This is a genomic window from Myroides sp. C4067 (genome assembly GCF_038039665.1).
Taxonomy (GTDB): domain Bacteria; phylum Bacteroidota; class Bacteroidia; order Flavobacteriales; family Flavobacteriaceae; genus Flavobacterium; species Flavobacterium odoratimimum.
Genome location: NZ_JBBPHJ010000019.1, coordinates 1 through 57,671, shown reverse-complemented (window position 1 = coordinate 57,671; position 57,671 = coordinate 1). Strand labels below are relative to the sequence as shown.

General features: G+C 33.9%; 39 protein-coding genes and 1 pseudogene (1 of these 40 running past the window's edge). 26 read left to right on the top strand and 14 right to left on the bottom strand.

From position 1 onward, the window contains the following. The 5 genes from AABL87_RS13190 to trpB all read left to right on the top strand — a co-directional run. Positions 1 to 1,355: the 3' end of a sensor histidine kinase gene (locus AABL87_RS13190; RefSeq protein ID WP_341277478.1), read on the top strand. It extends 1,603 nt beyond the left edge of the window; only the last 1,355 of its 2,958 coding nucleotides appear in the window; the start codon falls outside the window, past its left edge; it ends in the stop codon at positions 1,353 to 1,355. Between the two features lie 3 nt (positions 1,356 to 1,358). Beyond that, the gene (locus tag AABL87_RS13185; RefSeq protein ID WP_225600788.1) at positions 1,359 to 2,480 is read left to right on the top strand and encodes a metallophosphoesterase; all 1,122 of its coding nucleotides are present in this window, start codon (positions 1,359 to 1,361) and stop codon (positions 2,478 to 2,480) included. A 36-nt stretch (positions 2,481 to 2,516) separates the two neighbouring features. After that, positions 2,517 to 4,376, top strand: coding sequence for a ribosomal protection-like ABC-F family protein (gene abc-f, locus AABL87_RS13180; protein WP_006261836.1), 1,860 nt, complete (start codon positions 2,517 to 2,519; stop codon positions 4,374 to 4,376). 300 nt (positions 4,377 to 4,676) lie between these two features. After that, positions 4,677 to 5,324, top strand: a complete 648-nt coding sequence (locus AABL87_RS13175; RefSeq protein ID WP_006261835.1) for a hypothetical protein — start codon at positions 4,677 to 4,679, stop codon at positions 5,322 to 5,324. 293 nt (positions 5,325 to 5,617) lie between these two features. Then, entirely contained in the window at positions 5,618 to 6,799 is a 1,182-nt protein-coding gene (gene trpB / locus AABL87_RS13170; RefSeq protein WP_006264359.1) for a tryptophan synthase subunit beta, read from the top strand. 112 nt (positions 6,800 to 6,911) lie between these two features. Here trpB and fumC read toward each other — a convergent pair whose 3' ends face one another. Further along, positions 6,912 to 8,312 carry a class II fumarate hydratase gene (gene fumC / locus AABL87_RS13165; protein ID WP_006261833.1) on the bottom strand — a complete coding sequence of 467 codons (1,401 nt, stop codon included), beginning with the start codon at positions 8,310 to 8,312 and terminating at the stop codon, positions 6,912 to 6,914. Between the two features lie 151 nt (positions 8,313 to 8,463). Here fumC and AABL87_RS13160 point away from each other — a divergent pair, with 151 nt between their 5' ends. Continuing rightward, complete coding sequence (locus AABL87_RS13160) at positions 8,464 to 8,640, top strand: hypothetical protein (RefSeq protein ID WP_006258725.1); 177 nt, start codon at positions 8,464 to 8,466, stop codon at positions 8,638 to 8,640. A gap of 172 nt (positions 8,641 to 8,812) precedes the next feature. Here AABL87_RS13160 and AABL87_RS13155 read toward each other — a convergent pair whose 3' ends face one another. Then, on the bottom strand, positions 8,813 to 11,290 hold the full coding sequence (locus AABL87_RS13155) for an outer membrane beta-barrel family protein (RefSeq protein ID WP_006258724.1): 2,478 nt from the start codon (positions 11,288 to 11,290) through the stop codon (positions 8,813 to 8,815). Positions 11,291 to 11,374: 84 nt separating this feature from the next. Beyond that, entirely contained in the window at positions 11,375 to 11,716 is a 342-nt protein-coding gene (arsC, locus tag AABL87_RS13150; RefSeq protein WP_006258722.1) for an arsenate reductase (glutaredoxin), read from the bottom strand. Between the two features lie 42 nt (positions 11,717 to 11,758). Here arsC and AABL87_RS13145 point away from each other — a divergent pair, with 42 nt between their 5' ends. Genes AABL87_RS13145 through glsA form a run of 3 tightly spaced genes read left to right on the top strand, consistent with a single transcriptional unit; the run spans position 11,759 to position 14,747 of the window. After that, complete coding sequence (locus tag AABL87_RS13145) at positions 11,759 to 12,664, top strand: CPBP family intramembrane glutamic endopeptidase (protein WP_341277477.1); 906 nt, start codon at positions 11,759 to 11,761, stop codon at positions 12,662 to 12,664. Continuing rightward, complete coding sequence (locus AABL87_RS13140) at positions 12,622 to 13,707, top strand: AMP-binding protein (protein ID WP_341277476.1); 1,086 nt, start codon at positions 12,622 to 12,624, stop codon at positions 13,705 to 13,707. Before AABL87_RS13145 ends, AABL87_RS13140 begins: the two co-directional genes overlap by 43 nt. Positions 13,708 to 13,721: 14 nt before the next feature. Beyond that, positions 13,722 to 14,747: a glutaminase A gene (gene glsA / locus AABL87_RS13135; RefSeq protein ID WP_006258717.1), complete on the top strand. Its 1,026-nt coding sequence runs from the start codon at positions 13,722 to 13,724 to the stop codon at positions 14,745 to 14,747. Between the two features lie 87 nt (positions 14,748 to 14,834). On the opposite strand, the gene AABL87_RS13130 is transcribed toward glsA, so the two are convergent. The 7 genes from AABL87_RS13130 to AABL87_RS13100 all read right to left on the bottom strand — a co-directional run bounded on the left by AABL87_RS13130 (position 14,835) and on the right by AABL87_RS13100 (position 22,444). Beyond that, positions 14,835 to 15,254 carry a nucleoside-diphosphate kinase gene (locus AABL87_RS13130; protein WP_006258715.1) on the bottom strand — a complete coding sequence of 140 codons (420 nt, stop codon included), beginning with the start codon at positions 15,252 to 15,254 and terminating at the stop codon, positions 14,835 to 14,837. 88 nt (positions 15,255 to 15,342) lie between these two features. Beyond that, complete coding sequence (gene pncB, locus AABL87_RS13125) at positions 15,343 to 16,530, bottom strand: nicotinate phosphoribosyltransferase (protein ID WP_006258711.1); 1,188 nt, start codon at positions 16,528 to 16,530, stop codon at positions 15,343 to 15,345. 15 nt (positions 16,531 to 16,545) lie between these two features. Further along, the gene (locus tag AABL87_RS13120) at positions 16,546 to 17,247 is read right to left on the bottom strand and encodes a DUF2971 domain-containing protein (protein ID WP_006261827.1); all 702 of its coding nucleotides are present in this window, start codon (positions 17,245 to 17,247) and stop codon (positions 16,546 to 16,548) included. Further along, entirely contained in the window at positions 17,248 to 19,077 is a 1,830-nt protein-coding gene (locus AABL87_RS13115) for an ABC transporter ATP-binding protein (protein WP_341277475.1), read from the bottom strand. A gap of 71 nt (positions 19,078 to 19,148) precedes the next feature. Next, the gene (locus AABL87_RS13110; RefSeq protein WP_006258707.1) at positions 19,149 to 20,876 is read right to left on the bottom strand and encodes a phospho-sugar mutase; all 1,728 of its coding nucleotides are present in this window, start codon (positions 20,874 to 20,876) and stop codon (positions 19,149 to 19,151) included. Between the two features lie 21 nt (positions 20,877 to 20,897). Continuing rightward, positions 20,898 to 21,854, bottom strand: a complete 957-nt coding sequence (locus tag AABL87_RS13105) for a glycosyltransferase family 2 protein (protein ID WP_341277474.1) — start codon at positions 21,852 to 21,854, stop codon at positions 20,898 to 20,900. A gap of 5 nt (positions 21,855 to 21,859) precedes the next feature. After that, a complete protein-coding gene (locus AABL87_RS13100; protein ID WP_006258705.1) occupies positions 21,860 to 22,444 on the bottom strand; it encodes a DUF4199 domain-containing protein in 585 nt (194 codons plus the stop codon). 871 nt (positions 22,445 to 23,315) lie between these two features. Here AABL87_RS13100 and AABL87_RS13095 point away from each other — a divergent pair. After that, positions 23,316 to 23,585: a hypothetical protein gene (locus AABL87_RS13095; RefSeq protein ID WP_006265916.1), complete on the top strand. Its 270-nt coding sequence runs from the start codon at positions 23,316 to 23,318 to the stop codon at positions 23,583 to 23,585. A 101-nt stretch (positions 23,586 to 23,686) separates the two neighbouring features. Here AABL87_RS13095 and AABL87_RS13090 read toward each other — a convergent pair whose 3' ends face one another. Then, positions 23,687 to 24,976, bottom strand: coding sequence for a S28 family serine protease (locus tag AABL87_RS13090; RefSeq protein ID WP_341277473.1), 1,290 nt, complete (start codon positions 24,974 to 24,976; stop codon positions 23,687 to 23,689). Between the two features lie 121 nt (positions 24,977 to 25,097). On the opposite strand from AABL87_RS13090, the gene AABL87_RS13085 reads away from it, so the two are divergent. Beyond that, the gene (locus AABL87_RS13085) at positions 25,098 to 25,514 is read left to right on the top strand and encodes a DUF695 domain-containing protein (protein WP_006258702.1); all 417 of its coding nucleotides are present in this window, start codon (positions 25,098 to 25,100) and stop codon (positions 25,512 to 25,514) included. Between the two features lie 202 nt (positions 25,515 to 25,716). Further along, positions 25,717 to 25,968, top strand: coding sequence for a type B 50S ribosomal protein L31 (locus AABL87_RS13080; protein ID WP_025125308.1), 252 nt, complete (start codon positions 25,717 to 25,719; stop codon positions 25,966 to 25,968). Positions 25,969 to 26,017: 49 nt separating this feature from the next. Here AABL87_RS13080 and AABL87_RS13075 read toward each other — a convergent pair whose 3' ends face one another. Then, positions 26,018 to 26,401, bottom strand: coding sequence for a hypothetical protein (locus AABL87_RS13075; RefSeq protein ID WP_341277472.1), 384 nt, complete (start codon positions 26,399 to 26,401; stop codon positions 26,018 to 26,020). Between the two features lie 159 nt (positions 26,402 to 26,560). Between AABL87_RS13075 and AABL87_RS13070 the strand changes: the two genes are divergently transcribed. After that, positions 26,561 to 27,754: a GlmU family protein gene (locus AABL87_RS13070; protein WP_006258699.1), complete on the top strand. Its 1,194-nt coding sequence runs from the start codon at positions 26,561 to 26,563 to the stop codon at positions 27,752 to 27,754. A 40-nt stretch (positions 27,755 to 27,794) separates the two neighbouring features. On the opposite strand, the gene AABL87_RS13065 is transcribed toward AABL87_RS13070, so the two are convergent. Both AABL87_RS13065 and AABL87_RS13060 read right to left on the bottom strand, forming a co-directional pair. Then, positions 27,795 to 29,672, bottom strand: a complete 1,878-nt coding sequence (locus AABL87_RS13065; protein WP_016648869.1) for a hypothetical protein — start codon at positions 29,670 to 29,672, stop codon at positions 27,795 to 27,797. A 34-nt stretch (positions 29,673 to 29,706) separates the two neighbouring features. Next, the gene (locus AABL87_RS13060) at positions 29,707 to 30,150 is read right to left on the bottom strand and encodes a DUF4268 domain-containing protein (protein WP_006258697.1); all 444 of its coding nucleotides are present in this window, start codon (positions 30,148 to 30,150) and stop codon (positions 29,707 to 29,709) included. Positions 30,151 to 30,201: 51 nt separating this feature from the next. Between AABL87_RS13060 and AABL87_RS13055 the strand changes: the two genes are divergently transcribed. From AABL87_RS13055 to AABL87_RS12995, 13 genes and pseudogenes are all read left to right on the top strand, one after another. After that, a complete protein-coding gene (locus AABL87_RS13055; RefSeq protein WP_039328357.1) occupies positions 30,202 to 30,843 on the top strand; it encodes an NUDIX hydrolase in 642 nt (213 codons plus the stop codon). Positions 30,844 to 31,002: 159 nt separating this feature from the next. Next, positions 31,003 to 31,830, top strand: a complete 828-nt coding sequence (locus tag AABL87_RS13050) for a lysophospholipid acyltransferase family protein (RefSeq protein ID WP_006264351.1) — start codon at positions 31,003 to 31,005, stop codon at positions 31,828 to 31,830. Positions 31,831 to 31,942: 112 nt separating this feature from the next. Next, positions 31,943 to 34,315, top strand: a complete 2,373-nt coding sequence (locus AABL87_RS13045) for a tetratricopeptide repeat protein (protein ID WP_341277471.1) — start codon at positions 31,943 to 31,945, stop codon at positions 34,313 to 34,315. A gap of 861 nt (positions 34,316 to 35,176) precedes the next feature. Continuing rightward, positions 35,177 to 36,145, top strand: a complete 969-nt coding sequence (locus AABL87_RS13040) for an AraC family transcriptional regulator (RefSeq protein WP_341277470.1) — start codon at positions 35,177 to 35,179, stop codon at positions 36,143 to 36,145. Positions 36,146 to 36,283: 138 nt separating this feature from the next. Continuing rightward, positions 36,284 to 37,291: a helix-turn-helix domain-containing protein gene (locus tag AABL87_RS13035; RefSeq protein ID WP_341277469.1), complete on the top strand. Its 1,008-nt coding sequence runs from the start codon at positions 36,284 to 36,286 to the stop codon at positions 37,289 to 37,291. A 654-nt stretch (positions 37,292 to 37,945) separates the two neighbouring features. Then, positions 37,946 to 42,898, top strand: coding sequence for a hypothetical protein (locus tag AABL87_RS13030; protein WP_341277468.1), 4,953 nt, complete (start codon positions 37,946 to 37,948; stop codon positions 42,896 to 42,898). Positions 42,899 to 42,923: 25 nt separating this feature from the next. Then, the gene (locus tag AABL87_RS13025; RefSeq protein ID WP_341277467.1) at positions 42,924 to 45,215 is read left to right on the top strand and encodes a hypothetical protein; all 2,292 of its coding nucleotides are present in this window, start codon (positions 42,924 to 42,926) and stop codon (positions 45,213 to 45,215) included. A 20-nt stretch (positions 45,216 to 45,235) separates the two neighbouring features. Then, on the top strand, positions 45,236 to 47,611 hold the full coding sequence (locus AABL87_RS13020) for a hypothetical protein (protein ID WP_341277466.1): 2,376 nt from the start codon (positions 45,236 to 45,238) through the stop codon (positions 47,609 to 47,611). A gap of 67 nt (positions 47,612 to 47,678) precedes the next feature. Continuing rightward, positions 47,679 to 51,881: a DUF7507 domain-containing protein gene (locus tag AABL87_RS13015; RefSeq protein WP_016648873.1), complete on the top strand. Its 4,203-nt coding sequence runs from the start codon at positions 47,679 to 47,681 to the stop codon at positions 51,879 to 51,881. Positions 51,882 to 51,936: 55 nt separating this feature from the next. Continuing rightward, positions 51,937 to 53,229 (top strand): gliding motility-associated C-terminal domain-containing protein, encoded by a 1,293-nt coding sequence (locus AABL87_RS13010; protein ID WP_006265905.1) that lies wholly within the window; start codon positions 51,937 to 51,939, stop codon positions 53,227 to 53,229. An 8-nt stretch (positions 53,230 to 53,237) separates the two neighbouring features. Further along, complete coding sequence (locus AABL87_RS13005) at positions 53,238 to 54,170, top strand: PorP/SprF family type IX secretion system membrane protein (RefSeq protein ID WP_006261807.1); 933 nt, start codon at positions 53,238 to 53,240, stop codon at positions 54,168 to 54,170. 25 nt (positions 54,171 to 54,195) lie between these two features. Then, positions 54,196 to 56,166: an OmpA family protein gene (locus AABL87_RS13000; RefSeq protein ID WP_341277465.1), complete on the top strand. Its 1,971-nt coding sequence runs from the start codon at positions 54,196 to 54,198 to the stop codon at positions 56,164 to 56,166. A 998-nt stretch (positions 56,167 to 57,164) separates the two neighbouring features. After that, positions 57,165 to 57,671: pseudogene (locus tag AABL87_RS12995) on the top strand (gliding motility-associated C-terminal domain-containing protein); the annotation flags it as partial.

The following is a 57,671-nucleotide window of genomic DNA, read 5'->3' as shown; positions in this document are numbered from 1 at the left end:
TAGAGACGCAGAGCGGAAAGTATATGGTGAAGGACTTTATCTCAAATAAAGATATTGTAGGAGCCAATATAACCTTGCTCAAGTGTATAGGACAAAAGATCTTAATAGGAACGAGTAAAGGGCTAACCGTTATAGATGATAATCACAAGTTTCAATTTAATAAGGAACAAGGCTTTGGCAATGATGAGATCCTATCTTATGAGTTAAAGGATAATTTGCTATTCATAGGGACAGTAGAAGGGGTATATACGTTAGATATCACTTATTTTAAAAGAAGAAATGTTCAGTATGAGGTCAATATTTCAGAGATTACAGTCAATGGACATGAATTAGAAAAAAATGGAGAGGTCTATCATCATATACGAAAGTTAGAATTAGATAGCAGAGAGAATAATATTCAGATAGGCTTCGAAGTATTAGGAACGAAGTTTCCAGGCAAATTAGAGTTTCAGTACCGCTTAAAGTTAGGCGAGAATTGGATCAGTGTAAAAGAGAATAGGCTAGATTTACATTATCTAGAGTCAGGACTATATCCTATCGATATTAAGGTGTATGACTATGACAGTGGAAATGAACTAATATACCCACTCTTATTAGTAGAGGTAGATAAACCGTTTTATGCAAAGGCTTGGTTTATTATATTATGTGCTATTCTACTATTAACTGTTTCTTCTTTATTCTATTTATTTAGGTTTAAACAGTTGAGAAAAGTTCAAATAGCAGAACGTAAAAGGCTAGAATATCAAAAGAGATTAGCAGAGGTAAAACTACAGTCTGTACGTAGTCAAATGAACTCTCACTTTATCTTTAATGTATTGAGTTCTATTCAGTACTATATTATAAAAGAAGAGGTAGATGATGCACTCTTTTATTTAGAGCGTTTTGCTCAATTGATTAGGACAACATTAGATATGTCTACCAGAGAACGCATTACCTTAAATGAGGAATGCGAGTACCTGAGCACATACGTCGAGATTGAAAATATGCGATTAGACGGAAGGGTGAGTTTCGAGATAGATGCAAAGGGAGTAGATCTAAGAGGTATATTAGTTCCTCCTTTATTACTACAGCCTTTCGTAGAGAATAGTTTAGTACATGCTTTTCCTCAGCATATAAAGAGTCCTCGTATTGTGATTCGTATTTATAAAACAGAAGAAGAGTATTTAGCTATAGAAATAAAGGACAATGGAGTAGGAAATACTACTGTGAATAATAAGAAACATGAGTCTAAAGGTATGGCGATCGTGAAAGAGAGAATCTCGCTAATCCAATCGTATCTAGATGATGACTTAATCATCAAGCATGATAGCGAAGGAACAGTAGTGAGAATAGTATTAAAAAATGTTTTAAAGTAATCAATGAAGAGATTTCTTTTTTTAGGCATATTCATTATGTATATGCTGTCTAATGTGTATGTGTTTTTTAATTATAGTGCATTAGTTAGAGATAGTGATTATAGTGTTAAAGTGTTGTTCGGTGCTATAGCATTGACGATGTCGTTAAGTATACTTATATTTTATAGTGTAGGGAAGAGAATGCCTGTATACTTAGCATCGTATTTCTATAGAATAGGTACGGGGTGGCTTATGTTGAGTATATACGCTTTTATGCTGTGTTTACTTTTTGATATAGGAGCATTAATTAATCACTTTACACAGCAGTCTACCTTGTTTATTTATGATCATTATTCTTCTGCACGTGGTTCCCTATTGATACTGTTGACATTAGTAATCGCGTTGATAGGACATATTACTTACCTTAAAAAGAAGAGAAAAGAAGTGGTGATAAAGGTGAATAAAAAGTTGCCTAAAGAGCTTCGTTTTGTCTTGTTGACAGATTTGCATCTTGGATATGCTATAGAACACAAAGAATTAAATAAATGGGTAGATACTGTCAATGCTGAGCATGCTGATGCTGTACTTATTGCTGGAGATGTGATAGATGTAAGTTTGATACCATTACAATATTATAAGTTAGATGAGGTATTAAAGCAGTTTAAGAGTGAGTATGGTACATATGCCTGTCTAGGTAATCACGAATATCTGGCAGGGGTAGAAGGAAGCATTACGTTCTTAAAGTCAGCAGGTATAAATATATTACGAGATCAGGTGAAGGTACTAGAAGATATAAATGTGAATCTGATAGGGAGAGATGATAAGACGAACAGACACCGTAAAGAGTTAGGAGAACTGATGGAGAATGTGGATGGTGATAAACTGAATATTCTCTTAGATCATCAACCTTACGCCTTAGATAATGCTGTAAACAATAGAGTGGATCTACAGTGTTCTGGACATACGCATAGAGGGCAAATGTGGCCTGTGTCTTGGATAACAGATCGGTTATTTGAGAATTCGCATGGGTATCTAAAGAAAGAGGATACACATATCTATGTCAGTTCTGGTGTAGGAATATGGGGAGGTAGATATAGAATAGGTACTGTGTCAGAATACGTCGTAATCAGAGTACAAGGAATATAATAAAATAAAGGCTATTTTTGTAAAAAATATTAGATTGTGAATTATTTATCGGTTGAGAATATAGCGAAATCATTTGGTGCGAGAACATTGTTCGAGGATGTATCATTTGGAATTAATAAAGATCAGAAAATTGCTTTCGTAGCAAAGAATGGAACAGGTAAAACAACCATTTTAAAAATCCTAACAGGAGAAGATTTTCCGGATGCAGGACAAGTAGTTATGCGCAAGGGAATCCGTATGGCCTTTTTGCCTCAGGAGCCTGTACTTCAGGATGAATTGACAATAGAAGAAAGTATTTTTGCCTCAGACAATGATACTTTAAAAATCATAGAAGAATACGAGAAGGCATTAGAGAATCCGGAAGATGCAGATGCTTATCAGAAGGCATTCGAGAAGATGGATGCTCATAATGCTTGGGATTTTGAGACGCAGTATAAACAGATCTTGTTTAAGCTGAAGTTAGAGGATCTAAAGGTAAAAGTAAAAACGCTATCTGGTGGACAACGCAAAAGGTTAGCATTGGCTATTATCTTAATTAATAGACCAGACTTGTTAATTCTAGATGAGCCTACCAACCACTTAGATCTAGAGATGATCGAATGGTTAGAGAATTACTTCGCTAAGGAAAATATTACGTTGTTTATGGTGACGCACGACCGTTTCTTTTTAGAAAGGGTTTGTAATGAAATTATTGAACTAGATAATGGTAAGATTTATCAGTATAAAGGAAACTACTCTTATTATCTAGAGAAAAAAGAGGAACGTCTAGCGATAGAGAATGCAAGTATAGACAAGGCGCAGAACTTGTTTGTAAAAGAGTTGTCTTGGATGAGAAGACAGCCTAAGGCACGTACGACTAAGTCTAAGTCTCGTATTGATGACTTCTATGTGATTAAAGAAAAAGCACATAGTAGAAGACGTGAACACCAAGTAGAGTTAGAAATCAATATGGAGCGTATCGGTAGTAAGATCGTGGAGCTTCATAAATTACATAAGAAGTTTAAGGATAAGGTCATCTTAAATGACTTTAGTTATAATTTCAATAAAGGTGAGCGTATTGGTATTATCGGAAAGAATGGTAGTGGAAAGTCTACTTTCTTAAATATCCTTACTCAAGGTATACTACCAGATGCTGGTAAAGTAGTGGTAGGAGAAACTATAAAAATAGGATACTATACACAAGGAGGGATTAATATAAAACCAGAACAGAAGGTAATCGATGTGATTAAAGAGTTCGGTGAGTATATTCCATTGGCGAAAGGTAGATCTATATCGGCAGGACAGCTTCTAGAGCGTTTTTTATTTGATAGAAAGAAACAACATGACTTCGTAGAGAAATTAAGTGGAGGGGAGCTAAAACGTCTTTATTTATGTACAGTATTGATTCAGAACCCTAATTTCTTGATTCTGGATGAGCCTACGAATGATTTGGATATCGTGACTTTAAATGTCTTAGAAAGCTTCTTATTAGACTATCCAGGTTGTTTAGTGGTAGTTTCTCACGATAGATACTTTATGGATAAGATCGTGGATCACTTATTTGTATTTAGAGGAGAGGGAGAAATAGAAGATTTCCCTGGTAACTATTCTGACTTTAGAACGTATGAAGATAGTATAGAACCAGTAAAAGAAGAGTCAGTAAAAGAGAAGGTAAACTGGAAAGAAAGTCAAGTTAAAAAAGGATTGACATTTCAGGAGCAAAAAGAGTTTCAAAAAATAGAAAGAGAGATTGCTAATCTGGAGCAAAAGAAAGTAGAAATAGAGAAATTATTTTCTGATGGAAAAGTAGGAGATGATGAGATCGAATCTAAAGCGAATGAACTACAGAAAGTGTTAGCAGAATTAGAGGATAGAGAAGAGAAATGGTTTGAACTTTCTTCTAAAATGGAAGAATAAAAAACACCATAATTAAGAAAAATAAGAAAGGTACAATATTGAGCAATATTGTACCTTTTTTTTCGTTTAATAGCCTATTTTAGTGATGTGAGCTCCTTTAATTTAGGATTTATTTATGAAACAAACAAGATTGAAAAAGTTAATTATTTATTTTTTAAATGGTTGGTTTTTAATGTTTTATATCGTGTATTGGTGTTAAAATTTGAAAAGTGATATTAAAAAAATAGGAGAATGTGAAAAATGAAGTAACTTTGCAGACAGAAATTTCAAGTGGTGACAGGGCTTGAGAAATTAGTTTTAATGAGAAAAAAATGTTCTTTTTTTATTGGTATTGTCCTATTAACAGGGGTAGGAGTTTCAGGTTTTAAACAGTATGAAACTATGCTTTTAGAGGAGTATAAAATAGTTCCTGAAGGCCCCCTATCTTATGATTTTCCATATAGCGATTTAGCTATGGAGGAGTCAGGAGAGTTATTAGCAATACCATTTATCGGAAAGACTTATGTCGGTTTTAAACAGGCATTGGCAGTACGCGAATCTTATGGATTGTACAGAATAGTAAATTCATATGGTTACATGGGCAAATACCAGTTTGGTAAAGTGGCATTACGTTCAATAGGAGTAACGGATACGACTAATTTTTTACATGATCCACTAATGCAAGAGAAAGCTTTTGATGCTTTGGTTGCGAAAAACAAATGGATCTTGAGAAAAGAGATTGAAAAATTTGATGGTAAACGCATCGGAGGAATTGCAATTACAGAGTCAGGAATCTTAGCAGCAGCTCACTTAGGTGGAGCAGGTTCTGTAAAGAAATTCTTGAACAGTAATGGAGCAAACGGTTTCCAAGATGGATACGGTACTTCGATACGTACATATCTAAAAAGTTTTAGTGGATACGATGTATCTGATATTACAGCAGAGAAAGATGCTGTAGTGATGCTATAACTCTTTAGAAAAGAAAAACTTAAAGGATATCATTTAAAAAATGGTATCCTTTTTTTATTGTTTATTGAAAATAAGTTTTTACATTTGCAATTCAATAAGTAGAAAAACGAAATGAATTTAATTCTAACAAATACTTGGTGGTGGACTAAACTTACGTCGAATGTCGTGAGCAGTCCTTGCTATGTATATATGAATTAAGAGAAATAATATATAATACCTAGAAGAGGCTTGTCAAACGACAAGCCTCTTTTTTTTGTGCCTTATCGAAAGTAAAATTTAAAACAATATATAAAATGAAATATCAAGTTAATCAAGACGGTTATTATGGGAATTATGGAGGAGCATTTATTCCTGAAGCATTAGCTCCAATTATTGGCCAATTACAGAGCGAGTATATCACCATTATTGAACAAGAGGATTTTCAACAAGAAATGAATCAGTTATTAGAAGATTATGTAGGCCGTCCTACTCCGTTATATTTTGCAAAGGGGTTATCAGAGAAGTATAATGCTAAAGTGTATTTAAAGAGAGAAGATCTATGTCATACAGGAGCTCATAAGATTAATAACACTATCGGTCAGATATTATTAGCAAAACGCTTAGGAAAGAATAAAATAGTAGCAGAGACAGGCGCAGGACAACATGGAGTAGCTACCGCTACAGTATGTGCTCTTATGGGCATGGAGTGTATCGTATATATGGGAGCTTTAGATATAGAAAGACAAGCGCCTAACGTGGCACGTATGAAAATGCTAGGTGCTGAGGTGAGAGCAGCGGAGTCTGGTGCAAAGACATTAAAAGAGGCTGTAGATGAGGCTTTATTATACTGGATAGAGAACCCTGATGATACATTCTATTTGATAGGATCAGCAGTAGGCCCACACCCTTATCCTGATATGGTGAGTAGATTCCAATCTATTATATCTAAAGAAATTAGAAAGCAATTATTAGCAAAAGAAGGAAGAGAAGAACCTGATTATATAGTAGCTTGTGTTGGTGGAGGTAGTAATGCAGTAGGAGCTTTTTACCATTTCTTAGAAGATGAACAAGTGAAGTTAATTGTAGCAGAAGGTGGAGGAGAAGGAGCTGATAGTCCAAAAACAGCGGCTACTTCTTTTGTAGGAAAAGAAGGAGTGTTACACGGAAGTAAAACGTTGTTTATGCAAGATGAAAATGGAGAACCTCTAGAAGCATATTCAGTATCAGCAGGTTTAGATTATCCAGGTTTTGGACCTTTATATGCACATATGAAAGAATTGGGAAGAGCAGAGTTTTATGCGATTAAGGATGATGAGGCAATGGCAGCAGGGTTAGCCTTGTGTAAAGTAGAAGGAATTATTCCTGCGATAGAAAGTTCTCATGCTTTAGCGGTATTAGAACAACGTAAATTTAAACCAGAGGATATTGTTGTAATCAATTTATCAGGAAGAGGAGATAAAGATTTAGATAATTATCGCAGTTATTTTAACTTCTAAAATAGATAAGGTATGTATTTAAGAATTGTTATCTGAAGAGAACTGTTTAGAAGGTAAAAAGCCAATAACATATTATATGCTATTGGCTTTTCTATTTAAGGTTCAGTATGTTTTAATCTTCGATGTTACCGATCATTAACTTAGGATCAACCCACTTGTCAAAATCTTCAGGTGTAACATATCCTAAGCGAACAGCTTCTTCTTTTAGCGTTGTGCCATTAGCATGAGCAGTTTGCGCTATTTCGGCTGCTTTGTAATAACCAATTTTGGTATTTAAAGCAGTTACTAGCATTAATGAACTATCTAGTAATTCTTTAATACGTTTGTCGTTTGCTTCAATTCCTTGTGCACAATGCTCATCAAAAGAAATACAAGCTTCTCCTATCAGTCTAGCAGATTGTAAGAAGTTGGCTGCCATAACAGGTTTGAATACGTTTAGTTCGAAATGACCCTGAGTACCAGCAAAAGATATTGTTGTATCATTACCTATCACTTGTGCAGCTACCATAGTAAGTGCTTCACATTGTGTAGGGTTTACTTTACCAGGCATAATAGAAGACCCTGGTTCATTTGCAGGAATAATGATTTCGCCAATTCCAGAGCGTGGTCCAGAAGCTAGTAGTCTGATATCATTAGCTATTTTATAAAGAGAAACAGCAAGTTGTTTTAATGCTCCATGTGTTTCTACAATTGCATCATGAGCGGCTAGAGCTTCAAATTTGTTTGGAGCCGTTACAAAAGGTAGTTTCGTGAATTTAGCAATATACTCTGCTACTTTTACATCATATCCTTTAGGAGTATTTAAGCCTGTACCTACAGCAGTACCTCCTAGAGCTAATTCAGCAAGATGAGGTAAAGTGTGATTTAATGCTTTTAGTCCATAATCTAATTGTGCGACGTAACCTGATATTTCTTGACCTAGTGTAAGAGGGGTAGCATCCATAAGGTGTGTACGGCCTATCTTTACTACATCTTTTAGTTCTTTAGCTTTTTTGTCTAATGTGTTTCTCAATGCAGTCACACCTGGGATAGTATATTCTACGACAGCTTTATAAGCAGCAATGTGCATTGCAGTAGGGTAGGTATCATTAGAGGATTGAGATTTGTTTACATCATCATTTGCTTTAAGTACTGGTTCGCCTTCACCTATTTGAAGACCAGCTAATACTTGAGCTCTATTAGCAATTACTTCATTCACATTCATATTAGACTGTGTACCAGAACCTGTTTGCCAAATAACTAAAGGAAAATGAGCATCTAGTTTGCCTTCTAGTATTTCGTCACATACTTTAGCGATATGATCTCTTTTTTCTGAAGGTAAAACATTTAAATCAGCATTCGTAAAAGCTGCTGCTTTTTTAAGATAAGCAAAAGCTTCTATGATTTCGTGTGGCATAGATGCTTCAGGACCTATTTTAAAGTTGTTTTTAGAGCGTTCCGTTTGTGCTCCCCAATATTTGTCTTTAGCAACTTTTATTTCTCCTATAGTGTCTTTTTCTATTCTGTATTCCATTATTAATTTATTTAGAATGATTGTTCTCTAAAGATAAGGATAATTATTTAGTTTCATTCTAAAGAAAGATTAAAAGTTAGAGTAGGTTAGGTAGAAAAAATAAAAGTGAGTATATTTACGGCGTATATACAAAAATTAATCCGGAGAAAACATGTTTGAATTTCAACAGTATTTAGGTTTCATCGTTGCCATGACTGTAGTTACTATGGCATTTTGGCTTATGATGTTCTTAGTTGGTTTCGTATCTTACTGGGCAGTAGGTGGAGCTAGAGAACTAATCAAAGAGAAGAAAGCTAAAAGACAGCAATTAGAAGACAATCAGATCTAGTATTTGGTTTAAGAAATAAAGAGTCATAATATGTATTATGGCTCTTTTTTTATGCCTATTTATGAGGGCTGATAGATTCGAAAAATATGGGGATAAAAAAAGGGACTACCCAATGGTAGCCCCCTAACAAATAATAAATTTATAATAGTTTAGTAAAGGTTTCTTTGTTTGATTACATCATTTCTCCTTCTCCTTGTTCTTCGCCACCACCAGCATTTCTTTGTTGTTTCTGTCTATCCATTTTAGTTTGGTTAAAACGATAAGTAAATGATAAGTTTACTTGTCTTCCTCTCCACTGCATTTCACTATGTGAAATAGATGTTGGTAAATAAGTGTCTGTTTCTCTTTTTCTAGAGTCGAAGATATCACTAACATTTAATGTAATGGTAGCTTTGTCTTTTAAGATATCTTTACTTATAGAGGTATTAGCAGATAGGTTTCCTAATGCTTTTCCTTGTGATGTATCATAAGGTGCTCTGTACATTCCGTTTACTTGCCAATCTATTTTATAAGGCAATGATATCTTAGATGATAATCTAGTAAACCAAGCATAAGAGTTTTGGTCAAAGTTTTGCGTTTCTACTGTTCCATCTAGTTTAGTGAAAGTATAGTCTCCTTTTGTTTCTGTTCTAAAGAAGTTGAAGTTACCATTTAATTTCCACCATTTAAATGGAGTATAGTTTAAGGTAAAATCAAATCCATATCTGTATTCTGTAGCTAAGTTAATTGGTGAACTAACAATAATAGTTGTACCACTTGCATTTGTACCCGCTTCTCTTCTTACGAATTGGAATGTGTCATCCGTTTTATTTAAGTAAGCAGATGCACTAAGAGTGAATCCACTCCATCTCTTCAAATACCCTAAATCAAATGCATTTGTTTTAGCAGGGTTTAAATCAGGGTTTCCTTGAAAGAAGTTGATGTCACTCGTATAATTAGAGAAAGGGTTTAAGAAACGCCCTCTAGGACGCATAATACGTTTACTATAACTAATACTCACATTACTAGATTCATCCAATTCATAGTTTAAAAATAAACTAGGGAAGAAGTCATCATATTTCTTGTTGTTGTAATCGTTGCTAGTTAATTGATTTACGTCAATATTACTTTTTTCCCAACGGAACCCAACCATATAGTTAAGTTTGTCAGTTATTTTATCTCCATATTGAGCATAGAATGCATTAACTTGTTCTTTGTATTCTAGTACGTTAGAAACTCTAGTGTTGTTAATCCATTCATTATTAGTTAGATTATATAATCCAAAGTTATTAGTTGTCGATTTAAATGTACCTAAGTAACCTGCTTCAAAGTTTCCACTCTCTCCTAAAGGTAATGTGTAATCTACTTTTACTAGACCTGACTTATATTTGTCATCACTAAGAGTTCTTTCGTAAGTCATTAGGTTATGCTTATCATTAATGTCAGAGATATTAGCATCGTCATCACTAGTGTCTTTAGAGATACTAGCCTCTACTGTTAACTTGTGATCTTCTTTAGCGAATTTCTTTTCAAATGATGTTGTATATTCTACACTGTTATAGTTTGACTTACGTCTTTCTTCTCTATATCTATTATAGTCTAAGTTGTGGTTACCATCGTAATATTGGTAATCAACAGAGTTAGGAGAGGTACCATTACTTCTACGTACATTCACACTATTAGACCAAGTTAGAGAAGGAGTAATATAGTAGTCTAGACCGAACATACCGTTGTAGCCTTGTCTTTCTCTATTGTTGTCTTTATATTCATCGATGTACTGTATAGGATTACCATCGTGATCTAGATATTGGTTGTTGTTAACGTTATATCCTTTTGTTTTAGTATCTCTATAAGATAAGGTCGTATAGAAGTTATATTTCTCTCCACGAATATTTACATTACCATTTAATTCATAGTTGCGAGGATCTCCTATTGTACCCGTGATATTTCCATTAATACCTTGTGCTTTACCTTTCTTAAGGACGATATTAATAATACCAGCACCTCCTTCAGCTTCATATCTAGCTGATGGATTAGTGATTACTTCTACTTTTTCGATTGATTCAGCAGATAGAATACGCATTGCTTCTTGGATATTATTAGCAAGACCAGTAGGTTTACCATCGATAAGTACTTTTACATTCTCGTTACCACGTAAACTAACAGCACCTTCACTATCTACAGTTACTGAAGGAACGTTGTCTAATACATCTCCTGCAGTACCTCCTTTTACAATCATATCTTCACCTACATTGTAAACTTTTTTGTCAAGCTTAATATCTACAGTAGATTTTTCTGCAATGACTAGTACTTCGTCTAGCATTTGAGCGTCATCTGTGACTTTCTTAATACCTATATTAGTATTTCCATTGACAGCTACTTTGCGTAGTTCAATAGTTTTAAAACCTAAGTATTCTATACGAATTAAGTATGACCCGTCAGGTACTTCAAAAGAGTATTGTCCTTTTGAGTCGGTCATACCTCCTGAGACAATATTAGCATTGTTCTCATTTTGTGCGAATACACTCGCATATTCTAAGGGAAGATTTGTAGCAGCTTCTACTACAGTACCTGTTACAGTACTTTTTTTAGAGTTCTGTGCTAATGCTGTTACCCCGAACATTAGAGTTAACAGCATTAGAAGAACTTTTGTAGTTTTTAATCTTTTCATTATAGTCGTTAGTTTTATATCTATTAGACTATAATTTGCGGTGAAGGTTTAAAAACAAAATGGTTAATAAATTGTTAATTAGTCTTACAGGATTTCATGAATCTTTTCTGTAGGTCTTGCAATAACAGCTTTAGGGCCATTAACAACAATAGGTCTTTCAATCAGCTTTGGGTTTAAAACCATAGCTTCGATTATCTCGTCATCGCTCAATGTATTACTTCCAAAAGTATCTTTCCAAAATGCATCTTTTGTACGAACTAAATCGATTGGATTGTAATTGAGTTTTGTTAGTATTGTCTTTACATCATTTTCAGTAAGGTCTGCATCCAAATATTTTATAATTTTGTATGCTACACCTTGCTCTTCCATGAAAGCAATACTTTCGCGTGATTTGCTACAACGCGGATTGTGATAAATTGTGATCATAAATAAGGAATTTTATACCAAATATAGTACATTTTTTGAGATATGGGAATTATTGAACAGCTATTGAGAATAAACAAAAGTCAGAAACTTTGGCATTATTTACCTTTTTCGTTATTTTTTTTAGGGATTATGTTCCTGAATTGGATTTCTTTAAGATATTCAGCCCTATCTACTAATGAAATCATAAAAATGAATATTGATAAATTTGGTAAAAATATCAATTTTTTGATAACTATAGGGCCATTAGTATTCATGTTTGTGTTTCTAATAGCTTGGGTATTAGTAGTTCATAAGCAGAGTCTGCTAAGCCTTACTACCTCTAGGGTTAAGGTAGATTGGAAGAGAGTATTATTTGCTTTTTCTCTATGGAGTTCTGTGATTATAGCGTTCTTTATCTATGGATATATAACTTCTCCAGAAGATTATGTGTTTTCGTTTAAACTGTGGCCTTTTTTAGTATTCTTTCTATTTGCGATTGTTTTAATCCCTTTACAGACTAGTTTTGAAGAATACTTTATGCGCTCTTATTTAATGCAAGGAATAGGTCTAGCTACGCGCAGTAGAGCAGTAGCTTTGTTTACAACATCTATTTTATTTGGTTTAATGCACTTAGCTAACCCTGAGGTAGAGAAGATAGGATTCTCTATTATGATTTATTATATCGGAACAGGACTCTTTCTAGGGATTATTACTTTAATGGATGATGGTGTAGAGTTAGCTTTAGGTTTCCATGCTGCGAATAACTTAATAGGAGTGCTATTAGTCACTTCTGATTGGACTGCCTTTCAGACGAACTCTATTTTTACCAATATTAATTCAGAAAGTGTTATTTCACCTTGGGAATATATTATACAGGTGGGAATAGTTTTGCCTTTAGTGATTTTAGTATTCGCCAGAAAGTATAAATGGAAGAATTGGAGACACCAGTTATTAGGAAGAGTAAGATAAAAGAACAAATTATGGAATTAAATTATATACATCCTAACTTTAGATTGAATGGTAACTCTTATACGATAGAGGAGTTGATTACATTGGCTAAAGAATGGGAACTAGGAACTCAAGAATATTTGGTCGATTTAGGAAGGCTTATTATAGAATGGTTTGATATGAATGATTATGTAAGTTTGACTACATCAGGTACTACTGGACCTCCTAAGATTATACATTTAAAGAAAGAAGCTATGATCTGTTCAGCAAAGGCTACTGCTTCTTTTTTTGAAATCACTACTGGTAGTACTGCTCTTTTATGTATGTCTACGAAGTTTGTAGGTGGTAAGTTGATGTTTATTAGATCTTTAATTGTTGGATGGTCTTTAGATGTTAAAGAACCTACAGCAAGACCTTTGGAGCAAAATACAAAGTTATATGACTTTGTAGCGATGGTACCTATGCAAGTAGAGAACTCTATAGAGGAGTTAAATAAAGTAAAGACTCTTATTATTGGAGGTGCAAAAGTGAACCAGAGTTTAGCTGATAAGTTAAAACAAGTTACTACTAAAGTATATGAGACTTACGGTATGACCGAAACAATCACTCATATAGCTGCTAAACGAGTAGGTGTAGCATCTTTCTCAGTGCTTTCTCATGCGACAGTAAGTCAAGATGATAGAGGGTGTTTAGTTATCTCTGCACCGACTGTTAATCCAGAATTAGTTATTACTAATGATTTAGTAGAAATTATTAATAGTAAGGAGTTTAAATGGCTTGGAAGGGTAGATAATGTCATTAATAGTGGTGGAGTAAAACTTTTTCCTGAGCAAATAGAAGAAAAGTTGTCAAAGAGGATTCCTTATCGTTTCTTTGTGGCGAGTAAAGAAGATACTTACTTAGGTAATAAACTAGTGTTAGTTATTGAAAGTGAGCAGTATACTTTACCTAATGATATATATGCGGAGCTTGGTAAATACGAGAAACCTCGTGAAGTACAGTTTGTTTCTAAGTTCGTAGAGACAGAAACAGGCAAAATAATAAGAAAGAAGAATATTCAATAAACTAGATTAATAACATGAAGAAGAATAGTGTAAGTAACATTATCCTAAGCTGGGTTGTAGCATGTTTAGTTTCTTTTGGAGGAACTGCTTATGCTAAGAAGATAATTAGAAATGGTGATAATACCAATCTAATTACCAATGAGATGTTAGAACGTATTTTAGAGAAAAATAGAATACATGTAGGAGAAGGAAAAGTCGCAGACTATATCCCCGAACTGAGCAAGGTTAATGCCAGCGCTATCGCATTTTCTGTAGTGAAGCAGAATGGAGAAGTTGTTAATGTAGGAGATGTATCACAGAAGTTTACGATTCAGAGTATTTCTAAAGTAATAGCTCTGATGGTAGCAGTAGAGGAGTTAGGAGAGAAAGAAGTGTTTTCTAAAGCAGGGTATTATGGAACAGATAAGCCTTTTAATCATTATGCTAACTTAGAGACTAAAGGAAAGCCCTTAAATCCTTTAATGAATGCTGGCGCTATACTTACTACTGCCTTGTTAGGTGGGGATAATGATGAAGCATTTCAGAAGATTTTAGACATGGTTCGTTATATCACGAAGAACGAAGCGATAGGTTATAGCCACTCTGTATATATGTCTGAGAGAGAAACAGGACATAGAAACAGAGGTATATTCCATTTATTAAAGAATAATGGTCTGATCGAAGGAGAAGAGAATAGATTAGATAATTATTTTAAACAATGTTCTATAGAGGTTACAGCAGAAGATTTAGCTAAGATTGGTTATTTCTTTGCTAATCAATGTACTCGTTTTGATGGAGATACGAAGTATAAAAACTCAGAGATGTCTAAGTTAGTACAGTCACAGATGTTAATCGCAGGGATGTATGAGTTTAGTGGAGAGTATGCTCGTACAGTAGGTTTGCCTAGTAAGTCTGGAGTAGGAGGAGGTATTGTTGTTTCTGTGCCGAATAGAATCGGAATAGGGACTTTCAGCCCAGGATTAGATACACAAGGTAACTCTGTAGTAGGATATCACATGATCTTAGATCTAGTAAATGAATTAAACCTTAGTATCTTTTAATAGATAAGAATAAGTGCTTATAAATAGAAAAAGCCAACTGATATCAGTTGGCTTTCTTTTTGGGTGCAAATAATCTATTGCAAATTCTTAGAATTGCTCTCTTCCTGAGAAGTGGAAAGCAGACTCGATAGCAGCGTTCTCGTCGCTATCAGATCCGTGTACTGCGTTTTCACCGATTGATTTTGCATATTTTTTACGGATAGTACCTTCAGCAGCTTCAGCTGGGTTAGTAGCACCGATTAATTTTCTGAAATCTTCAACAGCGTTCTCTTTTTCTAAGATAGCTGCTACGATTGGACCTCTAGACATGAATTCAACTAATTCTCCGTAGAAAGGTCTTTCACTGTGTACTTCATAGAATTTTTGAGCGTCTCTTACAGTTAATTGAGTTAACTTCATTGAAACGATTTTAAATCCTCCTTCAGTAATCATGTTGATGATTCCACCGATGTTACCTGCTTCTACAGCATCAGGTTTAATCATTGTAAAAGTTCTGTTCGTTGCCATTATTCTTAAATTTAATTTATTGCAAAAATAGTCTTTTAAATATTACAAAAGTGATAATATTTATAAAAAAGTGTGGTTTAAATCACTTTTATTTAGAAACAGGAATCTCTAATAATCTCTGTGCTAATTCTATCATCTCAGGAGTTCCTGTGTGCTTTTTAGGTTCATCTGATAATTTCACTACATCCGTCCAATATCCTCCCTCTGGAAGAGCTTGAGACATCTTGATTACGATATTCATAGCGTCTAGTCCCACATCATTAGTAAAGTCTGTACCGATACCGAATGACATTCCTATTCTTCCTTTGCAGTGATTAGCGATACGCTCTACTTTTTCAGGGTTCAATCCATCAGAGAAGATAATAGTCTTCTGAGTAGGATCTATATTTAATGATTTGTAATGTGCGATGACTTGATCAGCGAAGTCTAGTGGATCCCCACTGTCATGTCTAACTCCGTCAAATAACTTAGCAAATTTCTTATCAAACTGTTCAAAGAAAACTTTACTTGTATACGTATCCGTTAGCGCGATTCCTAGATCTCCTCTATAAGTATCTACCCAATGTTCTAATCCCATTGAGTTTGCCATTTTGAAACCATACTTAGCTGCGTGGAACATAAACCATTCATGAGCATGTGTTCCAATAGGTTTAGTGTTATACTTCATCGCTAAGTGCACATTACTCGTCCCGATGAAGCTTCCGTCGCCATATTGTTTTAAGGTATCTACCACTAATTGGTGTACTGCATAAGAGTGTCTTCTTCTCGTACCAAATTCAGCAATAGTAATCCCTAATTCTTTGTACTTCTCTATTTTGTTACGCGTATTCGCAATCACCTTTTCAGAAGAGTCTCTTTCAGAATTAGTCATTTTATAATATAACTCACAGATAATAGACATTAGAGGTACCTCCCATAAGATAGTTCTATACCAATATCCTTTGATATGTACTTCTAGGTCTGGTCCATCTTGTGATATTTCTATTTCTGATGGATCATAGTGATACCCTTGTAAGAAGTCTAGATAAGTAGGGTCTAAGTAAGGACAAGTCTTTTCTAAGAATATCTTCTCTGCTTTTGTTAGTTTTAGTTTTGCCATTTCATCTACGGCAGAGCGCAGTGCTTCAGCAAAACCTGGAGGGTATTTATGTTGTCCTCTATTGATGAAAATATAGGACGCTTTAGCATAAGGGAATTGTTTAATAGCAGCGTACTGCATCGTAAACTTATAGAAATCGTTATCTAATATAGATACGATAACTTGGTTAGTGTTCATTGCTTCCATAGTTTTTTAGATTAATATATCACTTTCTAAGTCAGATTTCTCCACATGAAATTTGAAGTTTAACTTATGCATTAGCTCTAATACTAAGTTTTTATACCAATTCTCTGACTTAGGATGAATATAAATTTTTTCTATTAATTGTTCGATATCCACATGTATTTTAATACCCTCATTGACCTCTATACCTAGAGGGCTTACATCTGAGATAATACGAACCTCTTTTTCGTATTGAAAACTTTGTCTTTTGAACAAGAAAGGGAAGAACTCATCGTCAAAAGGAATAAACTCTCTTTTGTAATCGATATAGTTTACTTCTCCAATGTATTGATCTATTCGGTTTTCTACAGAGACCGCTTTTTGCAGTCGTTCTAGCGTAGATTGAATAGCGATACCTTCTTTGTTTTTTGTGAATATCTGCCACATCGCGAAAGACTCACATTCATTAAGGTGCCAACTACTGATAACTATATTCTTTCTTTTCTGTTTATAGTGCTGTAAGAAATCAGGATTGTCTTGACTGATTCTTTTTATCTCTTCAAAAGTTGGCTCGCTAAATGTCCCTTCATACTGATCTTCAAATTTGTCAGATCTAGACATGAATAGTTTATTAGACAGTAATAAATCTAAAAACTTAGATAAGTCTAAGTACTTCCATACAACAGTATTCGGATCGCTAGGGAGTGTTATATTTTTACCGTCTTTATACATTTATTCTAATGATTGTAGTGAAACTAATTTAGAGTAAGTACCATTTAACTGGATTAGCTCTTCATGAGTACCTTGTTCTACTATTTTACCTTTTTGCATGACTACGATTAAGTCTGCTTTTTGGATCGTAGATAGACGGTGAGCTATGATAATAGATGTTCTGTTTTGCATCATATTATCTAAGGCTACCTGTACTAGTTTTTCGCTTTCTGTATCTAATGCAGACGTAGCTTCGTCTAATATCATGATCGGAGGATTCTTAAGCACTGCTCTTGCGATAGACAGACGTTGTTTCTGTCCTCCAGATAATTTGTTTCCAGCATCACCGATATTGGTATCTATACCATGAGGTAGATCTTTTACGAACTCATACGCATTAGCTATTTTAAGTGCTTGCATGATTTCTTCATCCGTAGCATCTTCTTTACCTAGTTTAAGGTTGTTCTTGATTGTATCATTGAATAAGATACTATCTTGAGTTACTAGCCCGATAAGGTCACGTAGATCGCTCAGCTCTAAGTTACGAATATCTTCGTTATCTATTTTGATTGCTCCTTCATTGATATCCCAGAATCGAGTCAATAAGTTTGCTATCGTACTCTTACCACTACCAGACTGACCTACTAGCGCGACAGATTTTCCTTTTGGCACCGTAAGGGTAAAATCTTTTAATACGTACTCTTCTTCGTACTTAAACGAGATATTATCTACCTCTATTTTATCCTCGAAGCTAGACTTCGCTATTGCATTTTCTTTGCTTTCGATAGGATTATTTTCTTCTAATACCTGTAACACACGCTCTGCAGCAGCATTACCACGTTTTAATGAGTATGAAGCCTTAGACATAGCCTTAGCAGGGGTAAGGATATTATAAGCCATACCGATATAAGCAATAAATGCAGCCCCTGTCAGTGTACCTTCACCTAGTACTAAGTGACCACCGTATACTAATAATACAGCGATAGTCACGATACCTAAGAATTCACTAAGTGGAGAAGATAAGTTCTGACGATTAAGGATAGTATTGTTTAGTTCATAGAAACTATGTGTAGAGTCTTGAAACTTTTTATTGAAATTTTTTTCTGAGTTAAAGCTTTTGATCACTTTTAGCCCAGATAGAGATTCTTCTATAATAGATAAGAAGTACCCTTGTTCTTCAGAAGCCTTTTGTGAACTTTTCTTTAAGGTCTTACCTACTTTAGAAATGATTACACCTGAGATAGGAACAAATATAAATACGAATAAAGTTAGCTCAGTACTGATTGCAAACATAGCTACAATAGTAAATACGATAGTCAGAGGTTCTCTTACTACTACTTCTAAGATAGATAAGAAAGAGTGCTGTATCTCTAGTACATCAGAAGTGATTCGAGAGATCACATCCCCTTTTCTTTTTTCAGAGAAGAACGATAGTGGTAACTCTAATGACTTTTTATACATCGCATTACGAATATCTTTTAATACCCCATTTCTTAGGAAGGTAATAAAGTACATCGCCCAATAGTTAAATAAGTTTTTTAGTAAAAACAACGAGATAATTACAGCAGCCATTACCATCAAGGTATCTTGAGCTCCATGCTCTGCAGTATACTGCGTGATGAAGTAAGACATATAGTCTTCTAAGTAATCTTTGATATGTCCTATACCTGTATAGAGAGGCTTCTCTGTAACTTTTTTGGCATCACCAAAAAGCACTGTCAACATCGGGATCAATGCCACAAAAGATAGCGCACTGAATAAAGCGTATAGTATATTAAAAAAAACGTTTAAGTAAGCATAGGTCTTATATGGCTTACCAAAGTGAAGTATCTTCTTAAAGTATTCGTTCATATTTGTTATAATGTAAAAAGCAAAAATAAAGAAAAAAAGACTGGTAGTACTACCAGTCTTTCTTATATGTTCTAATTCAACTTCATTTCGTTGATGATATCTTGAATTTTTTGGTCTAATACTTTCTCCGTTGCCTTCACTTCAGCGATATCGTGTAATGGTTCGTTTACACTAAAGTAGAATTTAATCTTCGGTTCAGTACCACTAGGACGAGCAGCTATCTTCGTACCATCTTCTAGATAATAGATTAGTACATTAGATTTAGGCACGTGGATAGGCTCTATCTCATTAGTGAATAAGTTCTTCGCTTCACTAGACTGATAGTCTTCTACACATACTACTCTCTGTCCGATGATTTCAGTAAGTGGATTTTCTCTTAACTCGATCATCATTTGTTTAATCTCTTCAGCTCCAGAGATACCTTTTTTCACTAGAGAAATAAGGTATTCTTTATAGAACTTATTGTCGATATATAGATTCATTAACTCTCTATAGAAAGAACTACCTGCAGCTTTAGCTACAGCTGCGATCTCACATACTAGTAGAGCAGAAGCTACAGCATCTTTATCACGTACAGCATCACCTACCATATATCCAAAACTCTCTTCACCACCACCGATAAATTTCTGAGTAGGACATTCATTGATAAACTTAGCTATCCATTTAAATCCTGTTAATCCTACTTTACACTCTACACCATAGCTTTCTGCTAAGTCTAGCATCATAGGAGTAGAAACGATAGTAGAACCAATAAATTCATTTCCTTTAAAACCGATATTGCGTTTGTACTGTTCTAGTAAGAAACCTGTCATCATCACCATAGTTTGGTTACCATTTAACAGAATCATATTACCATCTAAGTCACGTACACCTATACCGATACGGTCAGAATCAGGGTCAGTACCGATCACGATATCTGCACCTGTCTCATCTGCTAACTGAAGTGCCATAGTCAATGCTTCTGGTTCTTCAGGATTAGGAGATTTTACAGTAGGGAAGTCCCCATCTGGTTCTGCTTGTTCTTTTACGATGAATACATTCTTATATCCAGCAGCTTCGAATGCTCTAGGGATAAGTTTGATAGAAGTACCGTGTAGAGAAGTATACGCTATTTTTAACTGATCTTTTACAGACTGTGGAGTATCAAAGCTTGCATTCTCTACAGTTGATTGGATAAACGCAGCATCTAGTTCTTCTCCTACATAAGTAATCAGGTTATCATCCCCTTTGAAGTTTACTTCGTTATAGGTTAACCTGTTGATTTCGTCTATAACAGCCGCATCATTAGGAGGAACGATTTGTCCACCATCTTGCCAGTATACTTTATATCCATTGTATTCCGGTGGGTTGTGCGATGCAGTTAATACGATACCAGCATTACATCCGTAGTGTCTTACTGCGAAAGATAACTCAGGAGTAGGGCGCATCTCTGCGAATAAGTATACTTTAATACCGTTAGCAGTGAATACATCTGCTACTACTTTAGCTAACTCTTGACTGTTGTGACGACAGTCAAAGTTGATAGCTACTTTCCATTCTTGGTTAGGGAATGATTGTTTGATATAGTTTGATAATCCTTGTGTATTTTTACCTAGTGTATATTTGTTGATACGATTTGTACCAATTCCCATTATACCGCGCATACCTCCTGTACCGAACTCTAAGTTTTTATAAAAACTGTCTTTAAGAGTTGCAGGGTCAGTATCCATCATTTTTTGAACAGAAGCCTGTGTTTCAGCGTCAAAAGGTTCTTTTAACCATAATTCAGCTTTTGCTAAGATTTCTTTTTCTATTTGCATAATATTGATATTTAGTGTGGATTAAAAACCGCTTTGTTCAGCGATTTTATATCTACTAATGTTTGTCTTTGTTTTAAGTATAAGTTCTCCTAAGAATCCCGCTAAGAATAACTGTGTTCCGATGATCATTGTTACCAGTGATATATAAAACCACGGATCTTGAGTCACTCGGATAGCGGGTAACCCATAATAAAGCTTATACAGCTTATTCGCTCCAATAAAGAAGGCTGCACAGAACCCAATCCCAAAGGTGATAACCCCAAGTGATCCGAATAAGTGCATCGGTCTTTTGCCAAATTTAGAGAGGAACCAAATGGTAATCAAATCTAGAAAACCGTAGATAAATCTACTCATCCCAAACTTGGTAGTACCGTATTTACGTGCTTGGTGGATGACTACTTTTTCACCTATTTTATCATAGCCTTCATTTTTGGCTAGGACAGGGATGTAGCGGTGCATCTCACCAGATACCTCTATATTTTTAATGACCTCATTTTTATAGGCCTTCAGTCCACAGTTAAAGTCGTTTAGCTGAACACCAGAAGTCTTTCTCGCAGCCCAGTTAAATAGTTTAGAAGGAAGGTTTTTGGATACGACAGAGTCATATCGTTTCTTTTTCCAACCAGATACCATATCATACCCCTCTTTAGTGATCATATCATATAGTGCCGGTATCTCATCAGGACTATCTTGAAGATCAGCATCCATAGTGATTACTACATCTCCTAGTGCCTGTGCAAATCCAGCATGTAAAGCCTGTGATTTACCAAAGTTGCGTTGGAAGCGTATTCCTTTAACCTGAGTATCTCTAGCAGCTAGTGCAGTGATTATATTCCACGATTTGTCTTTACTACCATCATCGATAAAGAGAATCTCATAGGTAAAGCCGTTCTCCTGCATAACTTTAGTTATCCACGTATGTAGTTCTGGCAGAGACTCTGCTTCGTTTAGCAGAGGAATTACTATTGATAGATTCATCTAGATTATTTGTGATCTTTATTAAAATCAGTATCTACATCATGATTAATTTCAGGATGTGGGTTTACGAATTCTGATTTATTTTTAAATATAGCAGCTAATAATATCCCTAGTATTGAATTTCTAAGTACACTACCTGCCCATAAAAACAATTGTGATTTAGGAGCAAATTGGTTGATATTTCTAGCTTTTTCTAATTGTTCATTGATTTGTTCTTGTGGAAGTCCAGACCCGTCTAATGTTTTGATTAACATATCATAAAGAGACTTGCTGATTTCCTCCTTAGCAGAAGGATCCACGATATTAAAAAGAATATTATAAATGATAATATTCGCAGTCACTCCGATGATGACCATCAAGAAGAATGGAGTAAAACCTTCTCTGAATGTAACATATCCTCCTGCTTTTTTACGAGCAAAATAGATAGTCAGTATCCCTAAGATAACCATCACACCCATATTAAAAAAACCAGCGAAAGTATTGGCAAATAGGGCTTTGTCTGTAAAAAATATTACACTGTTAAATAGTGTGTAATAGATGGCTAATATGATTCCGAAAGTAATACCTACTTTGTTTACTGGGTTCTTCATTGGTTATCTATAAATATGATTTACAAATATAATAAAATAACCCTTTTAGAACGGTATGTAATGGGAGTTTGTTAACAGAATGTGCACTAATCATCTTATTTATCTATTCTTTTTATAAAACAGTAAAGTTGTGAAGATGCATAAGGTCTTGTCGTGCTTTCATTTATTGGTTCTTTCTAGACTAGAAGAATATCTTATTGAATAGGTTATAAGCATGTTGAAAATGAGTATGGATAGCGTCTTTTTATCAATGGGAATTAAAATTCATAATCCATTTTTTTTATTTTAATCTAAAATGTAGATGTATACCCCCTTATTGGAGCTATAATCTCTTCTTTTTTTAGCATATTCGGTTCGAAACGCTGTTTTTGACCCTTTTTATAAAAAAATCATTCTATTTTTTTTAGAATGCTAAAAAGAGATATTTACTGCTAATCTCTTTATTTGTAAGGGATAGAGGCTATATTGATACAAATAATGATATGATGTACCTAATATGATACCCCCTTGTAATCCCTTGCGTACACTGGTGTTGGTTCTTATTTGCTCGACAATTCATGGAGAATAAGCCGAGAATGGTGGAGTAGAGAGGTCATTAGTCGAAGAATGATTCTTGTATTGATAGGGGATCTACGACTAATTTAAAAATTTGGGTTCAGTGTGGAGGGAGTTATAGTTTGATTAATTTAATTTTGAGTAAAGGGGCACTTAAATAGAATGAAGTATAGAGGATGTATAGTAGGGGTATAGGTTTGTTTGAAAAGTGTTTTTTTGATGTTTTTTTATATTGTATTTTAGTATGCTATTTTTATATAAAATGTTTATGCAAAAGAATAATATAAAAGGATGTAGAGCGTAAAAATGATGAAGTATGTTAGATTTAATTTCAGAGTATTTTCATACTCTTTTTAGAGAACATCCAGAGTATGGAGGTATAGGACTTGTGTTGATAGGAGGTGTGCTTTTATTCTGTTCTATTAAAGGATATGAGCACATGTATGATCAGACAGGAGGACCTGTGTTTAATATGGCTTGGATACGAAATACATTTGGAATTAAAGTAGCTAAGTTTTTGAATATCTGTTTTTCTATACTCTTTATTTTGATTGGTATAGGATTCTATTTCGCTTATAAAAAATAAAGAAGAGACTTATATAATATTTACCTATAAGGAGTGTTATAGACCAAAAGCGCCTTTCTCTTTTCATTAGAGAAAGGCGCTTTTGGCTTTATTTCTTCAAGTTATTTTAGGGGTTTTAATCCTGTCATTTTTTCTAACGTAGAGAAGAATTGTGTTCTCATCTCAGGAGTCATATTCTTCACACGCGCTTGTCCATGATCTTTTTTAGGAAGTACATAAGCTTTAGAGTTGACCTTAGCACTAGGTACTACCATAGAGGCACTCCATGTATCTGTCTCGCCATATACATAGATAATGTTATTCGCATCATTCTCTAACCATGTTTTTACTTTTTGGATTAGTGCATCGTTAAAGTTGTTGTATGTAGTTCCTTCAGGCATAAAGGTAGCTAACGGGTTAGACGTAAAGCTCACGTATTTCTTGAATGGAGTGATGTCATATCCGTAGTATCCTAGCTGTGTTCCTGACTGATAATAGTGAGATTCGTATCGCTTGATCGTTTGATCACTAAAGAAGTCTATATTACTCACACTAAGGAAGTGTTCTGTTAGTTCATCAATGTTTTTTGTATTTGGGAATGTAGCACATGAGTGACCACTTTGCCAGAATCCGAAGCTGTATTCTAATACTGCGTATTCAAAAGCTTTTTCTAAAGAACCTAAATAGTTAAAAGACAGTCTAGCTCCTTTGGCATACCATTTAAGCTTTTCTAGAATCTGTGTTTTATTTTCAAATAGTTTTACCTGGATATTGTAGATTTTGTCTCTACATGATTTGTCTCCCACATTTGCTAAAAATGGATATATACGAGGCTCTTCTAACGCTTGGTTAAAAGGAGCTACATACGGAATCGCTACATCTACATCATTAGGATAGAAGTATTTATAGTAGATGCTAGTCTGTCCACCTTTGCTAATACCTGTACTGATCCATTTATTGTTTGTATAGATTTCTCTGAATAGTTGGTTGATCTCATGTAAGTCAGCTGTTACTTGTTCCATAGTAAGATACTGCCATGGTTTGCCTTCAGGAATAGACTCTCCGAAGAATCTGTGTTCTATATTTAAGTAGTTACTCTGTAGATAGTTTACCATTTCGCTAGCACGTACATATAGATCATAACCGTTAGTCTCCATAATCATAGGGTGATCAAAATCCTTGTGATAGAAGTGTACCTTTTGATAGAAGTAACCTTTAGAAGGATCTGTGTGATCTACTTGTTGTCTTACTCTAAGTTCATACAATAGATATGAGTCATCTTTAGACTCTAATTGTTTGAATGTTACATTCTTTAAGTTGTACAGGGCCTGTTCTACTTTTTTTTGATCAGGGTGTGCGACTGCCAGCACTGTAATCAATAAGAATACGAGTGTGATTAATTTTTTAAACATAATGTTTTAGTCTTAAATAGGGTTAGTGTTTTCAAAGATAGGATTGTTAAAGCTTCACTAAAATATAAAAATGTTAAAATGCGAAAAATTTTGTATATTTAGTTTCAAAATTAAAAGAGTTATGAGCGATCAAAGTATGAGTATTCGTGTTTTAGAGGTAGGCGGCTTTAAAGCTACTGGAGTGATTAATATGTCTTATGCTAACTTTAGCGACAAGGATAAATATCCTTATGCATTTGTTATAGAATTATCACTTGTAGAGACAGAGCGAGAGTACCCTACATGGGAAGAAAACGAACGATTAGAAGAGATAGAGAATAATATCATAGATATCTTAAGAAGAACTCAGTCAGATATACAATATGTAGGTAAAATGACGCGTAGGGGGGTAAGAGATATCTTTTGTTATTTAGCGAGTGATGATGTAGATGGAGAGGCTATAGGAGGATATTGTGATACTATAGAAGATACTATAGATATACATATAGAGATAGAAGAGGATAAGGATTGGGAGATAGTGTCTAAGCTTATTAGTTGATAACGAATAGGATATTATAAGGGATTGATAAAATCAGTAAATAAAGTAAAATAGTTATTTGATTTTTCAAATTATATTGTACATTTGCAATCTGAAATAAAATACATAAGTATAACTAAAAAGTTATCGGAAGTTTACACCTTTCTTGAAAATAGAAAGCTTCGAAATGGAAGGTAGCTCACAATTTAAAATAGAATTTATCATGAGAAAAGGTATTCACCCAGAAAATTACAGATTAGTAGCATTTAAAGATATGTCAAATGATGACGTATTCATCACAAAATCAACAGTAGAGACTAAAGAAACAATCGAAGTTGACGGAGTAGAATACCCAGTGTACAAAATGGAGATCTCTCGTACATCTCACCCATTCTACACAGGTAAATCTAAACTTATCGATACTGCAGGACGTATTGACAAATTCAAAAACAAATACGCTAAATTTGGTAAATAATTTTAGCTTATCATATACGAAAGCCTCTCAATCACTTGAGAGGCTTTTTTTATAGTTTATATACATCTGATGTGGTGAGATATGCGTCTCTAGAGAGTGTGTATAATACTTGCTTTCCTTTGGTTTGTATAAAGGCAATGACATTATTGTTCTTGATCGGGAAGTGTATGTATAGTTCTTTTCCTTCTTCTATCATCCTGATACCGTAGGTCTCAATACTATTTATAGTGTGATGTTCAAATTCGGTGTAGTTATGTGTGCTGACTTGTCCATCTTCACTGGTGATAGTATATTTTCTTTTTTCGAACGTGATGGTGAAGTGTTTATTGTTTTCATCTGTAGCCTTCCATTCACCTTGATAAGTATCAGAGCCACTACAGCTACTTAATAGTGTACATAGGACGAGACCGAATAATAGCAATAGTTTTTTCATAATATTTTTTATTTTAAAGATAAAGGATTTATTTTGAAGTAGATAGGTTGTGGAGTGAATTTGATATGTATGAATAGAGTATTATTTAATTGATCGTTATCACTGTTTTTTACTGTAGATTCGTTAACTTTAAACCTTTAAAATCTTGAATTATATACTATGAACTATATCTTATTTGATGGAGACGTAAGAACAGCCTTATTGCCGTTTACGTTTACTAGACCAGTAGCAGATATTCGTGTAGGAATATTGACTATCCGCGAAAAATGGGAGAATTACCTGCGTTATACAACTACAACTCTGACAGAGGAATATTTATCTACTAAGTATCCAATGATAGAGGTGGAGAATAATGTTATGATTAATGCAGCTTATCTACCTAATCAAGAGGTGGCTGACTTAATCAAGGAGTTACAGCCTATGCAGGCTGTTATCTATAATGAAGATATAGTGGCGTTCTATACTCAAGATTCTCAAGAGGAAGTGAACTTCGATGACTATGAGTTATTGGTATGTGAGAGTGAATTGATGAAGATAGAGCACAAATGGGATATATTCGAGAAGAACGACGCTGCTATTCGTGCAGATTTTGCTTTAATTACAGAAGATAGAATATCAGAAGACATTCCGAAGAGTGTAAATGTAATCGCTCCAGAGAATGTATTTATAGAAGAAGGAGCTAAGTTAGCATTTGTAACATTAAATGCTTCTACAGGGCCTATCTATATCGGTAAGAATGCTGAGATCATGGAAGGTTCGGTTATTAGAGGGCCATTTGCACTATGTGAAGAAGCACAGGTGAAATTAGCAACTAAGATTTATGGAGCTACTACTGTAGGACCTCACTGTAGAGTAGGTGGAGAAGTAAGTAACTCTGTGATGTTTGGATATTCTAATAAAGGGCATGACGGATTCTTAGGTAACTCAGTACTAGGTGAATGGTGTAATCTAGGTGCAGATACAAATAACTCTAATCTAAAGAATAACTATAGTCCTGTGAAATTATGGAGCTATGAGACTCAATCGTATGAAAATACAGGTTTGCAGTTCTGTGGTTTAATGATGGGAGATCACAGTAAGAGTGGTATTAATACTATGTTCAATACAGGAACTGTAGTGGGGGTGGGATGTAGTATCTTCGGAGGAGGATTCCCTAAGACGTTTTTACCAAGTTTTACTTGGGGAGGAGGAGAGTCTTCTGAAACGTATAAGGTAGAGAAAGCTCTAGAAACGATGAAAATAGTGATGGCTAGACGACATGTAGAATTAACTCCTGTAGATGAGGAAATCATGCATAATGTAGCAGCAGAAACAGAGATTTATAGATTTCAACAATATCTTAAGAGTAGATAAAATAATCCCCAAAGTAGACTAACTGCTTTGGGGATTTTTATTAATAATACGATACGGTACGAGGCCTATCGTAGTTAAAGTCTGGTAGATTCATATTGTACTGTCTAGAGTTAGCTCTGATGACACTAGACCCTGTGTCAGGCATAGTAGGGTAGAAAACAAGAGAGAGTGCTACTTTACTAAAAACGAGATAATCATTATAAGCTACAAGTCCAATGCTGAATCTAGAATAGAATTTAGAATCAAATAAGTTTTCGCTCTTATTCGTAATAAAGGCACCTTCGAAACTGAAATAAGGGTTAAAACGGAATCCTTTCCACTCATAAGGTGCGTAAGACTGCCATTGGTAAGCGAAGGCTAGACGTTTTGATCCTGTTACTTTCTGGGCACGTATTCCTTGGATTACATTATCTAATCTAAGTTCATCTCCGATGTGATCATAACGATTATATCCATAGATAAATTGAGGAGTAAAGAAGTGTCTAAAACGCCAGTTACCCATAATAAATAGCTTAGTGAAATAGGTTCCTTCTAATCGTAAAGCCCCTTGTTCTGAATCACTGCCATAGAAGTAACTTCCCCATTCGACATTGCCGGAGAAATAGCCAAGTCTAGTATATCCTCCCATTGCTAGTTTAGCTCCATAGTAGGCTCTTCGCTTGCCATACTGATCTCTCATACCTCCAGTCAGTGCGAATACTTTACCGACTTGGACGTCTTCAATAATATTATAGTTAAAAATGTATTGATCTTGGACGTAGTTGATGGAGCTTAAACTAACAGAAGCTAAATAGGTACTCTGGTCTCTATAGAATCCATATGGATCATATTGCTCTTGTGGGCTCTCTGTGTAATTTTGTTTTATATATCGCAATGAGGTTCTAAGATTGGTAATAACAGGTTTGTCCTTATAGCTTTTAAACAAAGGAATAGAATATCCTGCCCACGTATCTACTGTATTATACTTGCGTGATTCGTAACTGTAATTATTATTAATATCAGGTAGAGAATCTCTTCTAAAATGCTGAGATAAGGTCACACCTCCTGCCCATTTAGCATAAGGAGAGTAAAAAGGTCTGTCTACCACAATACCTTTTACATAGTCTCCCCAAACTTGTTTATTATATAGTAGATTAGCTCTTATGAAGGTATTCTGAATATTGTTAACCGTATAATCGAAGTATACTCCTTGTTTTTTTTCTTTGTATCTATTCGTATACTGAAGAATCACGTCATGTCCTAGACCAGCGAAATTTCTGTCTCTTAGTTTAATTCTATATGATGAGGTAGATATAGAGCCAGTCGGGTATATACTCCAAGAGTCTAACTCTCTTATAAGGACATCTACAGAATCTGGATGTGATGTAGGAATAGGGTACATTGTTACTTTTCTCACAAAGCTCTGGGTACGCAAAAGACGCTCACTTTCTTTAATCTTTAAAGAGTCGAAACGCTCTCCTTCTTTGAAGATTAGAAAGTTCTTGATGGTAAAGCTTTTTGTTTTGAAGTGGAGCTTATTTCCTATTTCCTCTACTTTGTTTTTAGGTGTCTTTAGAGAGTCTGTATCAGAAAACCCAAAAGGGTCTAATGTCTTGATATAGATATTGCGTATAACTTTTCCTTCGCCTAATTCTAGATGTTGGTTTGTTTTTATTTCGGGAGCATTCGCTATAAGTTTCTTATTATTCTTATAAACAAGTTTGTTGAAAAAACGTCCTACTTTTGTTTTTTTACTTTTTTGTTCGAAGTTTTTAAAGATTCGAGTGGTGTCTCTCTCTATTAACTTAGGTGCTTCATGTTCAGAGTAATGCACCTTAACATAAGACAAAGAATCTTTCTGATAAGGTTGTTTTTCTTGTGCATTACTAGCTGTAAAGCATAGTGTAAATAAGATAATAAAAAAGCTTAGATAACGCATTCTTGTTTAGAAACTTAGATGTATAACGCTAAAATTACGTGTTTATTTCTAAATCTCTTATATAATCTTCGTGTTCGTAGAAAAATAATTCAAAAAGGTTCATTTTATCATTAAAGAAATCATAGATCTCATTCCAGGTTTTTCTGTTATTGATACAAACATTAGGTTGTTCTATCCAAATACGGCTGATTAATTTACCGTTTTCTAGGTAGAAGTTTCTTTCAAAAATAGCTTCAGGAAGATATTCTTCAAGTAAGATTGTTTTTAGAGATTCAATCTTTTCGAAATAGATTTTTCTTTTTTCTTCGTCTTTGTGTTCTATGTCTAATAAAACTTGTGCTTTTTTGTTATCAGCGTAGAATTTAAAAGAGAAATCTTTAATCTTAGTATTGTGTAATAACCATTTGCGAGGATATTCATCTGCAAAAGTTATCCAGAATTCTTTTTTTATTCGTTGTGCTTCTTCTTTGCTAAACATAGATAATAAAATTGTAATTTTAGTAGTTGTAATTTATACGTGTACAAAAATATGACTTTTGATTCTCTTTTACATAGAATACCTGAAATTAAAAGTGTTAATCTACTAGGAGTAGAAGCACAGCAACTGATGGTGCCTGAAGAAAGGCGTCCTTACTTAGCTGTAGATGATTTCATTAAGAAGGATCCGAGATACTCTGCTGTGATGATGCTTTTATACCCTAAAGGAGAGGATACATCTATCTTATTAATCGAAAGAGCTAGCTGTGGTGGAGTGCATTCAGGACAAATAGGATTCCCAGGAGGGAAGTATGAGGAAGAAGACTTGTCATTAGAGAGGACAGCGCTAAGAGAAACGGATGAAGAAATAGGAGTGTCTCCTAGTAAAATACAAGTGCTAAAAGCGTTTACAAGGGTGTATATACCTCCTAGTAATTTTATAGTACAACCTTATTTAGGGGTGATAGACCATACTCCTAAAATGACATTAAGTGTAGATGAGGTGGCTAGTGTGATAGAGATGCCACTCAAGACTCTGTTAGACGACAGTATTGTCAAAGAGGTAGGGCTACAGACTAGTTATGCTAAGTTTATAGATGTGCCTGCGTATGTATACAATGATTTTACGATTTGGGGAGCTACAGCGATGATGTTAAGTGAGTTAAAGGAGACGATTAAGCAGGTATATAAGTAGGTTATAAAAAAATATTGATTCTTTATCTATTCTGTTTTTCAGTATATTAGTGTTTATTTAATACTATTTAGTATTTAGAAGTATGACTTATTTCATTTAATTAACAAAGTAGAGGAGTAAAAGTTGTAATTTTGTAGTTCGAACCAATGTGTGTGAATTATGGGATTGTTTAAAAGAAATCCATTTGGTCATATTTTATTTTTAAAGAAGTGGATAATTAGAGTTTTTGGATTTGCAACGCATCAGCGTTTCCGTGGCTTTAATAGCTTACAAATAGAAGGCTCTGAAGTGCTTAGGCAATTGCCAGATAGGCATGTATTATTTATTTCGAATCACCAAACTTACTTTGCTGATGTGGTAGCAATGTACCATGTATTTAATGCAAGTCTTAAAGGACGTGAAGATTCTATCAAGAATATATTTTATATCTGGAAGCCAAAGTTAAATCTGTATTATGTAGCTGCGTCTGAAACAATGAAGGCTGGATGGCTACCGCGTATATTAGCTTATGTAGGGGCTGTAACAGTAGATAGAACTTGGAGAAGCCAGGGAAAAGAGTTAGAAGAAAAGAGAGAAGTAAATCAAGATCAGGTAGAGAATATTAAAGTAGCTCTAGATGATGGATGGGTAATCACTTTCCCTCAGGGAACGACTAAGTCTTTTAAACCTATTAGAAAAGGAACTGCTCATATCATTAAGAATTATAAGCCTATTGTAGTGCCTATTGTTATCGATGGATTTAGAAGATCTTTTGATAAAAAAGGATTACACCTTAAGAAAAAAGGAATTCTACAGTCTATGGTGATTAAGGAGCCTTTAGATATCGACTACGAGAATGATACTATAGAGCAAATCGTAGAAAAAGTAGAGATGGCGATAGAGCAACACCCTTCTTTCTTAAAAGTGATTCCAGAAGAATTTATAGAAGAGGAGAAGGTATTAAATGAAAAAAGAACTTATAGATATTATAAAAAAGACGAACGATAGTTCGTCTTTTTTTGTTTAGGGTTTAGGGTAAAATGTTTAGGCGTCTTTTTAGGGAATAGGTTAAAGTATTATCTTTATCGTTTATTTATACAAAAAAGGAAAGATGTGCTTTATGGAGCAAAAAGATAAACGATTAGACGAAATAAAAGAATTATATGATCAGTTGGTGATGGGAGATGATTTGTCTAATGCCAATGAAGAGCAAAAAATAGAATTATATCATAAGAATCAGGAGGTATCCGAACAAATATTGTCTATTATAGAAGAAATCTTAAGGGAAGATGCTTTAAATAAAGAAGCTCTTTTCTGGAAGATACGCATCTATAATGGCCCCTATTACGACGATGTGTCTGTGATGATGTCTACAGCGCAAGAGATTATTGAGCGACTACCTACTGATAAAAAAGCTGTGTTTAGTGCTTTTGATTGGTTGTCTTGGATCTATGAGACAAAATTAGAACTTAAAGAGAAATCAATTGAAGTACTACATGATAAGTTAATCGAAATATCGTTATTAAAAGACGATTATAGTCTGCAAGATAAAGAGTTCGGAGAGACTTATTATATGATAGCTTATCTGTATCGTGAGTTAGAAGATTATAGTACAGCAGTATCTTTTTATAAATTAGCTTATGATCACTTCCCAGATCACTATTATGCTACTTATCAAGGAGGACGATTATTTCTAGAAAGAGGGGAGTATAATGAGGCTTATGAACTATTAAACTCTTTCTATATCTTTCATGGAAATGAGTATAGTGTCAATTTTGGAAAAGAAATAGAAGAACTGTATAAAGCAGGTAAATTAGAGGGGTATTGGAATTTAATCTCTTTATTATATCATATCGGTATTGATTATCCTGAAGAATTCGGAGCGAAGAATACACGTGAATATGGAATGAGGTTCGCTGATATAATAGAGGAAGAGTTAAAAACTAACCCTGAGAATGAAATAGTACTTCGTATGAAAATACGTTACTATCTCGTAGTAGAAAAAAATTCAAAGAAGGCTTTCGAAACTTTAGGTAAGTATTATTCAGTGGTAAAGGAAGTGACTAGTTCTCTATTTTTTACTTATTATGAATTAGCAGAGAAATTTGGTGTGTCAATAGAGGATTATCCTATTCGATGTGATAGTTTTTATGGGTACAACTTGATGACTCGTTTTCTAGAAAAAGCAGGAGAACTAAAAGGAGAAGATAATGAAAGGGCATTAAAGTACTATGAACAGGCAAAAGAAATAGGAGGATTAGTCATCCCTCAACTGGATGCTTATTTTGATAGAGGAGAAGGCCCAAAGGTGAATAATAATAGTCATGGCTATGCAATGCTGTGTAATAATCTGGGAATAGCGATCAGAAACGTATCTAAATTAAAGGAAGATACTTATGAGACTGATGACTGTAGATATGCCTTAACACTCCATAAAAAAGGATATGAACTGTCTCCATTTATAGAGAACTTAGATAATGGTTTGTTTTTAGCAGAAACATTAGAAGAGTTTAGAGAAGTGGAGTATTTCTCTCAAGAACTATTAACGTATCACGATGAGTTTAGCAGTGAGTGGATGTCTGTTCAAGGACGTATTCTAAAGAATCATATTAATGCTAATCAATATGAGGAGGCAGAGTTGTTTTATTACAGCTTAAAAGAGCGATTTGAACAAAAAGAAATAGAGGATGAAGACATTGTATCAGAGATGATCTATATGGCAGCAGACTTCTTTACTTATGTGAGATATAAGAAGCACGATTTTTATAAAACTATTGAATTAACAGAAGAGTTCTTCAGTAACCCTATGTATTTTGATTTAGTAGATGAGGTAGCGAAGGTTAATTATTGGTTTAGTTTAGCTTGGTCTTATCATGGATTAAATGATAGAAATAATGCAAGTAAGTATTTTGATATGATAGTCGATGCTTTTGATGGACATGGGCGCTATCAGAGTACAGTAGATGAAATTCCTCAAGAATACAAGTTACCTAGTGAGGAACGTGAAGCTGTTAATCGATTATGGCATTTGGCACAAGTAGAGGTTAATGTTACACAGAATTATTCTTTAATGGACCATACAGCGAATATTAAGTATTTGACTGATATCGTTGATTATGTACAACAGGGGCAAGAGACACCTGCTGAATATTGGGTAAGTGAAGAATACCATTTAAAAGTATGTCCTAGGAATTTAAGAGAAAATACTAAGGAGGTTATTTATGATACATCATTAGATTTTTATTTTAAAGAAGGAAATTATACTATTCGTTTTAATATAGATGAACGCGAAGAGAAAGTAAGGAAGCTATTAGGGTTAATCTCAAAAAAGATTTGGGCAAAAGAAGTTTATACTTATTATTACTTCTATGAAGATGATGAAGAGACTTCTAATGATTATGAAGTCTATGGTGGAGGGAAACACCCTGATTTAGATAAGGTCGCTCAACAATTATGGAATACTTGGGTGGAAAAAATTAAAACAGTAAAATAAGAAAGGTACCTAGTAAGGTACTAAATAAGTTAAAACGACGTATCAGTACGATGTTCTAATAAAATGAAACATGAACAGTCATGTATAGTTAATATAGCTATATATGGCTGTTTTTTTTGTTTCATTAAATGTGAAGAAATAGGTTAAAAGGAAGCATAAATAAAGTATTTTAAAAAGAATATGTTTTTTATGACTATTATGTTTTTTACTTGTTTTTGGTTGTTTTTATGATGGTAAGTTTGTTTTTGAGGTTAAAAAATATGGAGTAATGATTATTTTTTATATTTATGTGTGTTGTGTTGTGTGACCATATGCGAAATATTCTTGTTTCATGTTTTTAGATATGTGACTTTTTAGATGTCTTGTTGTCTTATTTACAGAAGTTAACCATTCATTTTTGTGTAAAGTATACTTATAAGGTATATAATATATCTAAAAAATAAAGTATGATATATATCATGTAACAAAAATAGGAGCTTGAATTACCTAATAATCGGATTTTGCGATAATATTTTTAGTAATATTTACAAAATAAGGGTAATTTAGTTTATTATTTTCTTTACTTAAACATGAATGGTAAATAAAGTTTAATAATTTATTGTGTAATGGTTGTTTTTTGTTCGTCATTTTAAGTTTATATATATGATTTTCACAAAACTGATCTTGCATTGTTAAAAAATGTTTTTAAGTAAGAAATAAGTAATAAATTTGCACTGCTTTAGAGAAAAATATGAATATGCGAATATTTATATTTAAGTCCCCACTTATCTAGGCATGTACCACATATTGTATCAATATGTGGCGTATGATCTTGTGCGTTGAGGGCAGCTTCCAAAGCATTGCATTAACACCATCTAACGCATGAAATTTTTGAGTAATCCTTATAACGCAAAAAGTGATAAAGCTATCTTCGAAACGATAGTGCAGCTAACTATTGTATTAGTGGCTTTGCAGTTTTTATTATCGCTAATCAATATTAATATTACGTTTGGATACTTCATCCTACCTATCATATATGTTATGATAAAATATGACCGTACAGAGGTCAATATCTTTAATAAATTACAATTACATTTTGTAGGTACTTTAGGAGTACTATTATTAGCTTTTAGTGAAATGACAATGCTATATGAGATTGTTAACCTACTTTTTTTGGCAGGATATCTATTTGCTATTTGTAAAAATATAAACTCAGTACACGCAAAGAACTTAAGTTATAAGGCATTTAACTTTATTAGCTTTTTTAGTTTTTATGCTGTTGCTGGTACTGTAATTTGTTTTTTCTATTTCCTAATGGATTTATTTGATAAGAGCTATGGAGTAACAAGTTCTTTCTTATTTGGTGGAATAGATTTCTTTGCTATTTTGTTTTCGACACTTACTTTGATTGTTAGTCGTTCAGAAGAAACTGTTGAAAATGAAATTAAGGAGGTAACAAATAAAATTATAGATGCTCCAGTGTTGAATGTTGTTGTTACTGATGCATTAGAGAAAGAAATGAGTGGTCAAGTAGAGAGCATTATTCAATACTTTGAAAACTCAGAAGAGTATTTGGATACTAATTTCTCTTTAGATCATTTGGCTAAAGAAGTTGAGATGAGTAAACATCACTTGTCAGAAGTTATCAATCACGATATGAATACTAGTTTCTATCAGTTGTTAGCAAAGTATAGAATAAACCATGCGAAATTTTTAATAGAAAAGAAACAGAACTTGACTATTGAAGCAATAGTAGATGAGTGCGGATTCAGTAGTAAGTCAACTTTTAATAAATATTTTAAATATTTCGTTGGTCAGACACCATCAGGTTATAGAAGTTTGGTAGCGTAAGGATAAGTTATGGAAGAATATTTATACATACTTATTTTATCAGCAGCAATCGTTTTCGCATGTATATCTTACTTTATAAATAATAGATTAGTTAGTAAAAGAAGTTCTCAGAGAATTTTAAATTGGTTTTTACTATTTATGATTCTTCATTGTACAGTAACTATTCTAGTGCGATTCTTTTTTGAAGAAGAAACATTTGTTTATTTAGGGATGCCGTTTGGAATATTTTATGCACCATATTTTTACTGTTGTTTTAAAACGTTTGTAAAAGAGGTTAAAGAAAATGCTGATACAGGTAAAAGTGCGATAGTATTTTTTAAAGATGACTATATTCACTTTGTACCAGGTGTTCTTTTTTTTATTGGATATATCATTACCTTATTTAATTTAGGCAGTGTTGATGTAGAATTTTTGATTTACTACTATTTAGTTAATTATGTAGTATTAGGAAGTCAGCTAATTCTTTATGCCATTTTTGGTTATTTAGCAGTCAGTAAGTTAAATATATCTAATTCTGTACGCTTATTAGTATTGCGTGTTATTTGGATTATGGTTTTTGTGGGAATTGTTTCAATAGGATTAGTATTGTACAATGCAATTCCTAATAATGATGGTAATGTATTATATCTAGGGGTGCTGTGTTTAGCAATGACTATTTTTTTCTATTATGTAGAAAAATTGAAAAGCGAGGAGGTTTATATTAACCAAAGGGAAGAGGAGAAGTCTGGAGATATAGTTGATGTAGAGCTAAACAAGTATGAGAAATCTAAGTTTGCAAATGAATTTGTAGATGAGTATAAAGAGAAAATAGAAAAAGTAATTCTTAAAGATCAATTGTTTTTAAAAACAAATTGTTCGTTGGATTTAGTAGAGAAACTAACACGTATACAGAGACATCATCTGTCACAGTTCTTCTCTACTGAATACGGTAAGAATTTTAATACTTATATCAATGAGTTGCGAGTAGAATACGCTAAAGAGACATTGAAAGCTAGAGAATACAATGTTTCTGTTAGTGAACTAGGTGAAGAATGCGGGTTTAACTCAAGAACATCTTTCTTTAGAGCATTTAAAAAATATGTGGGAGTATCTCCTTCAGAGTATATTGAGAATCAACAAGTCAGAACGACAAACAACAATAATTAATTACCTCGATTTTACATAGCCAGTGTAGAATCAATCGCTACAAAAAAGTCACAACGTTTCGCCAATGTTGTGACTTTTTTTTGTTTTAAGCAGATCTGTTTTGTTCTATAGAATGATATTCTACTTTCTATTTTGTGTGCTAAGAGTGGTGAAATAGTGTCATGATATCATAAAATGTAAGTGGGATTTGTGTTCTTTTTTGATAAATATTAAGGGGTATTCTAGTTGTGAAATTTACTTTTTTTATTGTAGTATTTATGATTCAAAAAGCTGTTTTTGTTGTTTCAAAAACGCTTTTTATAGGTGTTTTTCTATTTCTTTTTAATATAGCTGTGTTTTTTGGAGATAAATAAAAAAGTGTTTTGTAAGTATCTGTTAGCGTGGTGTTAATGGTTTTTTGTTTCATGTTTCATTTTGTTGGTACGTCTTTCGAGCTAATGTTTTGGAACATTTTATCTCTTCTTTTAAGAGAAATTTGTAGCATAAATAATGCGCGTATAGAATTAAGGTGTATGCGTGTAAAATGATGCTAATAAAAACAAAACTAGGCATTGTTAATAATTTAATTATAAAAGACTACTTGATCTAAGATTCATTTGACTAGAACTTTCTTCAGTAGCATTTTTTTAAAATAAGATATTAATCATTATTGTTATGAAAAAAAGATTACTTCCTGTTGCACTTTTATTAGGAACTTTTGCTACTAATGCCCAAGTAGGTATTGGTACAGCAACACCTAATAAATCTGCAGAATTATTAATCGAGTCAAGTAATAGGGGTTTATTGATTCCTAATGTTGCATTAACTAGTGCTACTGACAGAACAACTATCACAAATGGTAATGTTCAAAGCTTGATGGTTTATGCTACAAAAATTTCTGAGAAGAAAGATATTACTCCAGGGTACTACTATTGGGATATCAATAAGTGGGTGCGTTTAACAGCGGATAAAGATATACCTGAGATTGTAGTGAATAATTTCCAAGAGATTGTAAATAAAGATGGTGATAAAGTACAGAATATCATCAAAAATATAGTTAAGAATACAGAAGGTAATGTTATCTATGAAGGTGATAAGTTTTATACGTTCACTAAAGATGGTGACAAAGTTGTAAAACAAGAGATAAAAGATAAATTGACTTCTATCGTGTATGATGAAGTTACTGGAGACTATATTTATTACAATGAGAATGCTGTAGATCGCAATGGCAAAATCATTGGTGAAGGTATTCGCATTAAAGTAAAAGAGACAGTTATCAATAAGTTTGGTGATATTATCAATAATAAAACTGTTCAAGATTATATCACTAATTATTTAGATGGAACTTATGTAGGTGGTAATGTTTATTATGAAGGTGATAAGCTTACTTATGTAACTAAAGAAGGAGAAAGAAAAGAGGTTTCTATTAATCAAGTTATTACTGCTAATGAAAGTAAGACTGCTATTATCACTGTAAATAAAAAGCAATATTACGTTTCTGAAGAGTATCTAGTAGCTAATAAAGGTGTAGTGCCAACTACAGTAGATGCAGCTAATTTACCAAAAGGAATCTATGCTATTGACGTTGTTGGTGGTGTTGTAAATAACTTAGAAGAGATAGTAAATAAAGGACCTGTTACTGTTGATGGGCGCACATTCAAAACAGTGAATGATTATATTACTTATTTAACAGAGTCTAAAGGTGGATTTACTAAAATTGTTTATGATCAGTCTACAGGGGATGTTATATTCCAAGAATGGGATGAAACTACTCAAAAATATGTGAATGTAGATAACTCTAAGTTTAGTACTATCGTTAAAGGTAATGAGACTTTGACTACATTGTTAGATAAAGGAGATGGTACTTTAGAGTATACTGATGAGAAAGGGAAGACAGTATCATTTGATAGCAATAAAACAACTGTTGAAACACAGAATGGTGTTTATACATTCAAAGATGGTAAAGGTGAAGTGATTACTACTATTGATACCAATGCTAAAGCTATAGGGTATGATAATACTGATTCAGGATTGAGTTCTAAAGATGTACAAAGTGCTATCGATGAAATCGTGAAATCTTTAGGATCTGGTGCAGATGTGTCTATTAAAGATAATAATAACGGAAGTTTCTCAGTAGTATCAAAAGATGGTACTGTATTAGGAACAGTTAATAAAGCAGGATTAATAGATAACACTAATGGTACTTATACATTTACTAATGGTAATGGTAAAGATGTTACTATTGATGTTCCACAATCTGTAATTAACCAGTTTGATAAAATTATCAATGGAGGACCGATTACAGTTAATGGAAATACATATACTACAGTAGAGGAGTATTTAAAAGATTTTGTTGAGAAGAACGAAACTGTAACTACGCTAAAAAACAATAATAATGGTACCTATACTTACACAAGTGAGAATGGAACAGAAACTATTATTGATATTCCATCAAGTGTAGTTAAGCAATTTGAAACTATTGTTAAACAACCTGTAACAGTTGATGGACGTGCATTCACTAATGTTGATGAATATATTAAATATGTAACTGAAACAAAAGGTGGGTTTACTAAGATTGTTTATGATCAGTCTACTGGGGATGTTATATTCCAAGAATGGAATGAGGATAAGAAAGAATGGGTTAATGTAGACAACTCTAAGTTTAGCACTATCGTTAAAGAAAATGAGACTGTTACTACATTAGTTGAAAATGCAGATGGTACTTATACTTACTATAATGAGAAACAAATAGGTGCAGATGGACAACCATTAACAGGTGAGACAGGAGTAACTATTGATCCAAAAGAAGTATCTGTTGCTTTGAATACCACAAAGAATGTGTATGAGTTCAAAAACTCAAAGGGTGATGTAGTTGGTGAAATTGATGCGAATGCTGGTGGTATTGTATATAATGACAATTCAACTCAGTTAGGAGCAACAAATGTTCAAGGAGCGATAGAGAAATTATTAGAAAAAATTACTACAGTAGAAGGTACTAGTGGTGATTTAGTGGTATCAGGTGGTCTTGAATTTATTGCTAAAACAACTGGAGTTAAAGCATTATTAGCAGATGCTAATATCCAAGTAGCAAATAAAGGAATCTCTACTGAGAAATTAGACGATAAAGCAGTTACTAACGAAAAGTTAGATGATAAGTCAGTATCAGCGGATAAGATGACTTCTTTTACTTCAGAAAATGGAACTACTAATCCTGTAGCTGAAGGACAAATCCCTGTTGCTGATGGAAAAGGAGGAGTTACTTATAAAGAAATCTCAGGTGAGACTCTTAAAGGTAAAGCACTTACTTCAGGTTCTATCTCAGTATTTGGTGGAGAAAAAGCTCTTTTAGATGGAACTGTTATCGAAGTTCTAGGTGGAGAGAAAGATGGTCAAGTGTTAGTTACAAAAACAAAAGAAATAGTTGTTGGTAAAAATGCTGACGGTACAGATAAGAAAGAAACTCATAAAGTTACTGAATGGGTAGATCCTAAAGAATTTGTGTCAGGTACTGTAAATGCTAAGAATGGTATTACAGTTGTAAATAACGCAACAGATGGTAGTAGTGAGTTTAAATTAGGAGGTTACTTAACAGAACCAACTGTTATCGATACTAAAGAGAATTCGTTAGCTATTGCTAATATGGATTCAGTAGAGAAAGGAAAAGTATTAGAGAACAATCTAGTTATCGCTGATGCTAATGGTGTGTTAAAACAAACTTCTGCTAAGAACCTGATTGAGGATGCTATCACAGATGGTAAACTTGAAGCTAAGGACTTAACTTCTCAATCTATTATCGTTAAAGGAGGAGATAATTCTTTATTAAAAGATACTAATCTTGAGATTAAAGGAGGTACATCTGAAGGACAGGTATTAGTATCTACACCACAACTTGATGATAACGGACAACCTGTAGTTGATGAGAACAATAAGCCAGTTTATATCACTAAATGGGTAAATGCTGATAAAGTAGGTGTAGAGGTTACTAATGGTATTCAAAAGATTACTGGTGATGATGGAACTACTAAATTAGGTCTAGGAGGTGCTTTAACAGAGCCTAAAACTAGTATTACAACTACAGATAAAAATGTTTTGGCTATAGAAGGATTAGCTAATGTTGATAAACCTGTAACTGATAATAATATTGTTATCGCAGATAATGATGGTGTGTTAAAACAAACTTCTGCTAAGAACTTGATTGAAGATGCTATTGAGAAAGGTACAGAGGATACAGATCCATTAAAAGCTAAAACATTAAAAGGAGATGGAATTACGGTAACTGCTGGTGCTGTTGTTGGAACATCTCTAGAAGTTACTAACTCTTTATTAAAAGATGTGACTTTAGGTATTGCTGATGATGCGATTACAACTAATAAAATTAACAATGGTGCAGTAACACAAGATAAGTTATATGCAGGAACTAAAGATGCTGATGGAAATGGTACTCCTGCAGCAGAAGGAACTGTGCCGGTAGCAAATGCAAATGGGACAGTAACTTACCAACAAGTATCTGGTGAGACACTTAAAGGTAAGGCACTTACTTCAGGTTCTATCTCAGTATTTGGTGGAGAAAAAGCTCTTTTAGATGGGACTGTTATAGAAGTTCTAGGAGGAGAGAAAGATGGTCAAGTGTTAGTTACAAAAACAAAAGAAATAGTTATTGGTAAAAATGCTGACGGTACAGATAAGAAAGAAACTCATAAAGTTACAGAATGGGTAGATCCTAAAGAATTTGTGTCAGGAACTGTAACTGCAAAGAATGGTATTAATGTAGTAAATGATAAAGACGGTAATAGTGAGTTCAAATTAGGAGGTGCTTTAACAGAAGCAACTGTTATCGATACGAAAGAGAATACGTTAGCAATTGCTAATATGGATTCAGTAGAGAAAGGTAAAGTATTAGAAAATAATCTAGTTATTGCTGATACTAATGGTGTGTTAAAACAAACTTCTGCTAAGAACTTGATTGAAGATGCTATTACAGATGGTAAACTTGAAGCAAAACAATTAAAAGGAGCTGGAATTACGGTAACAGCTGGGGTTGAAGAAGGTACTGATACTTCAGTAGCTAGTTCTCTATTAAAAGATGTGACTTTAGGTATTGCTGATAAAGCAATAACAGCAGGTAAATTAGATGCTGGAACCAGTACATCAGATGCTCCTAGAGTTGGTATTGCTGATAAAGATGGAGATGTAATCTACCAAGATTTAGAGACGCAGGTTCAAAACACTCAAAAGACAGTTGTTTTAGAAAATGGTACAAATACAACTGTTTCTAGTCGAGTAGATGTAGCTAAACCAAATGAAACTATCTGGAAAGTAGATGTTGCAAATGCTGTTAAAACGGTTACTTCGGCAACATCTTTAGTAGCAGAAGATGCTATAATCCTAGTAGATGCTAATGCAGCTACAACAGATGGGATAGTTATTACTCTGCCAACTGCAAGTGAAGAAAATAGAGGAAAAAAATACACTATTAAAAAACTTGACAAGAATGAAGACGGTTATGTAGTTATTGAAGGAAACGTAGCAGGAGTAGAAAGAGGTAAAAAGCTAGAAACAGGCTTACCTTACTCTGGATGGGACCTAGTATCTGATGGTACTCAATGGCAAATCGTTAACAAATTTTAATCACCTTACTTAATTAGAAATCAAAATGAAAAAATTAATATTATCAGCTACAGTAGCTTTCACAGTTTTAACAACTTCAAATATATACGCTCAACAAGGATTCGGAACTAATACACCAGATAGATCATCTGCTGTAGAGATCGTTTCGGGTAAACGTGGTTTATTGATTCCTAGATTGGATATTCCAAATTTAGACCAAGGTACTCCAGTAATTAATCCTGCTAATGCTTTAATGGTATATAATATTGGATCGAAAACACCAGCTGGTTTTTATTACTGGGATGCAAATTTTAAACACGAAGGTGGATCTAAAGGTAGATGGGTACGTTTCGTATCTTCTAACTCAGGTAGTTCAGTAACAGTTTCTGCAGGAGATAATGTGACAGTTACACCAAAACCAGATGTAAACGGACACGATATCGATTATAATGTAAGTGTAAAAGCAGGAACTGCTCCTAATCAAGTGTTAGTGACAAAAGAAGTTACTGTAGAAGGAAAAACTACTTATGTTTCAGAATGGGTTAATCCTGAGGTGTTTTTAAAAGATGTAGTAGCAGGAACTAATGGTGTGAAAACAGAGGTTATTACAGATGATAAAGGAAATACTAAAACAGTTGTAAAACTAGGTGGGGATTTAACAGAGAAAACAATTTTAAATACAGGAGCAGGTAAAGAATTAGCGATAACAGGTCTTGATACATTAACAAAAGGTAATGTAGCTGGACATAATATCGTAGTAATGGGAGCTGACGGTATCTTAAAGAATGTATCAGCTAAAGATTTAGTAGAAGATGCTATAGATAAAGGTGCTATTAATGGAAAAGCATTAACATCTACTGGGAAATCTATTGAAATCAAAGGAGATGCAGCTGCTACAGCTCTTTTAAAAGATGTGAATATCGAAGTTAAAGGAGGTACTACTGCAGGTCAAGTATTAGTTACTAAAGAAGTTAAAGATGGTGAAGGAAAAGTTACTTATGTAACAGAATGGGTTGATGCATCTGCTTTAGGTAATACAGTAAAGTCTGGTCAAGGTATTACAGTTAAAGATGACAACACTGTTAACTTAGGAGGTAAGATTAAAAATGATGGTACTACTCCAGGAGCTATTATTGACTTAACTGATGATAATGGTGATAAAGTTGGTGATATTGCTATTAAAGGATTAGAAGAGCTAGTAGGTAAAGATGCTACTACAGGAAATAAATTAGATTCAGGAAATGATAAACTCGTTATCGCGGATAAAGATGGTGTGTTAAAACAAACATCTGCTAAGAACTTAATTGAAGATGCTATTGAGAAAGGTACAGATGGTACAGATCCATTAAAAGCTAAAACATTAAAAGGAGATGGAATTACAGTAACAGCTACTGGTGCTGTAGACACAACTCTTGAAGTAGCTAACTCTTTATTGAAAGATGTGACTTTAGGTATTGCTGATAATGCGATTACAACTAATAAAATTAAAAACGGTGCAGTAACACAAGATAAGTTATATGCAGGAACTAAAGATGCTGTTGGTAATGGTACTCCAGCTGGGGTAGGAACTATACCAGTGGCAAATACAGATGGAACTGTTACTTACCAACAAATAACAGGAGAGTTGTTAAATGGTAAAGCATTAGAATCTAAATCTATTGTTGTGAAAGGTGGAGCAAAAGCTTTATTAGATGAGACATCAATAGAAATAAAAGGAGGTACTACTGCAGGTCAAGTATTAGTTACTAAAGAAGTTAAAGATGCTGAAGGAACAGTTACAGGAACTACTACTGAATGGGTTGAAGCATCTGCTTTAGGAAATACAGTTACAGCTAGTAATGGTCTAACTAAAGATGGTAACGATATTCAATTAGGTGGTGAAGTAAAAGAACCAACTAAATTAGATTTAACAGGAAATGGTTCATTAGCGATTACAGGTTTAAATGCTCCTACTGATAAAAATACTGTTTTAGAAAATGTAAAAATCGGAACAGATGGTAAGTTATATGCTGTAAACAAATCTGAATCCACAGGAAGTATCACTATCAATAAAGGTGGAGATATTAATATTGGAGGTGATACTAACTATTCTATTAATCAAGAAGAAGTAGTAATCGAAGTGACTTTAGGAAATGATCATACTAATCTTATGCTACCAGCTGTTAACGGTACAGAAGGACAAACAATCAGTATTAAGATTGTAAATATTACAGAAGACCATGCAGGGTATTTAAATATCAAATCTACAGAAGGAGATTTAGCTTACGGAGCTATGCCATTCCAAGGATGGATTATCAAGTCTAATGGAACGAAATGGATCGTTGTTGGACGTAACTAATAAAAAATAGAATACAAAAGATGAAAAAGACATACATAGGATTTGCCGGACTTAGTTTATTACTTTTATTAGGAACTCAAACAGTTCAAGCACAACAAGGATTCGGAACAGATAAACCAAATAAATCAGCAGCAGTAGATATACAATCCTCAAAAAGAGGATTGTTGATACCACGTGTAGAGTTAGTTGAAACAACTAACCAAGCGCCTATTACTAAACCTGAAACATCATTGATGGTATATAACCAAGCAACAGCTAATGATGTTACTCCAGGTTATTACTATTGGGATGGAACTAAATGGGCTCGTTTTGCTAAACAATCTGAAATTACAGAGATTACTTTAGATGGTGATGTAACTGGACCAACTAATGCTACTGTAGTAGGTAAAATACAAGGGGTAGAAGTATCTGATACTAACCCAACTGCTAATCAGGTATTGACTTTGGTAAATGGTGTATGGACACCGACAACTATTACATCAAGCTTAATTTCTGATGCAAAAGGAATTATAGGTACTGGGATTACTGTAGGAGGTACAGATAATGGAGCAGGATCAGTATTAAAAGAGGTAACTCTTTCGATTACACACGGTGAAGCTAATCAAGTGATGGTAACTAATGCTGATGGAACTGGAACTACTTGGGTAGATCAAAAAGATATCGTTAAAGCTAACGAAACAGTTACTACTATTAAAGAAGGAACAAATATTACTGTAACTAAAGCTGCAGATTCTCATGAGTACACTTTAGATGTTCCAACAGCTACTAAAGATGTAGCAGGTGTAATAAAAGCAGGTGAAGGATTAAATGTAGATGGTAGTACTGGTAATTTAACAGTTAACTATGAAACTGCTAAAGAAAAATTAGCAACAGGTAATGTTACTTCTAATTCAATTGTTGTTAATGATGATAAAGGAAGTGTAGGTTCTACATTCAAAGATGTTTCTTTAGAAATAAAAGCGGGTACTAATGGGCAAGTAATGGTTACTAAAGAAGGTAAAGCTACTTGGGTAGCACAATCTGAAATAGTTCCTACAACTACTAATGCTTTAACTAAGAAAGATAATAATGGTACTCTAGATAGTAACACTATTGTTTCTACAGTGAATGGAAAACCTGCTGAAGTTAAAGTAATTGATAATGTTACAAATACAGTTAATGGAACTACAATTGTTACTTCTGTTAATGGTGTAGAGTCAGGTTCAGTAGATTTAAAGGAGGCTATCCAAGCAGGACAAAAAGTTACTACTGTTGTTGATGGAGAAAATACAACAGTAAGTTCATCTGTTAATCCAGCAGGAAGTAATACGACAGAGTATAAAGTAAATGTTTCAAATGACGCTATTCAAGCAGCACAGAAATTAACTACAGTTTCTGAAGGAAATGGAGTGAAAGTAACACCTACTACAGCAACAGGAAGTACTACTACGGATTATAACGTAGCAATTAACACTGACGGAGGAAATGCAGGTGATGTATTAACAGTAGTAAAAGATGGTGATACAAATACTAAAGTAGAGTGGAAAAAACCTGAGGAATATAAGAATATTTATAACTCAGATGGTACTTTAACGAGTAACCGTACTGTTGATTTTGGAAAAAACATGTCTTTAATATTTGAGAAAGGTAGTCAATCTCATGGATTTACTTATGATTCAGATCATACTGGTTTAAATATGTATGGAGATAAAACGTCATCTATAGGTTTAATTTCAAATATTGAGTCTACTAATGGTATTGAATCGAAATTAAAGTTAAATCATGATAATGATTGGTCACATATTAACTCAAGTGCAGATAAGGGATTTAAATTATCTACATATTATTCAAAAAACATCAGTTTTGAAACATATAAAACATACGATGGAAATAGTAGTGCTCTTATTAACCTTGTTATTCATGGAGACGGAGGAGTTCAAGTTAATAATATTAATAAACCTGAATTTGCTGGAGAATCAACTGATAAAGTTGTGGTAGCGGATGCTGATGGTGTGTTAAAAACTGTAGAACGTGCTAAAGTAGCTCCTCAGTTCTTCTATATGCCAGCAGTTATTTTTGATACAAAAGCAAAAGGAACTGGTTTAGTAAGAGATTTATATAAAGAATATGTAGATCAGTTTACAGGAGGAAAAGCAGGAGTAGGAAATGCTAATTATAATATTGCTCATGGTGCTGGTGGATATACGATGCCTTATACAGGAGGAATAGTGGGGAGTGATGGTGCTCCAGCAGATATAGCTGTGTTTGGTAGTGGAGAGCTTCATTACTATGTGACTTATTATGACACAAAAGTATTTGCTAATTTGAGTATAGATAAAGATGGTAAGCTTACTTATGACATCATTGGTAATGCGACACCTGCCTCATATATGAATATCGTTTTTGTAATCAAATAACGAAAAAATAGTTAAGTATCTTTAGCTTAAGATACTTATTAAACTAAATTATAATTACAAATATAATATGATATATAAAATTATAAATAAGACAACAATCAAAGTAGTACTTACTCTAAGCCTAGTCTTAGGGGTAAGTACCACTATGTTGGCAGATGGTTCTAGAAATCTATACCCTAGTGGTGTGAGTGGACATCGTGCTTTTTTATTAGGTAAGGGATATGCTTCACCTGAAGCAATACCTTTTCCAAATGAAGGAGCACATTACGTGTATGCTAAAGAAGGAGAAATCATCACAATGGCATCTTCTGCTCAAGGAACTAATTCTACAGATAGATGGGGGAGATATAATGATGAAAAAGGAGGAATTACTTTGTATAATCCTTTGGGGAGTAGAGTTGTTGATAATAATCAAATAGAAGGACAAATTCCAAATCGCTCTGCTGAATTGGCAGGGCCTAGGTTATCAGCTACTAGTCAAGGTGGATATACTCCTATTTATTATGAAGTTCCAAAAGGAGGAGAGGGAATTTATCGTGTAGAATTTGCTTCTAGAAGTACATCTGCATCTAGTGCTATAGTTAGTGCTAATGGTAATTGGACTCAAGGTAATAATGCAGCTATTGCAGCATGGGATGTGTCAGTGATTAATAAGGGTAAAACTAAGTTTATTGAGGGACGTGTTTATACTACAAATCTGAATTTTACTAATGGGAATGATAATGCTGTAGCGTATCAAAATGTTAATTTTAATGGACGTTTTTTTGTTCGTACCAATGATGGCTTTACGTATAGAGTGACTCATAAGGGGTCTTCTGGTATTGTATGGGCATTTTTTGTGAATAACAATGGTTTCTATGACGCTTATACAAAGAATTCTTTGTATAAAAGTATGGATAATGAAGCTAGTAAGGTTATCAACAATATTCATAATCCTAATACTCCAGATGATGATAGTAATATTACCCATAAGATTTACTATACATTACCTGCAGAAGATATGCCGAATAAGGCAAAAGTTGCTATTAATAGTTCATCTTATGGTTTGACTACTTGGTTAAATCCTACAGTAATAGAACCAGAAGTATCTAATGTGAAGATAGTAGGTGCTGAAGGGACAGTAGGTATTTTTGGACATAAAGGAGGATATATAGAGTTTGACGCTCCTGTAAGTGGACAGCAGTTTACCATAGATATTATAAATAATAGATATGTATTTAAAAGATTAGAAGGAAATACAAAAGAAGGACACAATAAAATTTATTGGGATGGAGTAGGAGCAAATGGACAAAAACTAAAAGGTGTAGTTCCAGTTGATCTAAATGTACAATTACAAGGTGCTGAAGTTCACTTTCCTTTCTTTGATATGGAATACAATAAAGGGGGAATAGCAATTGAATTATTAGATTACCATAATTATAATAATGTACTATCAGATTTAGTATTTTGGGATGATAGCGCTATACCGAATGTAAGAAATGGATCAAATGTAGACCCTAAGGTTAATACACACTTTACTTCTGGAAATAGAGGAATTAGTAGTAATATTAATGGGCATAAATGGGGTGAAGGAGGTTCTGGAGCTAGTAATACATTTGGTGATAAAAAATCAATGGATACTTGGACGTTCAGAGTTGGAAATAAAAAAGAGATTAAGACAGAGGTTGTTATAAAAGAGGCAGACCTTTATACGAATATTACTTATAAAGTAGGTGGTACTGGTAAAGGACATAAAGGAGATACAGTAGATTATGTAGTGACAGCAGGTAATAAAGGACCTTCTGATATTATAGCAGATGCTAGTAAAGGAATTCATGGTGCCCCTTTTACATTTACAGTTCCTCCTGGGGTGGATGTAATCAATCCAAAAGGAGTAAAAGCAACTTTTAAATGTGCAAATGGAAATGCTAAAGAATCAGTAGCACTTACTTATGATCCTCTAACGCGTACATTCCGTTCAGAATTACAAATACCTAATGGATGTACAGTTGAGTATAAAATCACGGGAGTGTTAAACGGTATGACGGGATCAATGATTGCAGAATCAACGATTATGAGACCTGCTGACGTTTCTGATCCAGATGCAACAAATGGAGATCCAAATGTGAAACCAACGAATCCACATTATGAATGTTATAATAATGATTCAGGTAATTTACCTGGAGGTAGTGGATCAATAGGATGTAACAATATCAATGAAGTTGTCTTTATGGCACTTGGTGAGTGTGTAGATAAGATATTGTATTTTGAAGATTTTGATCGTGGATATTGGAATGTAAATTCAGGAAGAACAGATTGGAGTCAACGAGCTTCTATTAGTATAGGAGCGAATGGAGAGATATTGACAGAAGAAGGGAAGGTACTAAGAGACGGACCTAGAGGAGGAGCAACAGCATCTTATCTTTTTGCACCAGGTGTTAACGATCGTCGTTATGCAGGTGCGAATAGAAATCCTCATAGTGAAACTATCTCTGTAGCACGTATCAAAAATGGATATTACTCTGTAAATCCTCCTGGGTATGTACAGATGGGAATCCCTACAACAGATTCTTGGCATGAAGGAATATGGGTAGAGAATGCACCAAGTAATGATCCAACTGAAGCAAATAGTAATTTTGACTGGACTCCAGCTTGGGATAATGCTAAAGCGATAAGAGATATGTCTGGAGCAGTAAATGGTTCAGCATTCTTAGTAAGAGGAGCTGCTTCAGCTGCGCAAAGCATTAAACCGTTTTATGAGTTTGAATTAGCAGAAAAAATAGAGAAAGACAGAGTTTATACTTTAGATATCTATTCTTATGTGACTTACCATGATAAAGATTATATGATCATGGATGTGTTAGATAAAGAGACTGGTCATATCTATGCATCAGTTCCACTGAAGTATGGAGGTGTTGGATTGCCAGAAGGAGCTAAGCCAGAAGGATTTAGTTTAGGATGGGTACCGTTGACAGCTAGTTTTACATTTGCAGAAGCTGCATGTGATGATGTAGTAAGTAAAAATGTGAAGATTGCTATTCGAGGGAGTCAAGATAGAGCTTTAGAAACTGGAAAAGGTTTTGGACATACTCTGATAGATAATATCACATTCTCTAAGCGCATTCAAGATCCAAGTTGTGGAATCCATGTCTCTAATATTACTTGTGCAGATGAGTGTTATCAAGACATCGTAGGTAAAGGTTTTGGATGGTTTCATAGAGCTGGAGCTCAAAAAGAAGGTAGTAATGTGGTTGAGAAGTTTGAACAACCTGCTACAGATGGAGGATTTGTTGTAGATATTTATCGATTAGACAATTCTTTTAATATGGTTATTAATGGAGTACCTCTTTATAAAGAAGAATTAGAGTTTGAAACAGGCCATGCAAATAGAAATGTACGTTTTAAATCTGATGGAAAAAGATTTGGGGAGACAGGAACTAGTGCTGTTTGGAATGTGAATAAAAACCCTAATGATGATGAAAGTGATAATACACATATTGATCAGAATGATCGATTTAATAACCCTTCACCAGTTATTCGTGTTAATATTGATAAATGGGGGAATGTAACATTATGGGGAAAAAGAACTACGAATGCTTCATTAGAAGAATTGGAAGTGTATGATCGATATAATGGAAATGTAGCGGTACCGTTGCAAGTAGTACATTGGATTTCAGAAGGAACAGGTGCAAATATCAATAAAGTAGATGTAACTCAAAATGTAATTGGTCAAACGATGATGTATGGTTTTGGTTATGGTCAACAGCAAAAAGAGTGTGAAACTTGTACTATAGAGAAAGAAGGAGTGTTTACAGATGAGAGTAAAGATGGATATGCACAAGTAGGAGAAACAATCTTATATACTTTCGATGTGAAAAATGCTGGAGATATGGATATAGAGGATATTGAGATTATTGATCCATTGTTTGGATTTACTATTAAGCTAGATGAGCGCACTCATTTACCAATACAAGAGGGAGTGACTTTCTCAGGTGATAAAAATAATAATGGTATTTTAAATAGAAATGAGACTTGGACGTTCACAGTATCTTATAAAGTAACAGAAGCTGATATATTCGAAACGAAAGGAGTTTATAATCAAGCTACTGTAAAAGGAGTTGGTAAATTGCCTAAATCAGAACGTACTGTCGAAGTAAAATCAACAGATCCAACACCATATAAAGAAGGTGACGAAGGATGGGATGCTACTAAAGAATTTCATACTTATGTACCTTTAAAAGGGAATGGATTATTGATAACGAATCCTATGATTTATCAAAAAGTGAGATAATAGAATAATAACTGTGCTAGTTTCACACTAGCACAGTATTTAAAAACTGAAAACTATGCAATCAAAAAAAATATATAAATCAGTTGCCTTATTAGGTTTAGCATTGCCAGCTACAGTAGTAGCACAGCAAGCTAAGAAAGACCAAGTAATGGTAAACCAAGGAAAGATTTCAGTAGCAGAAGGTGGTGTAATGTCTACTATCTATGATTTTGACAATACAAAAGAAGGGTATGTAAAGAATGACGGAACGGTTTATTACTACAGCAACTTTAACAATGACAATATTTACGATCACAGCACGAACGCCAAAGGTTCTAAAGCTGTGTTCACTCCTTTTGAAGAAGCAAAAGGAGCTCAACATATCACAGGAAGCCAACCTTCTAATTTCTTTGACGTAGTACTAGATAACGCTACTAAAGACATGGCCTTCGACCTAAAGAACGAGGCTAACGTAAGAGGTAGTGTAGACTTTAAAGATGGTATCATTAAGGTAGACTCACTAGCAGGGATGCTAACCTTCCACCAAGGAGCGAAAGCACTTAAGCCTACAGATAGAAGCCATGCAGAAGGATATGTAGAGAAGATAGGTAATGAGGAATTCCAATATCCTAAGGGAGATAAAGGACTATACCGTTATGCTAGAATCACTGCTCCAGACCATGTAAAGGATGCGTATGAAGGAAAGTATAACTTAGATGATAAGAACTTCTTTAGAGCGCGTAGTGCTAAGTCAGGAGTGATTAACTTACTAGATGAGCGCGAGTACTGGACAGTAGATAAAGGAAGTGATAATAGCAAAGGAGACATCATGCTGACGTTAAGTTGGGATGAGCGTACTACACCTAAAGAGTTATTAGTAAACCCAGAGAAAGAATTACACATCGTACGCTGGGATGCTAAGCAACAGCTTTGGGTAGACGAAGGAGGAGTAGTAGATCTAGAGAAAAAAGAGATCACTACACCTACAAGTGTTAAGGGGTACGGATTCTTTACATTAGCTACTGTGAATACAGACCTAATCTTAGACGGAGATATCGTTATTTATAACCTTGTTTCTCCTGATGGAGACGGTAAGAATGATTACTTTATCATAGATAATATCAACAGATTCCCTAATAATACAGTAGAGATTTATAACCGTTGGGGAGTTAAGGTATATGATACGAAGAGTTATGACAGTGCAGGTAATGTGTTTAGAGGATACTCTGATGGACGTGTTACTGTAAATAAAGGGGAGAAATTACCTACAGGTACTTATTTCTACATCGTGAGTTATGAGTATAAAGACGCTAGCGGTTCGCGTATGATTAAGAAATCGGGTTACCTACATTTAGAAAGCAATAAGTAAGAGAATACATGAATATTCAACAAAACATAAAGAAAATCGGAATCAGCCTATTCGCCTTAGGCTGCTTTTCTCAAATGCAAGCTCAACAAGATCCACAGTATACACAGTATATGTATAATGCTAATATGATCAACCCAGCTTATGCAGGTAGTAGAGGAACACTGAACGTATTCGGGATGTACAGAACACAGTGGGTAGGACTAGATGGAGCACCTAAGACAGCGAATGTGTCTGTATCTACACCTCTTGGAGAAAGTGGATTAGGACTAGGAGTGAACTTTACCAATGATCGTATAGGAGCGATGGATGAGAATAATATCTCTGTAGACTTAGCTTATGCTATTGACTTAAACGCTGATTATAAATTAGCATTCGGGTTAAAAGCGACTGCTAACCTATTAAGTGTTGATTATACAAAGCTTAATATCCACAACCCTACAGATCCTGTAAGCCAAGAGAATCTAAATAACAAGTTTAACCCTAATATTGGAGCAGGGGTTTATTTATACTCTGATAAAGCTTATGTAGGATTATCGGTTCCGAACTTTTTGACTACAGATCGCTACGATGATAATGATATCACGACGATGCGCCAGAAGATGCACTTCTACTTAATGGGAGGGTATGTATTCGATGTGAGTGAGAACTTATTATTTAAGCCAGCCGCTTTAGTTAAGGCAGTAAGTGGTGCACCATTACAAGTAGACTTGACAGCTAACTTCTTGATGTATGACAAGTTTACATTAGGAGCTGCTTATCGTTGGGATGCTTCGGTTAGTGCATTGGCAGGGTTCCAGGTAAATGATAATTTATTTGTTGGATATTCTTATGACTTTGAGACTACTGCACTTAAACGTTATAACTCAGGTTCACACGAGATTTTCATGAGATTCGAATTATTTAACCGTCGTAGTACAATTAATGCTCCTCGTTTCTTCTAATAAGAGAGGACTTAAGAAAACAAGTATGAAAAAACAGCTATTGAGAATAAGCTTATTGACGATGTTGCTTTTCGTAGGTATGAGTACCTATGGACAGAAGGTAGCAGAGAAGAAAGCGGATAAAGAATATCAAACCCAAGCTTACGTAGATGCGATTAAGATCTATGAACGCATCGCTAGCAAAGGGTATACTAATGCTGATATGCTGAAGAAGTTAGCGGATGCATATTACTTTAATGGAAAGTTAATAGAAGCAAATCAGTGGTATACTGAATTGTTCGAAGGTCAATACGAAGATAAAGGTAAAGAAGTGTTACCATCAGAATATTATTATCGTTACGCACAGACGCTAAAAGCTGTAGAGAACTATGATAAGTCAAAACTGATGATGGAAGAGTTCTCTAAATTAGAGGCAAACGATTCTAGAGCACAGCTTTTTGAATCTAGTAAAGACCGTTATCTAAAAGAGATAGAGAATAACTCTGATCGATACGAACTAAAGAATATAAGTGTGAACACTGCCTATTCAGATTATGGAGCAGCTTTATTAGGAAATCAATTGATTTATACTTCTGCTCGTAATACAGAACATCAGTCAGGAAAGAGATTACACGAATGGACGAACGAGAGTTTTACAAGTTTATACAGTAGTGTGATTAATGCAGACGGTACTTTTGAAGAGCCAGTGAAGTTCGCACCTGAGTTAGACACTAAAGTAAATGAAGCAACAGCTGTATTTACTTCTGATGGGAAGACGATGTATTTTACACGTAATAATACAAGTGTAAAAGGGAAGAGAAGATTAAATAAAGAGCATTCGACTTTATTAAAAATATATAAAGCGACTTTATCAGAAGAAGGTAAATGGGAGAATGTAGAAGAGTTGCCGTTTAACTCGGATAACCATAATACAGCTCACCCAGCTTTAACACCAGATGACAAATGGTTATATTTCTCTTCAGATAGAGAAGGAACTTTAGGACAATCTGATATCTTTAGAGTAGCATTATACCCTACAGGAGAATATGGTAAAGTAGAGAATATAGGGAATAAAGTAAACACAGCAGGTAGAGAAACTTTCCCATTTATATCTAAAGATCACTTCTTGTTCTTTAGTTCAGATGGGCATCCAGGACTTGGTGGTTTAGATGTCTTTGTGACGAAGATTAATGTAGATGGAAGTGTAGGTCAAGTGACGAATATGGGAACACCTATTAATAGTAGCACAGATGATTTTGCATTCTATATTGATAGTAAGACACGCAAAGGATTCGTTAGTTCTAATAGAGTGAATGGTGTAGGAGGAGATGATATTTACTTCTTTATGCAGAAAGTATGTCACCAGAGCCTAGAAGGTATTGTGTTTGATAAAGATACTCAAGAGGTATTAGCCAATGCTAAAGTAACTGTGTATGATAACTCATATAAAGTGATCGGAGAACTAATCACTGATGATAAGGGATATTATAGAATAGATGAACTAGAGTGTAGAGGGAAGTATCGCTTAAAAGCAGCAGCTGAGAAGTATAATACAGAAGAAGTAATCGTACAATTAGATGCTGTAGCTGGAGGAGTTAAAAAACAAGATATTCCTTTAGAGAAAACAGAGAAACCTATTACTAAAGATGATGATCTATTTAAGAAATTAAAACTGAATCCAATCTATTTTGATTTTGATAAATCAAATATTCGTAGAGATGCATCTATTGAATTAATGAAAGTGGTAGAAGTATTAAAAGAATACCCTACTATGAAGATAGATGTTCGTTCTCATACAGATAGTAGAGGAAACGATGATTATAACTTAAGATTGTCTGATCGCAGAGCGAAGTCTACAGTACAGTGGATTATCAGCCAAGGTATCGAGGCAAGCCGAGTGACAGGACAAGGATATGGTGAGACACAATTACAGAATAAGTGTAGTAATGGAGTACCATGTACAGTAGAAGAACATCAGTTAAATAGACGTAGTGAATTTATTGTTACAGAATTGTAATATAATGACTTAAGTTTACGTTTATACTATATTATAATTGTTCTTAAAAACAACAAAACAATTTTTTTTTTCGACCGATCCTGCTGTAGGATTTAAAACTAACAGCATTAGCCACTAAAAGCTCCCGTAAGGGAGCTTTTTTTATTTGTAGTATTTGGTATTGATTGCTATTATAGTTTTCATTTTAGATATTGTTATTTGTAGTATTAAAGATTAATTAGGATGTATTAGAACATAAGTAGTATGGTTGCTTTCTATTATGAGATTTTGATAATGTAATTGATCATATTACATTTAATAGGATATTTATAGGTTGTTTATGGGGTAGTGGTCGCATGCTTTTGTACCTTTTTTATGCGAGCAGTATCCCATAACTATGCGACCACTATGTGATCAGTCTAATTAGGGTTGTCTCGTCCTACTATAGCTGTACAGTTTTTTTAGGACGGATTACCCCTTCATTTTTTAACCTGATGTCTTATTAGGGAGTTTATTATTGGTAGCTTATTTGGTGTGAAAGACATAAAAAGATAAAGTATTCCATTAGTTAGAAACTTATGTGCTGTTTCCTTAGGGGGGCATCTATATTTTGTTAGTCTTAGGTTTATGGATTTATACTGAGTAATGTTTTTTAGATTTTTAAGTGATTGATTGTTTGAATATTAATATACTAAACTGTATATAATGCCTTTTTTAGCTTTTTTATTTGGTTCAAGAGTTTAAAAAACAATGTTTTTCAAATATTTAAAATGTATTAAACGAGGGTTTTATGTAATTATAGAGGGTTTTCAGACTTAAGATGAGTATTGTTTTGATTTAAAATCATTAGAAGTAGAATTTTTTTGTTAATAATTGTTTAATAGATAGTGTGTTAAAAAATGTTTTTTAATTGATTATTAAATGTTAATTTTATTTTTAATTTTGTTATTTGTTATAATGTTTGCTTTTGGTATGTGTATATCTGTGAATTTTATATAAATAAGTGTAAAAAAAATGATATGAAAAAAGGGAATACATTGAAATTAATACCTGTGCTTATAACTTCTTGTGTGCTACATGCACAAGAGAAAGTAGAGCTTTATAATACAGGAGAAATGTTTGTATCTGCTAATGAAGTCTTGTTTGTAAGTGGAGAGTTTGTTAATAGTGCTCAAGGAAATTTTGTAAATTCTGGAGATATCTATTTTTTAGATGATTTTAGTAATACAGGTGCTTTTGTTTTTTCACGTTCAGTTAAGGCTAGTCAGGTATTCTTTGAACAATTGAGTGAAGCTAAAGCAAAACAAAAAATATCAGGAGGAGCAAATTCCACTTTGTTTGAAGATGTAATCTTTAATAGTAATGGAATTGATTTAGAGAATGAAATAAGTATTGCTGGTAAAGCTTATTTTGAGCGCGGTCATGTAGTTGTAAATACTCCATTATCAGGAAGTATTACCTTTTTAGAAAGCTCAAGTGTAGAGGGTGTAGGAGATGAAAGTCACGTAGTTGGTATGGCCGATCTA

Bases quoted from the DNA above. Each gene is read 5' to 3' on its own strand.
- arsC (WP_006258722.1), bottom strand. From the start codon at position 11,716: ATGATCACAATTTATCACAATCCGCGTTGTAGCAAATCACGCGAAAGT.
- AABL87_RS13035 (WP_341277469.1), top strand. From the start codon at position 36,284: ATGATTCTTCATTGTACAGTAACTATTCTAGTGCGATTCTTTTTTGAA.
- AABL87_RS13115 (WP_341277475.1), bottom strand. From the start codon at position 19,077: ATGAACGAATACTTTAAGAAGATACTTCACTTTGGTAAGCCATATAAG.
- AABL87_RS13145 (WP_341277477.1), top strand. From the start codon at position 11,759: ATGGGAATTATTGAACAGCTATTGAGAATAAACAAAAGTCAGAAACTT.
- AABL87_RS13120 (WP_006261827.1), bottom strand. From the start codon at position 17,247: ATGTATAAAGACGGTAAAAATATAACACTCCCTAGCGATCCGAATACT.
- AABL87_RS13155 (WP_006258724.1), bottom strand. From the start codon at position 11,290: ATGAAAAGATTAAAAACTACAAAAGTTCTTCTAATGCTGTTAACTCTA.
- fumC (WP_006261833.1), bottom strand. From the start codon at position 8,312: ATGGAATACAGAATAGAAAAAGACACTATAGGAGAAATAAAAGTTGCT.
- AABL87_RS13105 (WP_341277474.1), bottom strand. From the start codon at position 21,854: ATGAATCTATCAATAGTAATTCCTCTGCTAAACGAAGCAGAGTCTCTG.
- AABL87_RS13055 (WP_039328357.1), top strand. From the start codon at position 30,202: ATGACTTTTGATTCTCTTTTACATAGAATACCTGAAATTAAAAGTGTT.
- AABL87_RS13040 (WP_341277470.1), top strand. From the start codon at position 35,177: ATGAAATTTTTGAGTAATCCTTATAACGCAAAAAGTGATAAAGCTATC.
- trpB (WP_006264359.1), top strand. From the start codon at position 5,618: ATGAAATATCAAGTTAATCAAGACGGTTATTATGGGAATTATGGAGGA.
- AABL87_RS13090 (WP_341277473.1), bottom strand. From the start codon at position 24,976: ATGTTTAAAAAATTAATCACACTCGTATTCTTATTGATTACAGTGCTG.
- AABL87_RS13030 (WP_341277468.1), top strand. From the start codon at position 37,946: ATGAAAAAAAGATTACTTCCTGTTGCACTTTTATTAGGAACTTTTGCT.
- AABL87_RS13110 (WP_006258707.1), bottom strand. From the start codon at position 20,876: ATGCAAATAGAAAAAGAAATCTTAGCAAAAGCTGAATTATGGTTAAAA.
- AABL87_RS13175 (WP_006261835.1), top strand. From the start codon at position 4,677: ATGAGAAAAAAATGTTCTTTTTTTATTGGTATTGTCCTATTAACAGGG.
- AABL87_RS13020 (WP_341277466.1), top strand. From the start codon at position 45,236: ATGAAAAAGACATACATAGGATTTGCCGGACTTAGTTTATTACTTTTA.
- glsA (WP_006258717.1), top strand. From the start codon at position 13,722: ATGAAGAAGAATAGTGTAAGTAACATTATCCTAAGCTGGGTTGTAGCA.
- AABL87_RS13080 (WP_025125308.1), top strand. From the start codon at position 25,717: ATGAGAAAAGGTATTCACCCAGAAAATTACAGATTAGTAGCATTTAAA.
- AABL87_RS13000 (WP_341277465.1), top strand. From the start codon at position 54,196: ATGAAAAAACAGCTATTGAGAATAAGCTTATTGACGATGTTGCTTTTC.
- AABL87_RS13130 (WP_006258715.1), bottom strand. From the start codon at position 15,254: ATGGCAACGAACAGAACTTTTACAATGATTAAACCTGATGCTGTAGAA.
- AABL87_RS13065 (WP_016648869.1), bottom strand. From the start codon at position 29,672: ATGCGTTATCTAAGCTTTTTTATTATCTTATTTACACTATGCTTTACA.
- AABL87_RS13070 (WP_006258699.1), top strand. From the start codon at position 26,561: ATGAACTATATCTTATTTGATGGAGACGTAAGAACAGCCTTATTGCCG.
- AABL87_RS13060 (WP_006258697.1), bottom strand. From the start codon at position 30,150: ATGTTTAGCAAAGAAGAAGCACAACGAATAAAAAAAGAATTCTGGATA.
- AABL87_RS13095 (WP_006265916.1), top strand. From the start codon at position 23,316: ATGTTAGATTTAATTTCAGAGTATTTTCATACTCTTTTTAGAGAACAT.
- AABL87_RS13075 (WP_341277472.1), bottom strand. From the start codon at position 26,401: ATGAAAAAACTATTGCTATTATTCGGTCTCGTCCTATGTACACTATTA.
- AABL87_RS13015 (WP_016648873.1), top strand. From the start codon at position 47,679: ATGATATATAAAATTATAAATAAGACAACAATCAAAGTAGTACTTACT.
- AABL87_RS13140 (WP_341277476.1), top strand. From the start codon at position 12,622: ATGGAAGAATTGGAGACACCAGTTATTAGGAAGAGTAAGATAAAAGAA.
- AABL87_RS13185 (WP_225600788.1), top strand. From the start codon at position 1,359: ATGAAGAGATTTCTTTTTTTAGGCATATTCATTATGTATATGCTGTCT.
- AABL87_RS13050 (WP_006264351.1), top strand. From the start codon at position 31,003: ATGGGATTGTTTAAAAGAAATCCATTTGGTCATATTTTATTTTTAAAG.
- AABL87_RS13085 (WP_006258702.1), top strand. From the start codon at position 25,098: ATGAGCGATCAAAGTATGAGTATTCGTGTTTTAGAGGTAGGCGGCTTT.
- AABL87_RS13045 (WP_341277471.1), top strand. From the start codon at position 31,943: ATGGAGCAAAAAGATAAACGATTAGACGAAATAAAAGAATTATATGAT.
- AABL87_RS13005 (WP_006261807.1), top strand. From the start codon at position 53,238: ATGAATATTCAACAAAACATAAAGAAAATCGGAATCAGCCTATTCGCC.
- AABL87_RS13100 (WP_006258705.1), bottom strand. From the start codon at position 22,444: ATGAAGAACCCAGTAAACAAAGTAGGTATTACTTTCGGAATCATATTA.
- pncB (WP_006258711.1), bottom strand. From the start codon at position 16,530: ATGAACACTAACCAAGTTATCGTATCTATATTAGATAACGATTTCTAT.
- AABL87_RS13025 (WP_341277467.1), top strand. From the start codon at position 42,924: ATGAAAAAATTAATATTATCAGCTACAGTAGCTTTCACAGTTTTAACA.
- AABL87_RS13010 (WP_006265905.1), top strand. From the start codon at position 51,937: ATGCAATCAAAAAAAATATATAAATCAGTTGCCTTATTAGGTTTAGCA.
- AABL87_RS13160 (WP_006258725.1), top strand. From the start codon at position 8,464: ATGTTTGAATTTCAACAGTATTTAGGTTTCATCGTTGCCATGACTGTA.